Source organism: Bacillus sp. CGMCC 1.60114 (genome assembly GCF_042676365.1).
GTDB lineage: Bacteria > Bacillota > Bacilli > Bacillales > Bacillaceae_G > Bacillus_A > Bacillus_A rhizoplanae_A.
Genome location: NZ_JBHTHG010000112.1, coordinates 1 through 57671, shown reverse-complemented (window position 1 = coordinate 57671; position 57671 = coordinate 1). Strand labels below are relative to the sequence as shown.

The 57671-nt window shown below is 37.4% G+C and carries 47 protein-coding genes and 3 pseudogenes (1 of these 50 running past the window's edge); 38 read left to right on the top strand and 12 right to left on the bottom strand.

The window, feature by feature from the left end; genetic code table 11:
- From ACFQZ1_RS18100 to ACFQZ1_RS18045, 12 genes are all read left to right on the top strand, one after another.
- Nucleotides 1–503, top strand: partial view of an ATP-dependent helicase ComFA gene (locus ACFQZ1_RS18100; RefSeq protein WP_377883586.1) — the 3' portion only. It extends 844 nt beyond the left edge of the window; 503 of the gene's 1347 nt are visible here — the last part of the coding sequence; its start codon lies off the left edge, out of view; it ends in the stop codon at nt 501–503.
- Entirely contained in the window at nt 503–1210 is a 708-nt protein-coding gene (locus tag ACFQZ1_RS18095; protein WP_377883585.1) for a ComF family protein, read from the top strand. Before ACFQZ1_RS18100 ends, ACFQZ1_RS18095 begins: the two co-directional genes overlap by 1 nt.
- Before the next feature lie 432 nt (nt 1211–1642).
- Nucleotides 1643–3184 carry a lipase family alpha/beta hydrolase gene (locus ACFQZ1_RS18090; RefSeq protein WP_377883656.1) on the top strand — a complete coding sequence of 514 codons (1542 nt, stop codon included), beginning with the start codon at nt 1643–1645 and terminating at the stop codon, nt 3182–3184.
- 121 nt (nt 3185–3305) lie between these two features.
- Entirely contained in the window at nt 3306–3503 is a 198-nt protein-coding gene (cspD, locus tag ACFQZ1_RS18085) for a cold-shock protein CspD (protein ID WP_098308341.1), read from the top strand.
- 405 nt (nt 3504–3908) lie between these two features.
- The gene (hpf, locus tag ACFQZ1_RS18080; RefSeq protein WP_377883584.1) at nt 3909–4451 is read left to right on the top strand and encodes a ribosome hibernation-promoting factor, HPF/YfiA family; all 543 of its coding nucleotides are present in this window, start codon (nt 3909–3911) and stop codon (nt 4449–4451) included.
- 406 nt (nt 4452–4857) lie between these two features.
- A complete protein-coding gene (secA, locus tag ACFQZ1_RS18075) occupies nt 4858–7368 on the top strand; it encodes a preprotein translocase subunit SecA (protein WP_377883583.1) in 2511 nt (836 codons plus the stop codon).
- Nucleotides 7369–7822: 454 nt separating this feature from the next.
- A protein-coding gene (gene prfB / locus ACFQZ1_RS18070) for a peptide chain release factor 2 (protein WP_377883582.1) occupies nt 7823–8924 on the top strand; the annotation gives its coding sequence in 2 pieces (ribosomal slippage) (nt 7823–7894 and nt 7896–8924; 1101 coding nt in all).
- A gap of 424 nt (nt 8925–9348) precedes the next feature.
- Nucleotides 9349–9678: a cytochrome c551 gene (gene cccB / locus ACFQZ1_RS18065; protein ID WP_377883581.1), complete on the top strand. Its 330-nt coding sequence runs from the start codon at nt 9349–9351 to the stop codon at nt 9676–9678.
- Between the two features lie 603 nt (nt 9679–10281).
- Complete coding sequence (gene ftsE / locus ACFQZ1_RS18060) at nt 10282–10968, top strand: cell division ATP-binding protein FtsE (protein WP_377883580.1); 687 nt, start codon at nt 10282–10284, stop codon at nt 10966–10968.
- Nucleotides 10958–11851: a permease-like cell division protein FtsX gene (gene ftsX, locus ACFQZ1_RS18055; RefSeq protein WP_377883579.1), complete on the top strand. Its 894-nt coding sequence runs from the start codon at nt 10958–10960 to the stop codon at nt 11849–11851. Before ftsE ends, ftsX begins: the two co-directional genes overlap by 11 nt.
- 122 nt (nt 11852–11973) lie before the next feature.
- Nucleotides 11974–13407 (top strand): S41 family peptidase, encoded by a 1434-nt coding sequence (locus tag ACFQZ1_RS18050; RefSeq protein ID WP_377883578.1) that lies wholly within the window; start codon nt 11974–11976, stop codon nt 13405–13407.
- A gap of 263 nt (nt 13408–13670) precedes the next feature.
- Nucleotides 13671–14873: a PDZ domain-containing protein gene (locus ACFQZ1_RS18045; protein WP_377883577.1), complete on the top strand. Its 1203-nt coding sequence runs from the start codon at nt 13671–13673 to the stop codon at nt 14871–14873.
- Between the two features lie 588 nt (nt 14874–15461).
- Here the strand turns inward: ACFQZ1_RS18045 and ACFQZ1_RS18040 are convergent.
- Entirely contained in the window at nt 15462–15899 is a 438-nt protein-coding gene (locus tag ACFQZ1_RS18040) for a hypothetical protein (RefSeq protein WP_377883576.1), read from the bottom strand.
- A 123-nt stretch (nt 15900–16022) separates the two neighbouring features.
- Between ACFQZ1_RS18040 and ACFQZ1_RS18035 the strand changes: the two genes are divergently transcribed.
- A complete protein-coding gene (locus tag ACFQZ1_RS18035; RefSeq protein ID WP_377883575.1) occupies nt 16023–16757 on the top strand; it encodes a geobacillin-26 family protein in 735 nt (244 codons plus the stop codon).
- 468 nt (nt 16758–17225) lie between these two features.
- Here ACFQZ1_RS18035 and ACFQZ1_RS18030 read toward each other — a convergent pair whose 3' ends face one another.
- Nucleotides 17226–18074 (bottom strand): hypothetical protein, encoded by an 849-nt coding sequence (locus tag ACFQZ1_RS18030; RefSeq protein ID WP_377883574.1) that lies wholly within the window; start codon nt 18072–18074, stop codon nt 17226–17228.
- 202 nt (nt 18075–18276) lie between these two features.
- Between ACFQZ1_RS18030 and ACFQZ1_RS18025 the strand changes: the two genes are divergently transcribed.
- Both ACFQZ1_RS18025 and ACFQZ1_RS18020 read left to right on the top strand, forming a co-directional pair.
- On the top strand, nt 18277–19698 hold the full coding sequence (locus ACFQZ1_RS18025) for an N-acetylmuramoyl-L-alanine amidase family protein (protein ID WP_377883573.1): 1422 nt from the start codon (nt 18277–18279) through the stop codon (nt 19696–19698).
- A 223-nt stretch (nt 19699–19921) separates the two neighbouring features.
- On the top strand, nt 19922–20179 hold the full coding sequence (locus ACFQZ1_RS18020; protein WP_377883572.1) for a hypothetical protein: 258 nt from the start codon (nt 19922–19924) through the stop codon (nt 20177–20179).
- 190 nt (nt 20180–20369) lie between these two features.
- On the opposite strand, the gene ACFQZ1_RS18015 is transcribed toward ACFQZ1_RS18020, so the two are convergent.
- A complete protein-coding gene (locus ACFQZ1_RS18015; protein WP_377883571.1) occupies nt 20370–21263 on the bottom strand; it encodes a LysR family transcriptional regulator in 894 nt (297 codons plus the stop codon).
- Between the two features lie 122 nt (nt 21264–21385).
- Between ACFQZ1_RS18015 and ACFQZ1_RS18010 the strand changes: the two genes are divergently transcribed.
- The 3 genes from ACFQZ1_RS18010 (at nt 21386) to gndA (ending at nt 27222) form a co-directional block, all read left to right on the top strand.
- Nucleotides 21386–22132, top strand: a complete 747-nt coding sequence (locus ACFQZ1_RS18010) for an SDR family NAD(P)-dependent oxidoreductase (protein WP_377883570.1) — start codon at nt 21386–21388, stop codon at nt 22130–22132.
- Nucleotides 22133–22318: 186 nt separating this feature from the next.
- The gene (locus tag ACFQZ1_RS18005; RefSeq protein ID WP_377883569.1) at nt 22319–25498 is read left to right on the top strand and encodes a bifunctional cytochrome P450/NADPH--P450 reductase; all 3180 of its coding nucleotides are present in this window, start codon (nt 22319–22321) and stop codon (nt 25496–25498) included.
- Between the two features lie 314 nt (nt 25499–25812).
- Nucleotides 25813–27222, top strand: a complete 1410-nt coding sequence (gene gndA, locus ACFQZ1_RS18000; protein WP_377883568.1) for an NADP-dependent phosphogluconate dehydrogenase — start codon at nt 25813–25815, stop codon at nt 27220–27222.
- Nucleotides 27223–27412: 190 nt separating this feature from the next.
- Here the strand turns inward: gndA and ACFQZ1_RS17995 are convergent, their stop codons facing one another.
- On the bottom strand, nt 27413–28024 hold the full coding sequence (locus tag ACFQZ1_RS17995) for a cyclase family protein (protein ID WP_377883567.1): 612 nt from the start codon (nt 28022–28024) through the stop codon (nt 27413–27415).
- A gap of 16 nt (nt 28025–28040) precedes the next feature.
- Nucleotides 28041–29516 (bottom strand): glucose-6-phosphate dehydrogenase, encoded by a 1476-nt coding sequence (gene zwf / locus ACFQZ1_RS17990; RefSeq protein WP_377883655.1) that lies wholly within the window; start codon nt 29514–29516, stop codon nt 28041–28043.
- Nucleotides 29517–29913: 397 nt separating this feature from the next.
- Here zwf and ACFQZ1_RS17985 point away from each other — a divergent pair, with 397 nt between their 5' ends.
- Nucleotides 29914–30246, top strand: a complete 333-nt coding sequence (locus ACFQZ1_RS17985; RefSeq protein WP_377883654.1) for a DUF1904 family protein — start codon at nt 29914–29916, stop codon at nt 30244–30246.
- Nucleotides 30247–30609: 363 nt separating this feature from the next.
- Here the strand turns inward: ACFQZ1_RS17985 and abc-f are convergent, their stop codons facing one another.
- The 4 genes and pseudogenes from abc-f to ACFQZ1_RS17965 form a co-directional block, all read right to left on the bottom strand.
- Complete coding sequence (gene abc-f, locus ACFQZ1_RS17980) at nt 30610–32247, bottom strand: ribosomal protection-like ABC-F family protein (RefSeq protein WP_377883566.1); 1638 nt, start codon at nt 32245–32247, stop codon at nt 30610–30612.
- Between the two features lie 272 nt (nt 32248–32519).
- Nucleotides 32520–33065, bottom strand: coding sequence for a flavodoxin family protein (locus tag ACFQZ1_RS17975; RefSeq protein WP_377883565.1), 546 nt, complete (start codon nt 33063–33065; stop codon nt 32520–32522).
- 14 nt (nt 33066–33079) lie between these two features.
- Nucleotides 33080–33439: pseudogene (locus tag ACFQZ1_RS17970) on the bottom strand (MerR family transcriptional regulator); the annotation flags it as partial.
- Nucleotides 33440–33489: 50 nt separating this feature from the next.
- Nucleotides 33490–34383, bottom strand: a complete 894-nt coding sequence (locus tag ACFQZ1_RS17965) for a LysR family transcriptional regulator (protein WP_377883653.1) — start codon at nt 34381–34383, stop codon at nt 33490–33492.
- A gap of 342 nt (nt 34384–34725) precedes the next feature.
- Here ACFQZ1_RS17965 and ACFQZ1_RS17960 point away from each other — a divergent pair, with 342 nt between their 5' ends.
- The gene (locus tag ACFQZ1_RS17960; RefSeq protein ID WP_377883564.1) at nt 34726–35748 is read left to right on the top strand and encodes a YeiH family protein; all 1023 of its coding nucleotides are present in this window, start codon (nt 34726–34728) and stop codon (nt 35746–35748) included.
- 265 nt (nt 35749–36013) lie between these two features.
- Here the strand turns inward: ACFQZ1_RS17960 and ACFQZ1_RS17955 are convergent, their stop codons facing one another.
- Nucleotides 36014–36460 (bottom strand): MerR family transcriptional regulator, encoded by a 447-nt coding sequence (locus ACFQZ1_RS17955; protein WP_377883563.1) that lies wholly within the window; start codon nt 36458–36460, stop codon nt 36014–36016.
- A gap of 325 nt (nt 36461–36785) precedes the next feature.
- Between ACFQZ1_RS17955 and ACFQZ1_RS17950 the strand changes: the two genes are divergently transcribed.
- The 6 genes and pseudogenes from ACFQZ1_RS17950 to ACFQZ1_RS17925 all read left to right on the top strand — a co-directional run bounded on the left by ACFQZ1_RS17950 (nt 36786) and on the right by ACFQZ1_RS17925 (nt 41827).
- Nucleotides 36786–37988 (top strand): MFS transporter, encoded by a 1203-nt coding sequence (locus ACFQZ1_RS17950; RefSeq protein WP_377883562.1) that lies wholly within the window; start codon nt 36786–36788, stop codon nt 37986–37988.
- 417 nt (nt 37989–38405) lie between these two features.
- Nucleotides 38406–38603, top strand: coding sequence for a helix-turn-helix transcriptional regulator (locus tag ACFQZ1_RS17945; RefSeq protein WP_377883561.1), 198 nt, complete (start codon nt 38406–38408; stop codon nt 38601–38603).
- Between the two features lie 12 nt (nt 38604–38615).
- Entirely contained in the window at nt 38616–38840 is a 225-nt protein-coding gene (locus ACFQZ1_RS17940; protein ID WP_377883560.1) for a hypothetical protein, read from the top strand.
- A 228-nt stretch (nt 38841–39068) separates the two neighbouring features.
- Entirely contained in the window at nt 39069–40520 is a 1452-nt protein-coding gene (locus tag ACFQZ1_RS17935) for an RNA-guided endonuclease InsQ/TnpB family protein (RefSeq protein ID WP_377883559.1), read from the top strand.
- A gap of 61 nt (nt 40521–40581) precedes the next feature.
- A pseudogene (locus tag ACFQZ1_RS17930) lies at nt 40582–41232 on the top strand (MerR family transcriptional regulator); the annotation flags it as partial.
- Complete coding sequence (locus tag ACFQZ1_RS17925) at nt 41216–41827, top strand: hypothetical protein (protein WP_377883558.1); 612 nt, start codon at nt 41216–41218, stop codon at nt 41825–41827. The pseudogene ACFQZ1_RS17930 and the gene ACFQZ1_RS17925, both read left to right, overlap by 17 nt.
- 23 nt (nt 41828–41850) lie before the next feature.
- On the opposite strand, the gene ACFQZ1_RS17920 is transcribed toward ACFQZ1_RS17925, so the two are convergent.
- A complete protein-coding gene (locus ACFQZ1_RS17920) occupies nt 41851–42258 on the bottom strand; it encodes an exosporium protein D (protein ID WP_377883557.1) in 408 nt (135 codons plus the stop codon).
- Nucleotides 42259–42561: 303 nt separating this feature from the next.
- Nucleotides 42562–43971, bottom strand: coding sequence for a branched-chain amino acid transporter BcaP (gene bcaP, locus ACFQZ1_RS17915; RefSeq protein ID WP_377883556.1), 1410 nt, complete (start codon nt 43969–43971; stop codon nt 42562–42564).
- A gap of 250 nt (nt 43972–44221) precedes the next feature.
- On the opposite strand from bcaP, the gene ACFQZ1_RS17910 reads away from it, so the two are divergent.
- The 12 genes and pseudogenes from ACFQZ1_RS17910 to ACFQZ1_RS17855 form a co-directional block, all read left to right on the top strand.
- Entirely contained in the window at nt 44222–44686 is a 465-nt protein-coding gene (locus ACFQZ1_RS17910; protein WP_377883555.1) for a DUF4362 domain-containing protein, read from the top strand.
- 167 nt (nt 44687–44853) lie between these two features.
- Nucleotides 44854–46836, top strand: coding sequence for an excinuclease ABC subunit UvrB (uvrB, locus tag ACFQZ1_RS17905; RefSeq protein WP_377883554.1), 1983 nt, complete (start codon nt 44854–44856; stop codon nt 46834–46836).
- 5 nt (nt 46837–46841) lie between these two features.
- Nucleotides 46842–49712 carry an excinuclease ABC subunit UvrA gene (gene uvrA / locus ACFQZ1_RS17900; RefSeq protein ID WP_377883553.1) on the top strand — a complete coding sequence of 957 codons (2871 nt, stop codon included), beginning with the start codon at nt 46842–46844 and terminating at the stop codon, nt 49710–49712.
- Between the two features lie 77 nt (nt 49713–49789).
- Complete coding sequence (locus ACFQZ1_RS17895) at nt 49790–50101, top strand: hypothetical protein (protein ID WP_377883552.1); 312 nt, start codon at nt 49790–49792, stop codon at nt 50099–50101.
- 328 nt (nt 50102–50429) lie between these two features.
- The gene (locus tag ACFQZ1_RS17890; protein ID WP_336482312.1) at nt 50430–50804 is read left to right on the top strand and encodes a phage holin family protein; all 375 of its coding nucleotides are present in this window, start codon (nt 50430–50432) and stop codon (nt 50802–50804) included.
- Between the two features lie 170 nt (nt 50805–50974).
- Complete coding sequence (hprK, locus tag ACFQZ1_RS17885; RefSeq protein WP_377883551.1) at nt 50975–51904, top strand: HPr(Ser) kinase/phosphatase; 930 nt, start codon at nt 50975–50977, stop codon at nt 51902–51904.
- Between the two features lie 72 nt (nt 51905–51976).
- Nucleotides 51977–52789, top strand: coding sequence for a prolipoprotein diacylglyceryl transferase (gene lgt / locus ACFQZ1_RS17880; RefSeq protein WP_377883550.1), 813 nt, complete (start codon nt 51977–51979; stop codon nt 52787–52789).
- Nucleotides 52790–52899: 110 nt separating this feature from the next.
- Nucleotides 52900–53538 carry a pyrophosphatase PpaX gene (ppaX, locus tag ACFQZ1_RS17875; protein WP_377883549.1) on the top strand — a complete coding sequence of 213 codons (639 nt, stop codon included), beginning with the start codon at nt 52900–52902 and terminating at the stop codon, nt 53536–53538.
- A 68-nt stretch (nt 53539–53606) separates the two neighbouring features.
- Nucleotides 53607–54119, top strand: a complete 513-nt coding sequence (locus ACFQZ1_RS17870; protein ID WP_377883548.1) for an acyltransferase — start codon at nt 53607–53609, stop codon at nt 54117–54119.
- Between the two features lie 122 nt (nt 54120–54241).
- Nucleotides 54242–55753: a tetratricopeptide repeat protein gene (locus ACFQZ1_RS17865; RefSeq protein ID WP_377883547.1), complete on the top strand. Its 1512-nt coding sequence runs from the start codon at nt 54242–54244 to the stop codon at nt 55751–55753.
- A 165-nt stretch (nt 55754–55918) separates the two neighbouring features.
- The gene (trxB, locus tag ACFQZ1_RS17860) at nt 55919–56869 is read left to right on the top strand and encodes a thioredoxin-disulfide reductase (RefSeq protein ID WP_377883546.1); all 951 of its coding nucleotides are present in this window, start codon (nt 55919–55921) and stop codon (nt 56867–56869) included.
- 84 nt (nt 56870–56953) lie between these two features.
- Nucleotides 56954–57148, top strand: a pseudogene (locus ACFQZ1_RS17855) (DUF368 domain-containing protein); the annotation flags it as partial.
- Nucleotides 57149–57671: the final 523 nt, after the last annotated feature.

The following is a 57671-nucleotide window of genomic DNA, read 5'->3' as shown; positions in this document are numbered from 1 at the left end:
CTATTTTTCGCTGGTGCGGGAATTGGCGGAAATCCATCCAAAAGAAAACCTTACCTTCAATTATTCTACGATGGCTTCATGTATATCTTGAAAAGCAATATCCTATTTTTTTATTTGTTCCTCATGTTTGTTATGTAGAAGAAATTGTTTCTATTTTAAAACGTATTGATAATCGTATAGAAGGCGTGCATGCGGAAGACCTAAAGCGAAAAGAAAAGGTGGCTTCATTCCGAAAGGGAGAGATTCCGCTATTAGTGACGACGACAATTTTAGAAAGAGGCGTTACCGTTTCGAATTTACAGGTGGCGGTGTTAGGGGCAGAAGAGCATGTTTTTTCAGAGAGTGCACTCGTTCAAATTGCAGGAAGAGCGGGGCGTAGTAGTCATGCTCCTTATGGTGATGTAGTCTATTTTCATTATGGAAAGACAGAAGCAATGGTTGCAGCAAAAAAACAAATTCAATCAATGAACAAACGAGCGAAGCAAGAAGGGTTGGTAGATTAATGCGTTGCCTTCTTTGTGATGATGTTATCACTGTTTTGCCGAGCTGGTTTTCTTTTTTTGTTGAACAAGAAAAAAGGTACGTATGCACTTACTGTGAACAAAAATTTTCTTATATTATAGGAGACGTTTGTGCGGATTGCGGAAGATCTTTTCAGTATTTATCAAATGAATATAAACAAGATAAATATTGCAAGGATTGTTTACGCTGGAAGCAAGACCCGCATTTTCAGTATGTATATGTAAAAAATCGATCTGTCTATATATATAATGATTGGATGAAAGAAGTGCTGACGCGCTTTAAATTTCGCGGTGATGCAGCTCTTGTTCAAGTGTTTGCTTCTTCTTTTGCTAATGTTTTTCAGCAACATTTTTCGCATTGTAATTGTATTGTCCCGATTCCGCTTAGCTTGCAGCGAAAATATGAACGAGGATTTAATCAAGCGGAATTGTTAGCGAAATGCTTATCTATTCCAATTGTGAAAACATCACTTATGCGAAGCGATGCAGAAAAGCAGAGTAAGAAAACAAGAGCAGAGCGTTTGCAGCGCCCTTGCCCCTTTTATTTTGCAGAGGAAGAATCGTTTTACGGAAAGGATATTCTTTTAATTGATGATGTATACACAACTGGGATTACGGTGCGACAAGCTGCACAATGCTTCTATGAACAAGGAGCGCGGAATGTTTCATCATTGACGCTTTGCCGTTGAATTTTTGTTTGGTGTCCTCTTTGTTAATGTAGTTCAGTGTAAATACGTTTTCGAAGTGTTTCAGAGTTTTTGCGCAGTAAGAATTCACATCGATAGAAGCTTCATTTCATAGGTATTTTCTCAACGTGGAGTGTTAATTTTTTAGAAGGTTTTTAAGAAATTAAGAAAGAATAGGTTCATCACCATTAAGTGCAATGGAGGTAGAAAAATAAAAAGTAAATGAGTCAGAAAATTCAAATTAAAGTTAAGGAGACATTTTTTATTAGACGCTTATTATTCCAGCAACGATAAATTATCGGATGAATTAAAGAACAACGTATTTGCATGAAGATGGGAATTGCAAATTAAATAAGGGGGGCTGCTGTGTTGCATAAGTGCAAACGTTTTTTCGCAGTATTGACTATTTTTATTTTTGCTTTTTGTTCTTTTCATATTTCATCCATTTCCGCTAGTTCTACGCAAATGTCTGGTGGGATTTTTCCGCCGTCAGAATCGTTTACTCCTGGGAGTTGGTTTTTAGGGGCAACCCCTGAGAATGCTACGAATAAACCACCTATCGTTTTCGTTCAAGGTAAGAATGGAACTGCTAAGGACTGGTACGGTGAAACCGTTTATCACGGGATGAACGATATGTATAATTACGCTTACAATGCAGGGTATCAAACGGTTTTCATTCAGTTATATGATGCGGCTGGGAAGGGTTCGGCAAGTGAATGGGATAATGGTCGTTTGCTCGCTTCTATGCTAGAGAAAATTTATAATCATTTTGGTAAGAAGGTCAATATTGTCGCACACAGCAAAGGGGGACCTGATACGCAAACAGCGCTCATTCACTACGGTGCAAGTCGCTTTGTTGGAAACGTAGTGACGCTTGCTTCCCCTCATTATGGATCTAATTTGGCGGACTTAGCTTATAGCTGGTGGGCAGGTTGGCTTGCTTCCATGTTAGGGCAACGGGATGACGGTACGTATTCTTTGCAGACAGGGGAAATGGCGCAGTTTCGTAATATAACGGATAGTAATCCAAATGCTAAGTTGAACCATTATTATACGGTCGCTGGAACAAGTTGGGGACCTGCTTTCTCTGCACTGTCCATGGGCGGACTTTATCTCTCTTGGTATGGACCTAACGATGGGCTAGTCAATGAATGGAGCGCGAAGCTTCCTTATGGAACACATCTGTTCACGGATTCAAGCTTGGATCACGACAGCATTCGAACAGGATCAGCTGTATTTTCACGGATTGAGCCTTATTTGCGTAATACTTCTGCGGTTGCCTCTATTGCAAACGAAAGTATATTATTTGAAGAATCACAAAAAAATCCGGCTGTTAATGCTAATCAGACGGTGTTAGGAGGACCACTCACATCAAACAGTTGGGTGGAACAAACTTTTGCAGTGGATGCTGTAACAGATGGAAACATCTCTGTGTTGACTGCATCTCCAAACGTAAAGATACAGCTTATTGCTCCATCTGGTAAGGTGTACACGAATCAAAATAGCAAAGTAACGACGGGAGAAGAATATGCGTATTTTAGCGGAGCGACAATCCGAACATTCCAGATTGATCAAATGGAGGCAGGGGATTGGCATTTAAAAATGATGTCACACACAAAAAAAGATGAAAAAGATGCATATCTCATGCTAGCTAATTATAAAAAAGATGCACCTTTTACGTTAGAAATACCAGGTAAAGTCAAGCAAAACAAAGCAGAGTTTAAGTTGAAACAATCACCACACGGCTCCTTGCAGCAGGAGAATCTTTCTTTTGATGTACACATTGTAGATAAGGGTGGGAATTTAGTAGCGCATTCCGATAAGTTGCAAAAGATAGATACAGTCACATTTACCGGGAATTTGCCAGATGTCGCAAAATCCGGCGTGTATAATGTAACGATTGACATTAAAGGAAAGAATAAAGGGGGAAAAGCATATACGCGAACGATTGTGCGTTCTGTGTATATTGAGAAATAAGGTATGTCGAAAGGTATAATAAAAAGGCGACAAGTCTTCTTTGACTTTGTGCTTTGCCATTCGTTATATTCAAAGTAGGGGGTAGTACCCTTATTTTAAGATTGAAGGGAATGGAAAGAACATGCAAGGAAAAGTGAAATGGTTTAATGCGGAAAAAGGTTTTGGGTTTATTGAGCGCGATGGCGGTGACGATGTTTTTGTTCATTTTTCTGCCATCCAGCATGATGGATATAAAACGCTAGAAGAAGGACAAAAGGTTGAATTTGACATTGTAGAAGGTGCGCGTGGTCCGCAAGCAGCAAATGTTGTGAAGCTATAATTGAAGCATGATGCAGCTTCAAAGACCATCGTTTCACATAGAAGAGCCTCCGTTGCATAAGTAACGGAGGCTTTATCATAAAGGAAACCCCCATCAATTATTCTCCACCTATTTTCTTCGGATTCCTGACAATCTTGAGGTAGGAGTCTTAATGCCTGCGAATAACGGGATACACAAAGAGTTGTCAAAAAGTTGTAGTATTTTTGTAACTGATTCTTCACACTTATATATGATAAATACGATATAAATAGGATAAAATAATAATAGAAAAAGGAATTATACTTCTTTTTCTACAAAAATCGATAAAAAAATATCGATTTTGTCAAAAAATTTAAAAATGAAAGAAGGGTTTTTGATACCTTTGTCGAAAACCTATACATAGGCTTGAAAGGAGGAGTTCATCTTATGAAATTTAACATTCGCGGTGAAAATATTGAAGTAACTCCAGCATTAAAGGAATATGTAGAGAAAAAGCTAAGTAAATTAGAGCGCTATTTTGATACTTTTCCAGAAATTAAGGTAAACTTAAAAGTGTACTCTGACAAGCAAAGAGTGGAAGTAACAATTCCGTTTCCGGATTTATTACTTCGCGCTGAAGAAACAAATAACGATATGTATGCAGCTATTGATTTAGTCGTAGATAAACTCGAACGACAAATCCGTAAGCATAAAACAAAGGTAAATCGTAAGTTACGTGAAAAAGGCTCTACAAAAACAATGTTAATTATTCCAGATCAATCGCCTGCGCAAGAAGAGGTGCTTGAAGATGAATTAGAGCTTGTTCGTACAAAACGATTTGACTTAAAACCAATGGATGTAGAAGAAGCAATTTTACAAATGGATATGTTAGGTCATAACTTCTTCGTCTTTACAAATTCAGAAACAAATGAAACAAATGTTGTATATGGACGTAAGGATGGAAAATACGGTGTAATTGAAACTAAATAGTAATAATATAAAGGAAACGCAGCTGCAATAGCTGCGTTTTTTTCAGGTTGTTGGGAACATCTTAATAGCCATTTTTGATTCGTATATTGTAAACTTGCTAATAAGTTGATGCTATAAGAAAGACTTCTTGTTTTTATCCCGCTATTCGTAGACAGTAAGACCCCCGCCTCCGCTTTTCTACAGAAGATAGGTGGGAGGGTTTTCATGAGGACGCGTCTGGCCGATTGTTGTCATAGATATAAAACAAGTGTTACAATTGTCAGTAGGTTTACACTTTTTTAAGGAAAAGAATCCTATTTTTTAGTAAAGCAATGAGATTGAGTGTTATAGCGACCAATCAGTGAAAAGAGTAATAACGAATAACACTGATGGAAGTTTTATTTTAATAAAAGAGGAGCGTATTCCCATGATCGGTATTTTAAAAAAGGTGTTTGATGTAAATGAACGTCACGTAAAACGTATGCAAAAAACCGTGGATCAAATCGAAGCATTAGCACCTCAAATGTCACCACTGACAGATGAACAATTAAAAGGAAAAACAATAGAGTTTAAAGAACGATTAACAAAAGGTGAAACAGTAGACGATTTACTGCCAGAAGCTTTTGCAGTTGTACGTGAAGCGGCAACACGTGTACTTGGCATGCGTCCATATCCTGTTCAGTTAATGGGGGGTATTGCCCTGCATGAAGGGAATATCTCTGAGATGAAGACAGGGGAAGGTAAAACGTTAACTTCTACATTACCAGTATATTTAAATGCTCTTGCAGGAAAAGGTGTTCACGTTGTTACAGTGAATGAATACTTAGCGCAGCGTGACGCAAGTGAGATGGGGCAATTGCATGAGTTTCTTGGTTTAACAGTTGGTATCAATTTAAATCATATGTCACGAGAAGAGAAGCAAGCCGCGTATGCTGCTGATATTACGTACAGTACGAATAATGAACTTGGCTTCGACTATTTACGTGATAATATGGTGCTTTATAAAGAACAATGCGTACAGCGTCCACTTCACTTTGCTATTATCGATGAAGTAGACTCAATTTTAATTGATGAAGCACGTACGCCGCTTATTATTTCTGGACAAGCGCAAAAGTCTACGGAATTATATTTATTTGCGAATGCCTTTGTTCGTACATTAACGAATGAAAAAGAATATACATTCGATGTGAAAACGAAAAATGTTATGTTGACAGAAGAAGGAATCAACAAAGCAGAAAAATCATTCCACATTGAAAATTTATTTGATTTAAAACATGTAGCGCTTCTTCACCATATTAACCAAGCGTTACGTGCTCATGTTGTGATGCAGCGTGATACAGATTATGTTGTGCAAGAAGGCGAAATCGTAATTGTTGACCAATTTACAGGTCGTCTTATGAAAGGTCGCCGTTACAGTGAAGGATTGCACCAAGCAATTGAGGCAAAAGAGGGCGTAGAAATTCAAAATGAAAGTATGACGCTTGCGACAATTACATTCCAAAACTACTTCCGTATGTATGCGAAGCTTTCTGGGATGACAGGAACAGCGAAAACAGAAGAAGAGGAATTCCGTAACATCTATAATATGCAAGTTATCGTTATTCCAACGAATAAACCGATTGTTCGTGATGACCGTGCAGATTTAATTTTCAAAACGATGGAAGGGAAATTTAATGCGGTTGTAAATGATATTGTTGATCGTCATAAAAAAGGGCAACCAGTTCTTGTTGGTACAGTAGCAATTGAAACGTCCGAGTTAATTTCGAAGATGTTAACGAGAAAAGGTGTGCGCCATAATGTCTTAAATGCGAAAAACCATGCACGCGAAGCAGAAATTATCGCTGAAGCAGGTCATCCAGGTACGGTGACAATTGCAACGAACATGGCTGGACGTGGTACGGATATTAAACTTGCAGAAGGCGTACGTGAAAACGGTGGTTTATCTGTTATCGGTACAGAGCGTCATGAAAGCCGACGCATTGATAATCAGCTACGCGGTCGTTCAGGACGTCAAGGAGATCCTGGTGTGACGCAGTTCTACTTATCAATGGAAGATGAACTGATGCGCCGCTTCGGTTCTGATAATATGAAAGCGATGATGGATCGTCTCGGTATGGATGATTCTCAGCCAATCGAAAGTAAAATGGTATCTCGCGCTGTTGAATCTGCACAAAAACGAGTAGAAGGTAATAACTACGATGCTCGTAAGCAGCTTCTTCAATACGACGATGTACTTCGTCAGCAACGTGAAGTCATTTATAAGCAGCGTCAAGATGTAATGGAATCAGATAATCTGCGCGGCATTATTGAAGGAATGATGCATTCTACAGTAGAACGTGTTGTAGCTCTTCATACGCAAGAGGAATTAGAAGAAGAATGGAACATTGCTGGTCTTGTTGAATACTTAAATACAAGTCTTCTGCATGAAGGTGATGTGAAAGAAGAAGAATTACGTCGTCTAGCACCAGAAGAAATGATCGAAAGCATTTTTGCGAAAGTGAAAGAGCACTACGACGAGAAGGAAGCACAAATGCCGGAAGCACAAATACGTGAATTCGAAAAAGTAGTTGTATTCCGCGTTGTAGACTCGAAATGGATGGATCATATTGATGCGATGGATCACTTACGTGAAGGTATTCATTTACGTGCATATGGTCAAATCGATCCGCTTCGTGAATATCAAATGGAAGGCTTTGCGATGTTTGAAGCGATGATTGCTTCTATTGAAGAAGAGATTTCTCGTTATATTATGAAAGCAGAAATCGAACAAAACTTAGAACGTCAAGAAGTAGCACAAGGAGAAGCAATTCATCCAAAAGATGGAGATGAAGCTGCGAAAAAGAAACCAGTCGTAAAAGGCGAACAAACAGGCCGTAACGACTTATGCAAATGTGGCAGCGGGAAAAAATACAAAAACTGCTGTGGAATCGGGAAATAAAGAAAAGCGGAGCCGACTGTTTAGCCCTGTTGGCTAAGGTTCTTTCACACAGAAGGTGCTTTTTACCTTCTCGTGTGGAAGGTTCTTAGACATGAAGGGCTAGGAGGCAGAGCTAGACAAAAAAGAAAAGCGGAAGCAGCTCGATCAGAATGAGAGGGGGATGGAGCTTCTGACGTAGAGGTGTTTTTTACCTCGCAGGAAGAAGCGAAGCCACCGAACATTCTAGCTGCTGGAGCTGGACAAAAAAGAAAAGCGGAAGCGGCTTGTTTAGAATGTTTTACCCCATGGATGGAAAATTTTCATGATCATTCATATAATAACAAGAGATGAACTCTCTCTCGCAAAAGCAGAGAGAGTTTGCCTTGTTGTTCGTATAAAATGAAGTAGGGTCTTACTGCTTGTAGGCAGCGAGATAAATGAGAAAAGTAATAGTAATTGCATAGAGGTGACCAAAATGGAATTAGTAGAAATTAGACAAGAACTAGAAAAAATGGCTAAGAGATTAGCGGCTTTTAGGGGGTCTCTTTGACCTCGCTGGAAAAGAAAAGCGAATTGCAGAACTAGAAGAAATTATGATGGGTGCAGGCTTTTGGGATGATCAAAAAAGTGCACAAACAGTCATCAATGAAGCAAATGCTTTAAAAGATATGGTTGGTAAGTTTAATACGCTTAATGAAACGTTTGAAAATCTAGAAGTAACGCATGAACTTGTAAAAGAAGAGTACGATGAAGAATTGCATGCAGAGCTTGAAGAAGAAGTAAAAACTTTATCTGCAGATATGAATGAATACGAACTTCAACTATTACTAAGTGAAGAACATGATAAGAATAATGCTATTTTAGAGTTACATCCAGGCGCAGGTGGAACAGAATCACAAGATTGGGGTTCTATGTTGCTTCGTATGTATACGCGCTGGGCAGAAAAACGCGGCTTTAAAGTAGAAACATTAGACTATCTTCCTGGAGATGAAGCTGGGATTAAAAGTGTTACTTTATTAATTAAAGGGCATAATGCTTACGGTTATTTGAAAGCAGAAAAAGGCGTACATCGTCTTGTTCGTATTTCACCATTCGATTCATCTGGCCGTCGTCATACATCTTTCGTATCTTGTGAAGTTGTACCAGAGTTTAACGAGGATATTGAAATTGAAGTGCGTACAGAAGATTTAAAAATAGATACGTACCGTGCAAGTGGTGCAGGTGGACAGCATATTAATACGACTGACTCCGCTGTACGTATTACACATATCCCAACAAATGTCGTGGTAACATGTCAATCTGAGCGTTCACAAATTAAAAACCGTGAACATGCAATGAAAATGTTGAAAGCAAAACTGTACCAACAAAAATTAGAAGAACAACAAGCGGAGCTTGATGAAATTCGCGGTGAGCAAAAGGAAATCGGATGGGGAAGCCAAATTCGTTCATACGTATTCCATCCATACTCTCTTGTAAAAGACCATCGTACAAATACAGAAGTCGGGAATGTTCAAGCGGTTATGGACGGAGAGATTGACGCATTTATTGATGCATATTTACGTTCTCGTATTTCGTAAAGTGTAACTATAGATATAAAAAAACGCCAACAGGTCGTTGGCACATGCGTGAGGAAATGAGAAGTATACCTTCTGTCTAGAGGGAAAGAAAGAGGAGAGAAGTTGCAAGGCAGCTTCTCTTTTTGGTGGGTGTAGTTGTAGCATACAAGTTTGTATATTGTTTTGTAAAAAGTAGAAAATAACAAAATGTTAGAAGTAATTGATCAGAAGAATAGGATGATTTTTGTATTCTTAATGCAAGGAAAATTTGTTGTTTTGCATCATGTCATTTGTTCACGAAATTGAAACAATTACTGAAAAGCATTAAGCCTGTAAGCGTCTCCTTTTATTTAGGTTAATATTGGTTATGCAGGTAAGTTTTGAATTTGCAGGAAAATCATTATAATGCTATTGAGGGATTAATTAACAGTAGGGAGTGATATAGATGAAAAAGAAATTGTTGATGATTGTATTAGGTACATCATTAGCTCTTACAGTAGGAGCATGCGGGAAAAAGGAAGAAAGCAAACCTGCTAGTCCTAGTCAAGAAGCAAGTGCAGATAGCGCTGAAAAAATATTTCAAAAAAGCTGTGCAGGATGTCATGGTAATGACCTAAAAGGATTATCTGGACCATCTTTAGAAAAAGTGGGCGGAAAATATTCAGAAGGGGATATTGAAAACATTATCGCTAAAGGCCGCGGCATTATGCCAGCTGGTGTAATTCAAGGCGAAGACGCGAAAAAAGTGGCAGAATGGCTAGCTGAGAAGAAGTAAAAAGAAAAGCGGAGCCGACTGTTTAGGCCTGTTGGCTAAGGTTCTTTCACCTAGAAGGTGCTTTTTACCTTCTCGTGTGGAAGGTTCTTAGACATGAGGGCCTAGGAGGCAGAGCTGGACAGAAAGAAAAGCGGAAGCGGCTCATTCAGAATCGCAGGACGTTGGAGCCCCCGACAGAGAGGAGTTTTGTGCCTCGTCCGAGGGGGCGAAACGACCGGAGATTCTAGCCGCAGGAGCTGGACAAGAGAGAAAAGCGGAGCCGATTGTTTAAACAAGAATACCTTCAGTTATCGCTGTATGAAATTCAAACAAATAAGACCTGTTACTTGATGACGGAAGGTCTTATTTGTTTGTGTCATGTCATATGTTATGCGCTATGTAACACAACTGTAACAAACTTGTATCCGAATTGGAAACCGAATAATGGTACAATGTAGGGCGTAGTGTCTTTTGTTGAATTTTGAAGAAAAAGCTTTACATACATGAGAAGCTGAAATAGCGATTGTTTAAAGATGCAGTGAAAGATTGAATTTTTGATCGCTATAGCTAAACAACGAAGAGTATAGAGTGTCGAAAAAAATCATTAATATTGGGTGATAAATAATGATAACAATGACGAATGTTTATAAGGAGTATCCAAATGGCATGAAAGCCGTTAATGGACTCACAGTTAAAATTAAGCAAGGTGAATTTGTATATGTAGTAGGACCGAGTGGAGCCGGGAAATCTACATTTATTAAAATGATGTATCGTGAAGAGAAACCGACTACAGGCTCTATTAATGTAAATGGTTTAGTAATTGAATCTTTAGCAGAGCGTGATGTACCGTACTTCCGACGTCAGCTAGGCGTGATTTTCCAAGATTTCAAATTGCTTCCGAAGTTAACTGTATATGAAAATGTTGCGTTTGCTTTAGAAGTAATTGAAGAAGAACGAGACGTGATTCGTGAGCGTGTTATGGAAGTGTTAGGTCTTGTAGGTCTTGATGATCGTGCTGAGGCATTGCCAAGTGAGCTTTCTGGTGGTGAACAACAACGTGTTGCAATTGCAAGAGCGATCGTGAATCGTCCGAAAGTTGTAATTGCCGATGAACCAACAGGTAACCTTGATATGGATACAGCGATGGATATTATGAATATCTTCAAACGCATTAATGATCGTGGTACAACAATTATTATGGCAACGCATAATGCGGATATTGTAAATACAATTCGTCACCGTGTAATTGCGATAGAAGATGGAAAAATTGTTCGAGACGAGATTGAGGGAGGATATGGATATGAAGACTAAAACCCTTAGTCGACATTTACGAGAAGGTGTCAAAAATTTATCCCGTAATGGATGGATGACATTTGCTTCTGTAAGTGCAGTAACAGTTACATTACTGCTTGTAGGTGTCTTTTTAACAGCGATTATGAATATGAACCATTTTGCAACGAACGTAGAGCAAGATGTAGAGATTCGTGTACACATTGATCCAGCAGCTACGAAAGAAGATCAAAAGAAATTAAAAGAAGATATTTCAAAGATTTCAAAAGTCGATACTATTACATTTTCTTCTAAAGATGCAGAATTAAAAAGATTGATTAAAAGTTTAGGAGATAGCGGGAAATCATTTGAGCTATTTGAGCAAGATAATCCGTTAAAAGACGTATATGTTGTAAAGGCAAAAGAACCAACTGATACAGCAAGTATTGCAAAGAAAATTGGAAAAATGCAATTTGTAAATAAAGTACAATACGGACAAGGTGAAGTAGAAAAATTATTTGATACAGTAAAAGCTGGTCGTAATATTGGTATTATATTAATTGCTGGTCTTTTATTTACAGCAATGTTCTTAATCTCTAATACAATTAAAATTACAATTTATGCACGAAGCACAGAAATTGAAATTATGAAACTTGTTGGAGCGACAAACTGGTTTATTCGTTGGCCATTCTTACTAGAAGGGTTATTCTTAGGTGTACTAGGGTCGATTCTTCCAATTATTGTGATTTTAACTTCATATAATTCACTTCAAGTTATGTTTAATGAGAAATTTAGCGGAACAATTTTTGAATTGCTTTCATATAGCCCGTTCGTTTTCGAGCTATCTGGATTATTAATGCTAATCGGTGCATTAATCGGTATGTGGGGAAGCGTTATGTCAATCCGTCGTTTCTTAAAAATATAAGTATAAAAAGTTGCAAACATATTTCGTACAAGCTTATCATATAGTAGAAATAGATAAAGGCATCGCACAGTGTGTGATGCCTTTTCATACACCATTGTGTGTTCGGAAAGGGGAATTCCGCATTGAAACGTAGAGTTGCGATAATTGGTATGATTGTTACGTTTTTAATTGGCGCTGGCGGAATGTTTGCAGGTATGTATTGGCTTGGAAATGGCTCTTACACAGTGCAATCAATTGCAGGGAATAATGCCAATGTAAAACAAGCGAATCTGGATAAAATTCGCGAAGCGTATGCATTAATTGATTCACGTTATGTTGAGAATGTGAATGATGACAAGCTTGTTGAAGGGGCTATTCAAGGGATGCTTGCAACGCTGAAAGATCCATACTCCACATACATGGACAAGAAAACAGCAACGCAATTTGAACAATCGCTTGATCCAGAGTTAGAAGGAATTGGTGCTGAAGTAAATAAAACGGATGAGAAGTTAATGATTGTTTCACCGATTAAAGATTCTCCAGCAGAAAAGGCTGGTCTTAAACCGAACGATCAAATTTTATCAGTCGATGGAAACAGTGTGAAAGACTTATCCCGCGAAGAGGCAGTCATGAAAATTCGTGGAAAGAAAGGGACAACGGTTACGCTTGAGGTAAAACGTACCGGAGTTAGTGATCCATTAACATTTAAAATTAAGCGTGACAAAATTCCGATTTTCACTGTATTTAGCTCTGTGAAGAAAGAGAATGGGAAAGATATTGGATACATACAAATCACATCATTCTCTGAAAACACAGCAAAAGAGTTTAAAGATCAATTGAAAGATCTTGAAAAGAAAAATATACAAGGACTTGTTATTGATGTGCGTGGAAATCCAGGTGGTTATTTAACGAGTGTTGAAGATATTTTAAAAGTGCTGATGACAGATAAAAAGCCAATGCTTCAAGTGGAACAACGTAATGGTGAAAAACAGAAGTTCTACACATCACTAAAAGAAAAGAAACCATATCCGATTTCTGTATTAGTTGATAAAGGCAGCGCATCTGCTTCTGAAATTTTGGCAGGAGCTTTAAGTGAAGGAGAAGGTTATCCTCTTATTGGTGAGAAAACGTTTGGTAAAGGCACTGTTCAGCAAGCTGTACCGTTTACGGATGGCAGTAACATTAAGTTGACGATGTTTAAATGGTTAACACCGGACGGCAATTGGATTCATAAAAAAGGAATTGAACCGACTGTTGAAGTGAAGCAGCCTGATTACTACTATGCAACGCCAATTCAAATTGAAAAAACGTTGTCTTATAACGATAACGATGAGCAAGTGAAGCATGCACAAGAGATGTTAAAGAGTCTTGGATATGAGCCAGGGCGTGAAGATGGCTATTTTAGTAAAGAAACAGAAGCTGCTGTGAAAGCATTCCAAAATGCAAGCGATATAGATGCAACTGGTCAGCTTGATAAAAAAACAGCAGAAGCAATTCAAAACAAAATCGTTGAAAAAATTCGTTCTGGTGAAAACGATATGCAACTACAAACAGCTTTAAAATTAATGGCGAAATAAAGCTCAACTAACCATCAGTGGGGGATGAAAAAAACCGACTGATGGAAGTTTCACTTTATTTCACTCATGAAAGATAAAAAAATATACAGGCTTACGCAGCCTGTATATTTTTTTTATGCGTTAAACAAACGTTTGATTAATTGTGATAAGATAAAATAAAACTTCCATTATTGGGGGCATATCCTACATAATGGCAATTCATTTCTTGTAGGCAGGAAATCTTACTGCCCATTAATTGTGGGCAGTAATGAAACATATTATAGATGGTGGTGAATCATTTCGTGGAGGTTTGGTCGTTAGAAGTTGTGAAGGCAATTGTGCGTTTCTTTGCACATCCTGCTTTGTATATTTTCTTTATAAGTAGCTTTTTTGTTGGATATTTACGAGTACTACGAGAACGGAAAGATTTTTCTTTTAAAGTGTATGATATTTTGTATGAATTACGTACATCTGCATTTGCAGGAATTGGTTTTGGACTCATTCTATCATTGATTACAGTTGGAATGGGGATTGTTATCTCAGAAGCAAGTATATTTATGATAGCAATTTGGACGGTATTATTTGCTCTTATTGTTCAATATAGATACTTATCTCCTGCGTACACATTCGGAATTGCGATTGCAGCGACGTTATTATCTTCAAAGCTTCCAGTCTCCTTCTTACAGCTTCGTGAGGGAGAAGAGAGCAGTGTCGTGTCATTAGCAATTTTACTTGGACTTATGTTAGTTGTGGAAGGTTTGCTTATTTCCAAGAACGCAGCGAACTATTCGACGCCGAAATTAAGAAAAGGAAAACGTGGTTTAAATATTGGGCTGCATGAATCAAAAAGATTATGGCTAGTACCGGTATTTGTTCTTGTACCAGGAGACGCCTTAACTCACTTTGTATCTTGGTGGCCGGTCGTATCTGTCGGATCGCAAAAGTTTTCTTTATTCTTAATTCCATTTTTAATTGGATCTACGAGAACGATTAAAAGTTTTGAGCCAAAAGGAGCGTTGTTATTTACAGGTCGTCGTGTATTTGGACTAGCTGCAGTTGTTCTTCTATTAGGAATAGCAAGTTATTGGTGGCACACACTAGCAATTGTGGCCATGGGAGCGGCAATGCTTGGACGTTTGACGATTACTGTGCAAGAACGTTTACAGGATGAAAAGCGTCCTGCATATTTTGCCTCTCGTGATCAGGGCTTAGTCGTATTAGACACAATTCCAGGTACAGCTGGAGCAACGATGGACTTGAAACCTGGGGAAATGATTGTGAAAGTGAATGGAATCATTCCGACCAATGTGGACGAGTTTTACAATGCTCTGCAATCAAAAACAACAGGTGCTTTTTGTAAAATGGAAGTTGTTGATACGAATGGTGAACTTCGTCTTGTACAACATGCGATTTATGCAGGAGAGCATCACGAATTGGGTCTTATTTTTGTAGAACAAGAGCATCGGTGGGATACCGAAGTTGGATGATATTTTGAATTTTTATAAAAGATAAGAAGGTTTTTCATAATTGTTGAGAATGTAGATTCAACAAAATGGAACCGCAAAAGAGGCTGCATAAAGTTGTGATTATGCAGCTTCTATTATGTGCACCTAGACCTTTTGGTGATGAGTATCAAATGGCCATGTGCGTCGAAGGTGGAGTTGGAGTCGATCGTTATATACATTTCGAAGATAATAGGGGAGCGAGGGTAATAAGCTAGATAAAGTTCTAGATGGAGCAAAATTAAAAATTGTGGTGAAATAAACTTTAAATTCCAGCAGTGAGTGTTCTGTATTCCTTCTGTTTTTTATTAAGAGATTATTTAACGAATCTTATTTATTAAAAAAGAGGAAATAAAAACCATAAAAGTACATTAAAGCTTAATCCATATAAGTTCAGTTTATTACAAGTAGGTAATGAACGTAGTTTAATAAAATATTTTGAACCATTGTGTGATCTAAATTGAACATATAAAAGAGAGCGGTATTTTTCCACGCCTGATAGCTTGGAAAAATACCTCTCTCTTTAGTGTGAACATAATTTGGTGATATTTGTGTTTTGTTGGTCATGTATCTTTATTTTAATGCAATGATTAGATGAAATAGTAAGCCGATTAATATCACTGTAAACCATAATATTTTATAAAGTTTAAGTTCTTGCGAATTAAATTTTAATTTTGAAAACTTCGTAATAAGTAAACAAAGTAATCCGCATACCCACATAAATTGAGCACTCAGTACTTCTCCAATATATTTGGTTTTATCTTTAACAGAAAGCCAGTCATCGCCATATATAGTTTGTTTTTTGGTTGTACCAATCCAAGTATATTCTTTAATAACATATCCTAAATTATCATCTTTAAAATAATTTTTATAACCTAAAATAGGTATAGGATAATTCATTATAAACTGTATAAAAATTAGAATACTTAACATTACAATAGGTAATAACACAAAAATCAGTGTTCTATAACGATATGTATTATTGTTTTTATTAAGAACGTGTTTGGACATTATAAAATCCCTCCTTTAAAAATCTGAAAATAAATATAATTTAATGTATTGTATTATATTGTAATTGTATGGTAATTCTGTTATTTTTAGGTAGTAAAATAAAAATCATAAGGAGTTTGAAAAATGAATAAATTAATGAAAAAAGTAATTACTTCAGCTACTGCTCTAGGTATTTTGACAACAATGTCTCCAACATTATCTTTTGCTTCTACTGATAATAAAACAAGTAATGCTTCTAGCAAAGTTAATAGAAACACAGAGAAAAATAATGTTTCACTGAAAATAATAAAAGATGATAATCAAGAACGTGTAGTACAGTCTTCTGATTCGAATTTAATTAGTATTTCCACCTATAATAAAATAACAAAAACAGTTAGTATTTCTACTAGGAATTTAACCGATAATTTAGTTTCAAATCAAACAATTGATTTAAATACTGTACAACGAAATTTATCAAAAGATTTAGGGCCACAATATATGCAACAGTCACTACAACTTATTGATAAAGGTACAAGTCTAGATGAGAAATGGTATTATTATTATTATACTAACAATGTTTGGCTTATTAAAATTCCAGGACAAAGGGCTAAAAATCCTATAGAAAATAGTTCTAATAGTAAAGAGTTAAATGGATTTCGTAGTTCTGTACTTAGCAAGAAAGAACATGAGATAGCTTTTACAGCTAAAGTTTCTGGTGAAGCTGCTTTAGCTGCTATAGCTCTTTGTGAAACCCCTACTCCTTGGACAACAGTTGCTGGTGCAGCTGCTGCTATAGGTATCGCTGTTTGGGCTATACCAGATTTGTTTAAAGTTTATCAAGATGGTGAAAATTGTACATATTATTATCAAAGAATATAATATATTTTATTATACAAAACACCTCATAGAATAATATTGTTCTATGGGGTGTTTTATATTAGTAGATATTTTTATTTGCGTTCTATTCCTAATCTTCTTCAGGGTAATATCAATTTTTGTTATCTTAAGTCCATCCAGATTCCAATGGTTTTACAGTAACAAAGTTATTAATTATTAGAATTATAGGAATTTAGTATTTATAATAATAAGTTATTATTAATCTTTGATGTAGAACAATAAAATTTTGATGATTTATTATTTTGAGATAATTTTTTAATGGAATATACAATAATGTTGTGTTGTATTTTGTGTCCGAATGATTAAGTAACATGTATGCTTTCTTTTAGAAAAAAGAAACTGCCTTATCTGAATGTGAATTTCTAGCGTATTAGCATGATGGTGATGTGGCTTCTAAAGGTTATATATCATGATTTGAATTGTAAAAATTAAATTATTCAAGCTTTGTTATTAGGAACCTACAGTAATGCTATATTTTAAACTATATTGGTTTCCTTTTACATTATTAAAATCAACAGTTCCTGGACCAAATTTAAACGGAATATCTTGTTGTGTAGTCAACCATGGATGACTAAACGCAGAACCAACTTGAAATTTTTGACCAGTAAATTGAATTGGGATAGATACTTTTTGAGAAGTATAAGCACCGTTAAGTGTAGCACCAACTTTAAATGGAATTTTCCATTGTGTTCCGTATATACTTGAACGATCTCCTTTTAAATTCGCTTCCAATTCATCCTTTTGAGTAAACCAACTTTGTCGAGCAGAGTCTGAATTATTTACAGCAGTAATATTATCTCCCCAGAAAATACCGATTGTATCATTTGTTTTTAAATATGGGATATTAGTCCAAATGCCATTAGTGTAGATTTTATAAATATGATTTGATCCTTGAGTACCCTCATAAAGAGCAAATAAATTAAAGTTTAGGCCATTCTCTATTACTACTTCAGGTTCTGTATAAGCATATTGAACCGAAGGTTTATGAGATGTATTTTCATTTTTTAAAGGAGTTAATATAGCTTTTTTTCCTCCTTCTTTAACAATGTCTTTTTTTAGTGAATCTTGCATATTAGATATTTCTGTGATAGAAAATCCCATTTTCTCTAAGAGTCTATTTACCTGTTCGGGAGTTAAATTATCCGCAGCATTAATACCTTGAATTCTGCGATCTTGCATTTCTTTTACTTCTAAATTTGGATGTATACTATCTTGATTAACTTGAGCTAATGTAGGATTAGAAAATCCTAATCCTAATCCTAAACTTGTAGTTAGCGCTAAACCTAATATCTTTTTCATAAAAAATACCCCTCAATTCTATTATTTGGAATAAAACGAATATTTATCCATCAGTATTTTAACATATGACACATCGTAATTAAACAAATTATCCAATATTTTGTAAAATTTAAAAATATATCAAAAAATGTATTTTTTTTACTTCTGTGTTACACTGAAATCATCTTAATTATCAAATTATTATGTAAAAGGGAGATTGTTGATGAAAAAAATTTCATTTTTAGCTGTAAGTTGTGCACTTTCATGCGGAATAATTTTTAACTACACGGAAAATTCAAAAGCAGAAGAATTATCAAGAAAACACGCGATAACGAAAGAAGAGGCTAAGTATAAAGCGGAAGGTTATATCAAAGGGGTTAGTAAAAAATCATATCCAGATTGGAAAGAAGCTTATGTAGATGAAGGACAGACTCTCTATAATTTAGATGGTAATGTAATGGGGTATGCATTCCAAGTGAAAAAGGAAAATATGGATAAGGGGTATATCATTACAAGTAGTGAAAAACAGAATAATTCTATCATTGAATCTACAAGAGAGGGATCTAATCCATACAAAAACATTGAAGACGGAAAGGGTATCTATATGGGGCCTCTCCAACATTATAAAAAAGTAAATAACAATATCGAAAATATTCTTACTACAGAAACGGTAAACATACAAGATGCGAAATTAAAACAAGTAGAAGAAAAGGGGGGAAAACTATTCAAAGAAAATGCTTATTCTGCTATGAATGAAAATGATACATCAGACTTTAAAGAAAAGATTATTAAAAATGTTCCAGACAATACATGGTATATGGGATGTACACCCACTGCACTCTCAAATGTAGTAGGGTATTGGGATCGAAATAGTTATAATAACTTAATAACTGACAATGAAGCTACGAATCAAGTAATTGAAAATCTAGGGAAAGAAATGAAGACAATTCCTGGAATTATACATCCTGGAAATATATTAGAGGGTGGTACAACATACACTACAGATATGGTTCCAGGTTTAAAAAAATATTGGAATAACCGTGGATATTATCCAGAAATCAGTCTTGATGAAACTCCAACTTATGATGAATACGTAAAAGAAATAGATGCTGGAAGACCAATTACGGTTAATACCATAAACCATCCGTTTTATAAGAATCATACTGTAACCGGAGTAGGATATGAACAAATGTATATACCTGAAATTAATGAGAATTATGAAAATTTAATTCTTCATGATACATGGAAAGATAGTCCGGTTAATGCATATTTAAGTTATAATGATAGTAAAAAATACATAAGTAACTTTATTACGGTTAATCCATTTACAAAAGGATGGATTTTGGATGCTGATAATAAGTGGCGTTACCTTGACTCATCTGGTGTTATGAAAACAGGATGGATTCAAGATAATGGAAAATGGTATTATCTTGACTTATCTGGTGTTATGAAAACAGGGTGGATTCAAGATAATGGAAAATGGTATTACCTTGACTCATCCGGTGTTATGAAAACAGGATGGATTCAAAATAATGGAAAATGGTATTACCTTGACTCATCTGGTGTTATGAAAACAGGATGGATTCAAGATAATGGAAAATGGTATTATCTTAGGGATGATGGTTCTTGGGATGAAAGTAAATAAATATCATGAACATTGATAAATCATGTTTAGTGCAAAGATTGTGTGATAGAAGCATGAAATTTATAAAATACGTTTAATGGCAGAGTATGATGCAATTTAAAGAACTTTTGCATAAATTTAATTTTATTTTCAATAGAGAGTGTCTTTTTATCTTATTTTTTAGGATGTTTTAGAATCAATTTCACTTGTCTTATAAATGTCAACTTAAAGTAGGGGTTCGACCTTGGAAAAAAAGCTAGAGAAAATCATGTTTTTGCAGAGTCCAACCGACCTAAAAGGTCGGTTTTCTTTTAAATATAGAGAATATAGTCTAGCCAAACTTTTTGAGGATTACATTGTAAATTTTTGTGAGGATACTGTATTAGATGTAAAATTATTCTCTATGTTATATCTTGTATCTTTTCTTTATGAGATCTCGCCACATGCCCATCGAGCTAAGAAAAAATTAATACCCCATCGCCATCAAGTTAAAATCTCATAATACCCCCAGAACGAAAATTTCGTGTGTTTTTCTCGTTTTTATCCCGCATTAACGGGCAGTAGAACCCTCACCATAATATTGAGAGAGAAGGGAAGAAGATAGGTGGGGGTTTTTTCATCAGTGGGGGATGAAAAAACCCCCACTTTCGCTTTATGTATTCATTTCTTTATCCATCTTGTCTAATTCTACGTTAAAGTTCATGCTTTAATCTAGTAATGAAGTTCTTACAAATTTGAGAATAATGTTTTCCTTCTGAACGTACCCAGGCAAAATAGACATCCTGTTGCTTAGGAACTTCAAGTTCAATGATTGCAATGTCTGTTTTTAGTAAAGTAGATTCACTAGGAAAAGAATAATCAGGACCAACAGTGATAGCTAATCCGTCTTTAATAGTTTTTAGGATGGCATCTGTCTTGTTAGTAGTAAAAAGAATATCAACAGGGCCATATGTAGCTGTAAATTGGTTCATAAACCATTCGACGTAATCATCTTTGTATAAAACTAAAGAATGGGTTAACAGTTCTTCTGGAGTAATTGATTTGTTAAATGCTAAAGGTGAATTACGGTTGACCGCAATAACCATTTTTCCTTTTAATAATGGCTCAAACACTAATCCATTACTTTTATGAATAATGTCTTCAAATAGAATAATTAGACCCATGTCAATCTTATGTTGGCGAATGTCATCTAGTATTTCCTGTGAACCTTTTTCAAACATCTCTATTTTTACATTTGGATAATCCTTTTTAAAATTTGTTACTGTATGAACCAATAAAGACATAGGACCAGGAATTGCTGCAATTCTTAATTCGCCACGTACGGTATTTGTGAATCCGTGAGCCTCATCTTTTAACTCCTGAAGTTTCTCTAGTGTTTCAGCGGCCTTTTTAATAATAATTTTTCCTTCAGCAGTAGGGATTGTACCTAAACGAGAACGTGTAAACAATGATATCCCTAGTTCTGCTTCTAAAGCCGAGATAGATTGACTGATAGCAGATAACGTGACATGCATATTTTGCGCTGCAATGGTTAAAGAACCTGTATTTGTGACCTCAACAATATACTCTAATTGCTCAATATTCATATAAACATAACCTCTTTTATTAAGTCTTACTTAAGTAATGGTAAGTATGTTTTAATAATATTTAATGTATAGAAGTGTTACAATTATTGCAACAAATCTTATCTCGGATAGGGGGAATAGTTATGATGACAAGAAGAGTTGCTGTAATTACAGGTGGAGGAAGTGGAATTGGTCGACAAACATGTATCAAGTTTGCAAGAAAAGGAGATCAAGTGGTAGTCGCTGATGTGAATGAAGCAGGTGGAAAAGAAACTGTAGAAATCATTACAGCTGAGGGTGGAACAGCTATTTTTGTTAAGACAGATGTTTCACGGTACGAAGAGGTAGAAAATCTAGTTAATATCGCAGTAGAAACGTATGGCCGAATTGATATTATGTTTAACAATGCTGGAATTGGCGGTGCAGGTCCAGTGCTTGATCAAAATATGGATCGCTATGAAAAAGTAATAGGGGTTAATCAACATGGTGTTGCCTATGGGATCATGGCGGCAGGTAAGAAGATGAAAGAGTTAAATATAAAAGGTGTAATTATAAATACGGCTTCTGTTTATGGCTTTTTAGCTTCTCCAGGTACATTTGCATATCACGCAACAAAAGGTGCTGTTATTATGATGACAAAATCTGCAGCCCTTGAATTAGCTGAATATGGAATTCGTGTAGTAGCAGTAGCACCAGGCGTTGTCGATACACCTATTCTTCATGGATATAAAGATAGTATGATTGAATCTATGAAAACGAAAGTTATGGGTAATGAGTTAACGAATCCAGAGGCACTTGCTGATGTCGTTTATCTTCTTTCATTAGAAGAAGCAGATGCTATTAATGGGAGTGTCGTAATGGCTGACCAGGGATATGCTTCATTTAAATAAATATAAATGTGATTTTTCTAGTTTTTAAATATAAATATACGTAGTATTTTTTGAATCTTCCGTTAATTTTTTGTTTAGAATTGAAACGTCCACGATAGAACGTATAAATTTTTCGGGCTTTCATCAATGGAGATAAAAAATTTCCATTGATGAAAGGTTCACTTTATTAAGGAAAGGATTTTTTACATGAAAGGAACTAGCAATATTCCGCAGCCTAAAACTTTCGGGCCACTTGGCAATTTACCACTGCTAAAGGGAGAGGAACCTATACAATCAATTTTAAAGCTTTCGTATGAGCATGGACCAATTTTTCGACTTGAGTTGCCAGGAAGGACGCGCACCATTGTTTCTAATCATGAATTAGCGGCAGAGGTATGTGATGAGTCTCGTTTTGAAAAGAGCGTTGGAACCGCTTTACAAAATGTTCGTGCATTTACTGGAGACGGGTTATTTACGAGTTGGACAAACGAATCAAACTGGCATAAGGCACATAACATTCTTCTTCCTAGTTTTAGTCAACAAGCTATGAAGGGATATCATTCTATGATGGTTGATCTTGGTATGCAATTGGTTCAAAAGTGGGAGCGTCTCAACCCAAATGAAAGTATTGATGTACCAGAAGACATGACACGCCTTACGCTAGATACTATCGGGTTATGTGGATTTAATTACCGTTTTAATAGCTTTTATCGTGATACTTCGCATCCTTTTATTACTAGCATGGTTCGTTCGCTTGAAGAGGCAATGAATCAATCTCAACGCTTAGGTATACAAGATAAATTAATGGTTATGAAGAAACGTCAGTTTAAGCAAGATATTCAATCTATGTTTGATTTGGTAGATAATATTATTGCAGAGCGTAAAGAAAGTGATAATCGAAATGGGGATGACTTGCTAGCTCATATGCTGAATGGGAAAGATTCGCAAACAGGTGAAATGTTGGACGATGAAAATATTCGTTTTCAAATTATTACTTTTTTAATAGCCGGACATGAGACGACTAGTGGTCTATTGTCATTTGCATTGTATTTCCTTTTGAAAAACCCTGATAAGCTTAAGAAGGCATATGAAGAAGTAGATCGAGTTTTAACAGATCCGATTCCTACATATGGGCAGGTTCAAAAACTGAAATACATTCGTATGATTCTCAATGAGACGTTACGTTTATGGCCAACAGCGCCAGCCATTTCACTTTGTGCAAAGGAAGATACACTTCTTGGTGGAAAGTACCATATAGAAAAGGGAAGAGAGGTTACAGTTCTCATACCAAAGCTTCATCGTGATACGAGTGTATGGGGAGATGATGTTGAAGATTTCCGACCTGAGAGATTTGAGAATATTGAACAAATCGCTCCGCATGCATATAAGCCATTTGGGAATGGGCAAAGAGCTTGTATTGGACAACAATTTGCACTTCAGGAAGCTACTTTAGTATTAGGTATGATTCTTCAGCATTTTGAAATTATTAACCATACAGACTATCAATTAAAAGTTAAGGAAACATTAACTTTGAAACCAGATGGATTTACTATGTGCGTCAAACCGCGAAATAAAAAAGTTACCTTCGCTGTTTCTGATTCAAACGTTACAGTGCCAACAGAACAGGAAATAAAACATAACTTTAAAACTGTTGTCGATTCGCATGATACACCGTTACTCGTACTTTACGGATCTAACCTTGGAACAGCGGAAGGGCTCGCACGAAAACTTGCTGACACTGCTCGCTTTCAAGGATTTGAGAGTGAAGTGGCACCGCTTGATGAGTATACGGAAAAGCTTCCTAGAGATGGAGTCGTGTGTATTATTACTGCTTCATACAATGGTAATCCACCTGATAACGCAAAGGAATTTGTCCATTGGATAAGCGAGTTAGAAGACGAAACCCTTGAAGGAGTAAATTATGCTGTTTTTGGATGCGGCGACCGTAATTGGGCTAGCACATATCAACGTATTCCAAGATTGATTGACGAACAATTGGTCTTAAAGGGTGCGACTCGTCTAACTATACGTGGCGAGGGTGACGTGAGTGAAGACTTTGAGTTCCAATTTGATGAATGGCAAAACCAGCTATGGGAAGATGTAGCAAAAGCTTTGAATTTAGAAGTTAATAAAAGTGAAAAACGTTCGGAAAATAAACTTCAATTACAATTTGTTAGCGAATTGACAAGTACTCCTCTGGCAAAAACGTATCATGCACTTTCGGCGTATGTTATAGAAAATCGTGAGCTTCAAACAGAGGAGAGCGCACACAGTACGCGCCATATTGAAATTACTTTACCTGAAGGTATTCAATACCAAGAGGGTGATCATCTAGGAGTCTTACCACAGAATAGAAAAGATCTTGTAGAACGTGTTTTACAACGATATGGATTAAATGGGAAAGATGTTCTTCTTCTGAGCGGAAATGATTACAGCATTGCACATCTTCCTTTAGAGCAGAGTGTATGTGTGTATGAACTGCTTGCAAATTATGTTGAATTACAAGAGCCAGTGACACGGACGCAACTTCGTGAATTAGCGGCATATACCGTTTGTCCACCTCATAAACAAGAGTTAGAAGCTCTTTTAGAGGAAGAGGCATACAAAACAACTATTCTGCAAAAACGTACGACAATGCTTGATTTACTTGAGAAATATCCTGCTTGTGAATTGCCATTTGAAAGGTTTTTAGAACTTCTTCCACCGCTAAAAGTCCGATACTATTCAATTTCTAGTTCACCGCAAATTGTTTCGAATCGTGCGAGTATCACAGTCGGTGTCGTAAGAGGAGCATCATGGAGCGGGCGTGGTGAATACTTGGGAGTTGCTTCAAACTATTTGGCCGAGCGACAAGTAGGGGATACTATCGCATGTTTTATCCGTAATCCACAATCAGGGTTTCACTTGCCGGAAAATACTGAGAAGCCAATTATTATGGTTGGACCTGGAACAGGAGTTGCCCCATTCTTAGGATTTTTGCAAGCACGTCGTGTTCAAAAGCAAAAGGGGCATAAATTGGGAGAAGCACATTTGTATTTTGGCTGTCGTCATCCTGAACAGGATTATCTGTACCGTGAAGAGTTAGAACGTGCTGGGGAGGATGGATTAGTCATGCTTCACACAGCATTCTCTCGTTTAGAGGGGCAACCTAAAACATACGTACAACATCTTATGAAGCAGGATGCAGACAAATTAATTCGTTTGCTTGATGAGGGTGGTCAACTCTATGTATGTGGAGATGGAAGTCGAATGGCTCCAGATGTAGAGAGAACTTTATGTGAAAGCTATCAAACTTATCATGGTGTTGATGAGCAGAAAGCAAAGGACTGGCTGGATCATTTGCAACATGAAGGAAGATATGCAAAGGATGTTTGGGCAGGGATATAGTTTTTAATTTTTAATTTGATGGTGATGTGGCGGTATCTCATTAATTGAAGTAAGGTAAATATCATAAAAAACCTGGTTATTCATTGAGGTATTCCTAACATTGGATAGCTAGGTTTTTTATTTATTTCTTTAGCTTGGTAGTGATACTCCAAAAAGAAAAAATCGGTGCCATGCCCCTGTGATTTGGTTTTGCACACATCTCTGCTGAACTCCATGTTAAAATTAACAAGATGGATTACTTGATTATAGTTTTACTTTAGGTTTATATACTATAGTATAGACAAAGTAACATACCTAGAAAGGAACGATGAAATATGCCAAAGCAACAAATTGGAGTTGTTGGTGTGGGTGTTATGGGAAAAAGCCTTGCACTGAACTTTGAGAGTAAAGGGTATTCTGTTGCCCTATATGATATTTCAAAGGAAAAAGTAAATGAAATCATTGAGGAAAACAGTGGTAAAAACTTAGTTGGTACTCATATGGTTGAAGAGTTTGTTAACTCACTTGAATCACCTAGAAAGATTTTATTAATGGTTAATGCAGGGGAAATTACAGATAAGGCGATTGATTCTCTGCTTCCTCACCTTGATAAAGGCGATATTTTAATTGACGGCGGTAATACATACTTTGTCGATACAATTCGCCGAAATAAACGTCTTGCTGAAAAAGGAATCAATTTCATTGGTGCAGGTGTGTCAGGTGGAGAAGAGGGTGCATTGAAGGGGCCTTCTATTATGCCAGGCGGACAGAAGGATGCATATGAAAAAGTGAAAGATATGCTTGAAAATATTTCTGCGAAAGTGAATGGCGAATCTTGCTGTTCTTATATCGGACCAGATGGAGCAGGTCACTATGTAAAAATGGTTCACAATGGTATTGAGTATGGAGATATGCAATTAATTTGTGAAGCATATTTCTTCTTGAAACAAACACTTGATTTGACTGCAGAAGAGTTTCATGAAATCTTTGCTGAATGGAATAAGGGCGAGCTGAATAGCTACCTAATCGAGATTACAGCAGACATCTTCACGAAGAAAGATGAAGAAACAGGAAAGCCATTAGTGGATGTTATTCTTGATACTGCGGGACAAAAGGGTACAGGCAAATGGACAAGCCAAAGTGCGCTTGATTTAGGTATCTCTCTTCCTATTATCACGGAATCTGTATTTGCGCGTTGTATTTCTGCTTTAAAAGAAGAGCGTGTGAACGCAAGCAAAGTTTTATCTGGACCTAAAGACAAACCAGCACTTGGAATTGAAAAAGCAGAATTAATTGAAGCAGTGCGCCAAGCTTTATATATGAGTAAAATTTGTTCTTATGCACAAGGATTCACGCAATTGAAGGCAGCTTCTGAGGAATATGATTGGAACCTTGATTTTGGCAGCATTTCTATGCTTTGGAGAGGCGGATGTATTATTCGTGCAGCCTTTTTACAAAACATTAAAGAGGCTTATGAGAAGAACACTGACTTACCAAACCTTTTACTTGATCCATACTTTAAAGAAATTGTGGAGTCATACCAAGGCGGATTACGTCAAATTATCTCATTAGCTGTACAACAAGGTATTCCGGTACCTGCATTTTCAGCGGCGATTTCTTATTATGATAGCTATCGTACTGCAACATTGCCTGCAAACTTATTACAAGCGCAGCGCGATTATTTTGGAGCACATACGTACAAACGAGTGGATAAAGAAGGTACATTCCATACAAAATGGATATAAAGTGAAACTTTAATCAGTGGGGGGGCTGTTCCCCCACTGATTATTAGTTGAACCAATCGGGCTTTTACGGGCAGTTTATCTCCCGCCTAACTTCTTTGCTTTCACCGAATTTTGAGGTGGGAGTATTACTGCCCGTTAATGCGGGATAAGATAAAAAAATGGACCAAGATTGATATCTTGGTCCGTTTTTTTATTGAAATAATAAAACACGCGCTGGTGCTGCATCTGTACCCATTAATTTTAATGGAGCTGCGACCATAAAGTATGTTCCCGCTTCTACTTCTTTAAATGTTAATCCTTCGATTACAATAATATCGTGTGCAAATAGTGTTTTATGAGTTGGGTGACCTTCTTGTGCACGTTCAACACCTAATGCATCAATGCCCACACCGCGAATACCTTTTTCAGAAAGCAGTTTCGCACCGCTTTCAGCTAAATAAATAAAGTCAAAGTTAAATCCTTCATCGAAGGAGTTCTTTGTTTTAAATAAGACAAAGTCTCCTTTTTGAATATCGAAATCCTTTAGGTCTTCAGCAGTAATGCCGCCTTCAACATGCGTCAGGTCAAAAACCTTTGCTTCGCCTACTAATTTCTCAATATCAAGTGTTTCAAACGTGTCTCCGTCATTTATCATGTGCAAAGGCGCATCGATATGGGTTCCTGTATGAGCATCCATTTTTAATGTGGATTCTGTTACATGACCGTTTGTAACTTTGGAAAGTTGAGGCTGTTTTTCCGGTTTATTTTTATATACCGGCATTCCTTCGTAAATAGGTACTGTAATGTCATATACTTTTTTCATAAGAATTCCCCTTTGATTAGATTGAGTAGTCACCATCATCTGAAATAGGCCACCATTGGAAGCTGTTTTCCGCAAGTAAATCATCAGAAGCTTGCGGTCCCATTGATCCTGATTCGTAAGTAAGTAAATCTGTTGATACATCCTGTTGCCATGCTTTAGAAATAACATCAACAAATTTCCATGATAATGCTACTTCATCCCAGTGAGTGAAGTTTGTTGCATCGCCTTGAATTGCATCGTATAGGAGCTTCTCGTAAGCCTCTGGTGTATTTACTCCGTCCACGCAGTCATTGCAGTAATCAAGTTTAAATGGTGTCGTCTTGTCAGAAGTACCGATTTTCTTACCGTTTAAAACAAGAGAAATTCCCTCATCCGGCTGAATATGAATAATAAGCAGGTTCGGATGAACGCTGTTTTCTGATTTAGAATATAAATTCATTGGCAATTCTTTAAACTGAATAACGATTTTTGTTGATTTTTCTTGCATGCGTTTACCTGTACGAATGTAGATCGGCACACCAGCCCAGCGGAAATTGTCTATTAATAATTTACCCGCCACAAATGTTTCCGTTCTTGAGTTTGGATCCACTTTATTTTCGCTTCTGTACCCAGGAACTTCTTTTCCGTTGATTGTTCCTGGACCATACTGGCTTCGCACAAAATATTCATCCACTTCTTCTACTGTCATTGGTCGAAGTGCACGTAATGCTTTAATTTTTTCGCTTCGGATTTCTTCTGTTGTTAAACGAATTGGCGGTTCCATTGCCAGTAAAGCAACCATTTGTAACATATGGTTTTGTACCATGTCCCTTAAGGCACCGGAATGGTCATAGTAACCTCCGCGATCCTCTACACCTAAAGATTCACTGGATGTAATTTGAATATTAGAGATGTATCTATTATTCCACAATGATTCAAATATTGCATTGGCAAAACGAATGACACCAATGTTTTGAACCATTTCTTTTCCTAGATAATGGTCAATACGATAAATTTCATCTTCCACAAATGCGTGACGAAGTTCCTCATTTAATTTTTGTGCGGATGGGAAGTCATGTCCAAAAGGCTTTTCAATAATCAATCGATTCCAGCCATTTGAGTTTGTCACACCTTCGGATTTCAAGTAAGAAGCGATTGTTCCGAAAAATTCAGGAGCCATCGCCATATAAAACATTCTGTTTCCTGGAATATTGAATTGTTCTTCTAGGTTAGTAAGTAATGCATTTAAATCTTGGTACGAAGCAGTATTCGTAACATCAAACGCTAAGTATCGGAAATGAGTTAAAAATTCATCTAAATCATTTCCTGGTTCAATTTTTGAATCTTGAATAGAGGCAAGTACATTTTTACGAAATACATCATCGCTCCATTCGCGTCTTGCCACACCAACAACAGCAAAATTTTTAGAGAGCTGTCCTTTTTTATATAGGCTATATATAGAAGGGAATAATTTTCTCTTTGCTAAATCGCCTGTTGCTCCAAATATAACCATTGTGCAATATGTATTGTCATTCTTGTTCACTGGGTACCCTCACCTTTATTAGTGTATACTGATTAGTATCTCACAAAATTTTAACATAATTTAAAAGAAGTCTCCTACTTTTAAGTATGTGTAAGAAAGTAATAAATCTTTAAATTATTTTAAGGCGAAGATTGTAGAAAATCAAAAGAAAAGCACGAAATCATCATTTCAATGTAATTTAATTTTTTTGAAGTTAGAAGAGGAGAGTAAATCCGGCGCAATCAGGAACAAATGGAACCCTGCGATTGTAAGAGTTAAGACGGAAAATGGGGTCAATTGGGAGTGCCGATAGATTCTGGTGCAGCGAAATAAAATGTGCTATGATGTGGAGAAATATAGAATAAAGCCATCTAACGGAGGGATTCACTTGCCGCATATTGTATTTCGTGGAATTACTACTGAACAATTAAAGGGTATAAGTAAACCATTAGTAGAAGAGCTCGCAGAGATTTGCGAGTGTGGTACGGATAATTTTACATTAGAATTACCAAATTCTACATTTGTATATAATGGAGAAGAAACAGAGGCTTTTCCTCTTATTGAGGTGAAATGGTTCGAACGTGGACAAGAAGTTCGAGATCGATTTGCCAAGGCACTTACTACATATATAATGGGCTTTGAGCTTTCTGAAGTAGAGGTTGTTTTTACGGTTTTCACAGAATCAGCGTATTATATTAACGGAAAGCACTGTGCAAATTAAAGTGAATTAGATTTTGGTGTAAATCTTTAAAATATAAATATAAATAGGTAAGCACTCTGTATTTGAGCGTAAAGTTAATTCATTTCATGTCTAGCATGTATGGTTAACGAAAATACAAGAGTGTTTTAAATCATTCGAAAGAAGCATAGTTAAGAATGAAAAAAGTTGTCGCTGTCTGAGAGGGCAGCTTTTTTCGTTTTGAGCTATTTTTATCCCGCTATTCGTGAGCAGTAAGACTCCCACCTCAAGATGCAAAGAAAAGCGAAGAGGTTAGGTGGGAGGATAACTGCTGGCATGTGCCCGATTTAACGGGCTTTCCATCAGTGGAAGATGAAAAAACGCTCCACTGATGGAAGTGTCACTTTATAGTAAGCGCATCTTACATTCCTGAATTTGACGCAGCAATTGCTCGTATTCATTTTCCAAAAGAGTCACATCATCATGACGTCCCGGCATCGAAATTCGTCCAATCACCTCTGTTAATTTTGTTTGCAAGCGCAGCAGTTCCTGCTCTGTTGGATTGATAGAGGCTTGTTCTGTCCGTTTCATATACTGTTCATAATTCCCTGGAAAGAGTCGTGGTGATTCTTCATCTAGGTGTAAAATGTGATCAGCGATTTTATGAACAAAGGTACGATCGTGACTAATGAATAAAACAGTACCCGGATAATCTTGCAGCATTTGCTCTAGTTCTTCTTGAGTGGCGAGGTCCAGATAGTTTGTCGGTTCGTCAAGAAGGAGCATATTGTAGTCTCCTAAGAAAACCTTAGCCAGCGCGACCTTCACGCGTTCGCCGCCACTTAACACATTCACTTGTTTATGAACATCTTCTCTTCGAAATAGCAGGCGGGCAAGAATCGTTCGTACAAATGATTCTTCATAACGTGTTTCTTCCATAACATTTTGTAAAATGGTTTTGTCATTTTGTAGAATTGCTAACGTTTGTTCAAAGTAACCAATTTTGCAGCTTTTCGAAAGCTGAATTCCTCGTTCATTTGCTTGAATCATATAAAATAGTGTTGTTTTTCCGCTCCCATTTTTTCCGAGAATAGCAAGCTTTGCCCCCGGAACCATACTTCCATTTATATTGTGAAAGAGGCTGCGGCTTCCGATCTTTTTCGTAACCTTATTAAACTGCACAACCGTTTTACTATGAATCGGTGCGTGGTATTGTGCATCAAACCTTGCATGCACAATTTCCGTTGGTTTTTCTTTCTTTTCTAATTGCTCTAATCTCGTTTCTAATTCTTTAGCGGCTTTTTGGACATTTCCTTGGCTGTAAGCTGCTCCTGATTTGTACAGTTTAGATTCAGAAGAACTATAGCGAGTTGGGATTTTTGTCATACCGGAAGCCCGTTGTTGTCTACTGGCGATTGCATTTTCTAATCGCTGTTTTTCTTTCGTGTACTGCTCATATTCTGATTGCTGGTGCTGTCTTTGTTGTTCTTTTTGCTCGCGATAGCTTGTGTAATTCCCTTTATATTCACGGACAGAACCATCTTCAATTTCGATGATCTTTGTACAAATGGCGTCTAACAAGGCGCGGTCATGAGAAATTAAAAGGATTGCCCCTTGATAAGACAGTAGTGCTTTTTCCAGTTGTTCTGTGCCATACATATCGAGATGACTTGTTGGTTCATCGGCAAATAAAATAGATGCTTCTTTTTCAAGGGCGTGAGCAATTTTTAAACGTCCGCGTTCACCACCGCTCATATTCGTTGTGACGTGAGAGATTCCCCACTGTCCTTTAGAAAGAGAAGAAGCGGTTTCTAAGAATTCTTCATGGAACTGCGGAATGATAGCGATAGAACCGTAGTGGTTGACTGTTCCGTAATCAGGTTCTACTTCTTTACTTAATATTTGTAATAGCGTTGATTTTCCCGCACCGTTTACACCAACGATTCCAATACGGTCATGCGCATGAATATCAAGTGCTTGTAACGCAAATAAAGTACGGTCACCAAAGCTTTTTTCAATGTTTCGTGCTGTTAAAATAGTCATAAAAAAACCTCCCTAGTTTCACTAGAGAGGATATACGTCACCCATAGTATGTAAAAAGGTGTGCACAAAGAAACTGTACACGTATTTTTTACATGTTCATGTCAAAAGAAAGTTATCGACAAAAGGGCATACTAATCCTCTTCTAGTTTTCATCATTTCGTTTCACTATTTGTGATGGATGAATAAAAAAGAGAATTAGAACTTCATTGGCCGATGTACCTTCCTTTCATAATTTACATTTATTGTATGCTTACGGAGTTGTATTTGTCAAATCATTCTGTTAATTTTTGCTTAAAATTATAATTATATACTTTTATTTTTTCCATTGTTTCTTTATCATTTACGATTTCGCCTGGTGCGTTGGCAGCCCCAATCATATAACCTTCAAAAGAAGCTCCTACAAAGTCAAAAATATATTGAAACTGTGCAATAAGCGGGAGCGCCTTTAATTTTGGATTGTCGCCGCCGACAATGACAACATACACTTTCTTACCTTGCATACGTTCTTTAAAATGCAGAGATGCATCCCGCAAGCTTTGCGACCAGCGATCCACAAAATTTTTCATATGCCCGCTCATACCGTACCAGTAAAGTGGTGTTGCAAATACAATTGTATCATGCTCAAGCATACGATGAATGATACCCTCGTAATCATCATCGATAGGTTGAAAGCCTTCTGTATCATGACGCTGATCTGTAATTGGTTGGATTGTATGATTGCGTAAATATACTTCTTCAGCATGTACGCCTTCTAGCATCATATGCGTTAATTGTTCTGTATTCCCATTTGAACGTGAACTTCCGTGTAAAACGAACATATTGTATCAATTCCTTTCTTTCCTTGTTTTAATAGTGTAACGTGTTTTTGTAAGTTCGTTTGAATATGAGAAAGTAATGAAATTTGCTTTGTTACTTCATCAAGCCTTTCTTCGTAAAGCTTGATGATACTGCTGCACGGATTATCATATAAGTGTGGTTCTATTTCTAAACAGCGTAGCATTCTGGAAGTTTCCTCTAAGTTTAAACCGAGTTGTAAATACATTTGAATGAGCTCTACTTTTTCAATCGTCGTTTCTTCAAAATCACGATAACCATTTGTGAGCCGTTTTGAAATAAGCAAGCCTTTTTCCTCATAATGCCGTAGTGAACGTTCACTTACGCCTGTATGTTTAGATAATTCTCCGATGCGCAAAACCATCACTCCTTCTATCCTTATTCTAAACCTTCACATTAGTGTAAAGGTCAACTATGTTTATTCGCAAAGTTTTGCACATGATCTAAAAATACTTGAATCGCTTTGGAAGGAATAAAATATTTTCCGCGTACGATCGAGAAAGGGCGCATTAGTTTTTCATTTTGGACAGGTATATGACATACTTCACCTGCTTGTAGTTCTTTACGCACTGTCCAGTCTGATAAAATGGCAATTCCGAGCCCGGCAGCAACGGCCTCTTTCACACTTTGAATGCTGCTAAATGTGAAGTAACGCTTCATTTTTAAATGATGGTCGTGAATAAAGCGGTCGCTGTAAGCCCTGGTTCCTGAACCGGTTTCACGAAGCACCCATATTTGATCTTGCAGCATGTTCGTCTGAAGCGGACTTGCCATTGTAAGAGGGTGATTTGGCGGAACAATAAGCTTCATTTCATCCTCCATAAATGATTCTGCGTCTACATCTGTGTATATGACTTGCCCTTCTACTAAGCCAATATCAAGTTGATTTGAACGAACCCTTTGTAACACTTCTTCTGTGTTTGAAATAAATGTATGAACTTCAACGTGTGGATGTTCCTTTGCGTAGTTTGCTAATATTTTAGGAAGAAGATATTCTCCGATTGTAAAACTAGCGCCAATGCGCAGTGTCCCCGTAACGATATTATGCAGTTCATTAATTTCTTGTTTTGCGTCTTCATATAGCGTAAGCATTTGTTTTGCATGTATGTATAAAATGTTCCCAGCTTCTGTGACTTGCACATGTTTTGGTGAGCGTTGAATGAGCGTTGTACCAAATTCATTTTCTAAATTGCGAATGTGCATGCTTACCCCAGGCTGTGAAAGATTCAACATTTCGGCAGCTCTGGAAAAATGCTTTTGCTCTACGACTGTTACAAAAATTTTTAAAATGTCGGTGTTTATTATAATCATTCCTTTCGGTGACTAAAGGAGTGGGCTCCGTTTTTCGTTGTCTAGCTTCGTCTCCCATTCTGATTGAGCCGCTTCTGCTTTTCTTTGTCTAGCTCCGCCTCCTAGGCCTTCGCGTCTAAGAACCTTCCACACGAGAAGGTAAAAAGCACCTTCTGTGCGAAAGAACCTTAGCCACCAGGCCTAAACAGTCGGCTCCGCTTTTCTTTTCATTTTATCATAAGTTTTCTTGATGATTGAGATAGTATATTGGTATTAAACTTATGATTAAAATTCTCTTATAATGAAAGTAGAACGAACATGCATGTTCCAATATGATTATTGGAGTGGTACGAAATGGAACAAATGATAGCGTTACAAAAGGAGAAGCGTTTTGGATTTGCGCAAGGTGTTGGGATTACGTTACTGATTGCTATTGTTGCGAAATATTTGGCGCAGCTTCCATTTTTAAGTATTATGGGCCAATTAGTAATTGCTATTCTAATTGGAATGGTATGGAGAGCGACAGTTGGTGTACCAGCTCAAACGATTGCAGGAACGAATTTTGCGAGTAAAAAACTACTGCGTCTAGGAATTATATTACTTGGTATGCGATTAAATTTAGTTGATATTGTGAAGGCGGGCCCGAAGGTATTGGTCATGGCGGCAATCGTCATTACATTTACACTTATTGTTGTATATGCATTAACACGTGTTTGTAAAGTGGAAAAGAAGCTTGGCATGTTAACAGCATGCGGAACAGCGATTTGCGGAGCGGCAGCAGTTATTGCGATTGGACCGCAAGTAAAAGCGAAGGACGAAGAAGTAGCAGTTAGTGCAGCGATCGTTGCGATTTTAGGAACTATTTTCACATTAGCATACACGCTGTTGTATCCTGTGCTTCAATTGTCCCCGTATGAATATGGTGTTTTTTCTGGTGCAACATTGCATGAAATTGCTCATGTAATTGCAGCTGCAGCACCTGGTGGAAGCGAGTCGGTTGATATTGCGGTAATTATGAAGTTAACGCGCGTTGCCTTTCTTGTACCTGTAGCGATATTAATTGGCATATGGTTTCAACGAGGAGAAGGAGCGGGGGAAAAGAAATCTTGGCGTGATGTTCCGATTCCATGGTTTATTTTTGGCTTCTTAGCAGTTAGTGCGTTTCATTCATTAGGAATTGTACCTGAAACAATCGCAAGCGATATTGTGGTTGTTGCCTACATGCTCATGGCAATGGCAATGGCTGGTCTTGGATTAAATGTAGAATTTAAGACATTTCGTAAACTAGGAACAAAAGCATTTGTTGCAGGATTGATTGGGTCGGTATTGCTTTCTGTTCTTGGGTATACGCTTGTATATGTATTGCATTTTGTATAGAAGACCGGTGATTATGACATGATCAAATGGAATTTGGAATAGATGATAAAAACTGCTGAACGTTATGGTTCAGCAGTTTTTTTATAAATCCGTATTCTTAGAATATGTATCTAGCAATCGTTATGCTAATGATAAAGAAAAGTAATGAAATAAATAGGCTTGATAGGGCTTTTTTACATCGCCATCAAGTTAAGAAATAAAATGCAATAACGAATAGAAGCTCTGTAATTTTCAAGATGAAACTATCCAAATAAGTCCGTTTTTCTCACTCGTTTTGCCCAGATTCTTCTTCTTCAAATCGAACCAGCGCTGCTTTCGCACGGTCCCTGAGTGAGACTAAATCTTCTTCGACCTTTAAGATGTTTTTCTTTTTTTGTTCGATGAAGTTCAGCTGCTCTTCGATAGTATGTACTACTTTTCTTAACTTTTCTGTTTGTTCACTTGTGCCTTTTACTTGCCTGTAATCCGCTTTGTGAAGCTCTAACGTGTCGCTGAGCGCGATGAATTGCTGAAGCTCCTGAAGGGAAAAACCCATTACTTCTTTGGCATTTGTGATTTTTTTCAGGAAGTCAATATGTTCCTGGGAATATAATCTTATGCCCCCTTCACTTCGCGGGGGAGCAGGCAACAATCCGATTTGTTCATAATATCTGATGGTTCGTTTCGTTAAACCGCTTTGCTTCGCTACGTCATCTATTTTTATTCCGTCCATCATTTCGCTCCTATATTTCTTTATTTTTACTATTACACTAGCGGGATGGAGCTTTTTAGCTCAAGACTATTATACTACAACCAAAGCTTTTCAGAGAAAACAAGCGGTTTACGCTAACGATGAAGAGGGAGTTATTAATGAAATCATTTTTTGGTTCACTTTAATTAACGTTGACGTTAAGGTTAAAAAGTTTTATACTAATATTTGTAACGAAATTGCAATCATAGCTTTTTTCAATGTAAAGGGGATAGATAAGGGATATCAATCAGGGAACTGTAATAGGTTGAACTCGCCCCAAAACCATATATAAAGGAGTTTGAGATGGATGAATTCAAATCAAACATATTCACTTAGTGCCCAAAACCAATCGGCCAAACAGCCGCTTGTCGTTTGGGTTATCTTTTTTGCCGCAATCATTTCTTTCATGGGCTTAGGACTTGTCGATCCTATTTTACCTGCGATTGCAGAAAAACTTCATGCAACCCCAAGCCAGGTTTCCTTACTATTTTCAAGTTATAACTTGATCACTGGGATTGCGATGCTGATCACCGGCGTTGTCTCCAGTAGAATTGGCATTAAATGGACTTTATTGACCGGCGTTCTATTCATCATCGTCTTTTCGGCACTGGCGGGTTCTTCAAACGGAATATGGCAAATTGTCGCTTTCCGCGGTGGATGGGGACTTGGCAACTCATTATTTATTGCCACAGCGTTGTCTGCGATAGTAGGTTTATCTGTAGGCGGAACCACTAAAGCAATCATTTTGTATGAAGCAGCCATCGGGCTTGGTATTTCCGTAGGCCCGCTGCTTGGCGGAGAACTAGGCTCTATCTCTTGGCGCGGCCCGTTCTACGGGGTAAGCGTGTTAATGATCATCGCTTTTTTGGCTCTTTTATTAAAAATGCCTCAGGTTGCAAAGCCGAAAGTGAAAAGCTCTATCCTTGATCCAATCAAAGCATTGAAATTCCCTGGATTATTAAGACTTGGGGTTACAGCATTCCTTTATAACATCGGATTTTTCACGTTAATGGCATACGCTCCATTCGTTATGGGATTGGATGAGCATGGATTGGGATATGTGTTCCTTGGATGGGGAATTTGTCTCGCTATCACATCCGTCTTTGTTGCTCCGAAGCTTCAAGCCAGATTTGGAACGATTAAATCAATGTGCGCGATGTTAACCTTGTTTGCATTAACTCTTTTGGCAATGGGAATTTGGACAGAATCAAGAACAGTTATTATTGTTTCCGTTATCATCGCAGGCCTATTCTTGGGAACGAATAATACTTTGATTACTACAGCGGTTATGCAGGTTGCGCCAGTAGAGCGCGCTACGGCCTCCGCAGCATACAGCTTCGTCCGTTTCATTGGCGGAGCGATCGGACCTTGGCTGGCAAATAAGCTTGCTGAAACGTATACTCCACATGTTCCTTTCGTAATTGGCGCTGTATTTGTATTCTTGGCCATGCTGGTCGTTGCTTTTGGACGGAAACACATTGCACATGTAGATCAAGTTAGCGGTCACTAAAAAAGCACGTGCTCCTAAGCCGTGCAGCCGCGGATCAGTGTACATAGGCAACTGTAAAATAAGCATAAAAACCTTTTGGTAAATAACTAATAGTTTACCAAAAGGTTTTTTTATTTTTCTTCTAAAAAACCCCATCCGTCGCAGACAATATGGGATTGTACAACAGCAAAGCTGTAACCAAGTTCAAGATAAATGGATTATATTTGTCCTCCTTTGAAAAAGGATTTGTTGCAGGGGCAATTGGATCGGTATTACTTTCTGTTCTTGGGTATACGCTTGTATATGTATTGCATTTTGTGTAGAAGACTTGCTGAGTAGGTCTTTTTTTATTGGTAATTTTGTAAAGATATCTTTACTTATTTTTGGTAATATTTATAATGAAAGTAAAGATATCTTTACTTTTTAAAGGTGGATTCTATGGGTGTACAAAACAGAATTAAAGAATTAAGAAAACAAAATCATATTACGCAAGTTGAGATGGCGAAAGCAATGCAAGTGACGCGTCAGACAATTGTTGCGATTGAAAACCATCATTATAATCCGAGTTTGGAGTTGTCGTTGAAGATTGCAAAGTATTTTAGGATGAGTGTGGAGGAGATTTTTACGTTGGAATAGGTGGGGATGGTAATGAAAAGACGGGTTGATGAATATGACTGGTATGTAACTGGAAAAGCCTCTAGATATACCTTTATGTTTTATAGTACATGCCTTTTAATTTGGACATTCTACGACATGATAACAAAAGGGAAAACAGGATGGGAGTTTCCAATTATGGCGACTGGCAGTGCGATTTTTTTCTGGATTTGTGCACTGGAGAAACGAAAGCTTAAAAATCTTGAAGATGATGAATAAGAATTATTTCTATAAGAGCTGTTTACATGAACTTAGATGTAAACAGCTCTTTATTTTTATCGGAAAATTGGCAAGAAAACTCCATCTTCAAAACGTGCAGGGCATAGCCCAGTTTAAGTTGGAGATGAATTGCCATCGTATTTGTAAAAATATTTTCGCAGAACAGCGAATGTATGTTCTTTTTTGGCTGTTTTGTAGTATCATAAAGGAAAGAAGGAGGTGAAAATGATGACAAAAGAAAAAGAATATGCAACCTATCAAATTTGGATTAAGAAAGGCCATAAGTTATACTCTTACTTCCTAGAAATGTGTCAAAACGCAAAAAATCTCTACAATACAACAAACTTCTATATTCGCCAAGTGTATACGGCCTTACGTACGGATCAACCATTACAGCCACTTCAACAAGAAGTTCTCCATACATTACAAGCATATATTGAAATCATGAATGAAAATCAACTTCGTGCATATCAAAAACGTGTGCAAAAGCAGAAAGAAAAGCCTGTAGAAAAGCGAAAAGAAATCAAATGTAATCTGTTTGCATTTCCGACAAAAGAGAAATCATTCCTATCATATAACTTTTTAGATTGTTTGTTTAAAACAATGAAGCAACAAGATTATATGAGTTTGCCAGCACAAACGAATCAAGCGGTTATGAAGAAGCTATATCAAAACTGGAAATCATTCTTTGCTTCCATCAAAGCATACGAAAAACATCCTTCCACTTTTACGGGTAGACCTCGCATTCCAAAATACATTAAATCATCTATGAGAGAAGTTGTATTCACGAATCAAGTATGTAAACTCCAAGAGAAGTATATTTGTTTTCCAAAAACAGGTATAAAATTAAATATCGGTAAATTGTTCGGACAGATTGAAAATCTAAAAGAGGTACGTGTTTCTCCTGTTTACGGGAAGTTTAAAGTGGAAATTGTAACAGAACAATCCGATTCAGTACTTAAGTATGTAGACAATAATCGCTATATGAGTATTGATTTAGGAATCAATAACATTGCAACTATCACAACGAATACAGGAACCATACCTGTGTTAGTAAAGGGCAATGTCATTAAAAGTATCAATCAATACTACAACAAACAAAAGGCACATTTACTGGGTATTCTTCGTCATGGAAAGGAACCCAAAGAAGGACCACATACATCCAAGCGTTTAGAGAGACTTCATGAGAAACGGTTTCTCAAGATAAAGGATTTCTTTCACAAAATCAGTTACCACATTGTTCATTTCGCAGTTCAACATGAGATTTCTATGATTGCGATTGGGAAAAATACATCATGGAAACAAAACAGTGATATGGGGACGCGACAAAATCAATCCTTTTGCCATATCCCACATAATCTATTCATTGAAATGATCACATATAAGGCACATCGACAGGGTGTTACTGTACAAGTCGTGGAAGAATCGTATACAAGCAAGGCATCCTTTCTAGACAATGATGATATCCCCACTTACGGTGAGGAAGACATCCCTATATTCAGTGGAAAACGTATCAAACGTGGCTTGTATCGTACGAAAGAGAACAAACTGCTGAACGCAGATGTGAATGGTTCCTATAATATCTTAAAAAAAGTAGTTCCAAAGGCATTTGCCGATGGAATAGAGGGGTTGTGCCATCAGGCAGCCGTGTCAACTCCACTCGTGTTAAGCATCCCTTGAAGGTAATACACGAGAAACCCCCACTTCAAGATCCGAAGGGGATAAGTGGCGGGAGTTTTCATATAGCGAATGTGATGTTATAAAGTTACAGCAAATTTTGTTTTTAAAAGAAATGGGATTCCCGTTAAAAGAAATTACGAATATGTTAGAAACAGAGCGTGTAAATTTCAAAGATGTTTTGCAAAATCAGTTATTGTTTGTTCGAGAAGAACAGGAGAAGTTTTCTCGTATGGAGAAAATATTGCAAGCTGTTTTATATTCCACTGAGCTAGAAGGGGCGCTCAATTGGGATATTATGTTTGAACTTATTCAGCTTTCGCAGCAGTCCCCTCGTATGCGGCAGCTATTTCAGCAACAAATATTTTCTCGTGAAGAAGAGAAGTTTCTCAAAAATTTACCAAACATGAGCGAGCAAGATGAGGAAGTACAAGAGTGGATTATTTTATTAAAGAGAATGCGTCAGTTCATGCAAAAAAGGAAAATGCCAAGTGATGCAGAGGTACAAGGTATCACAGGCATTCTTCTGGAGAAATGCAGGGAAATGGCGAACGGTGATGAAGCGTTTTTAGATAAATTGTGGGAAGTGCGCAAGTCAACAGAGCAGTCAAAAATGATGAATATGTATCCGATTGAAGAGGAGCTTCTACAATATATGGATGTGGCTTTTGAGGTGTATATGAAAGAGGAGGGGGACAATGAATATACTAGCTGAGTATCGCTGGGTACTTTTAGTTGGCGCGGAGGTTGTTTTTTGGTGTGCAGCAATTAGTTTTTTTCTGTTAAGGTATGCTTTTAAGTTACGTAAAGCAAGTTTTATTGCCGGGATTGTGTTATTGCTGAATGAATTGTTTATTTTAACGTTAGGTGTCGTTGATTATTATGAAACCGGGAAGTTTTCTCAGTTTCAAATTATTATCGTGATCATATTGTTGTATGCTGTTTTTTACGGAAAAAAAGATTTAAGAAAGCTGGATTTACGTATACAGAGGATCATTGCAAAGTGGCGGGGAGAAGCGTTGCCGATGATAGAAGAACCAGTCGAATTAACAGGCTGGGCACATACGAAGCAAGAGCTATTTCATTGGGGGATTCACTTTGTTTTATTTGCTGGTACGCACATTGTATTTTACTTTTTGTATGGATTGGCGCCGCTTGAAAATATAACTAGCTTGGATGATAGTGTATTTTTAAATGAAGCCGCAAATCGTGTGAGTAAAGTGTGGAGAATTGTTTTTGCTGTAGATACGTTTATTACTCTTTCGTATGTTATTTTCCCGAAAAAGAAAAAAGAGATGTTGTCGCGCTAAGATAACATCTCTTTTTATTTTCTTCATTCCTCACGGTAGATACAGAATGTTTTTTGGATAAATACATTCAATCCGCCTTGAGCAGAAGAAACATTTGAGACACTTAGGCTTTCAAAATTTTCTACCTGAAATATTCTTGTACTTTCTGTAATTATAGCAGTAATAGGGTTACGGGGGCTTTTGGATATAATGGTTATCGCCAAAGGGACAGGATTTTTACCTTTTAATGAAGCAGAAGTTAACTGAAGTAATGTTTTATTGGGAGTGCCAGTGAAGTCTTGGAACACGGATTGGTGACTGGAGCCTCCTGGTACGAGAACTAATACTGGTGAATTTGTTGATCCAATTGTATGGTTTTCAACAAAACAGTTAGGAGTATTTGATTTATCTTTAAGAGATTCTTCATCAGATTTGTCATGATGATCAAACATATTCGTGTTAAACCTCTTTCTTTGTTTTTGATACATTGTATTCCATAAGTAGAAAACATGTGTGGACAATGCGTGACGAGCTAGTTGTTCGTTCAAGTTGAAAAATTCTTATTCGAGCTATGTGAAGTTGAAGTATGTCAATATAAAAAAGCTGCTGCCCTGAATGGACAACAGCTTTTTTATTACCCCGCTTTTACAAGCAGTAAGCAAAGACGGGAGTGCAAGAAAAGGAACTGCTTGTAAAAGCCCGATTGGTTCAACTAACCATTCGGAGGAAAAGCATCTCCGAACGGAAGTTTCACTTTATGCGACGTCTTCTTTTTGTTCGTTTTTCAAAGTACTATTTTTATACCCGTAGCTGAAATATACAATTAAACCGATAACTAACCAAACGCCAAAGCCAATCCATGTCGTTACTGGAAGCTGTAATGTTAGGTATCCGCAGAATAGAACTGCTAATGCTGGAATCCATGGTACGAATGGTACTTTAAAGGCACGCGGTAAGTCTGGCTGTTTTTTGCGTAAGATGATAACACCAATTGATACAACGATGAATGCGAATAATGTACCGATGTTTGTTAATTCTGCTAGCTTGCTTAATGGAACGAAGCCAGCAAAGAAAGCAACCATAGCTGCTGTAATCCAGCTATTCATAACAGGTGTTTGCGTTTTTGGGCTTACACGAGAAAGTGCTTTTGGCAGTAAGCCATCACGGCTCATTGCGTAGAATAAACGTGTTTGTCCGTATAACATAACGAGTAATACTGTTGTAATCCCAGCGATTGCTCCTAAAGAGATAAGGCCGGCAACCCAGTCTTGATGGATATATTGCAGTGCAAATGCTACAGGGTTCTTTACATCTAACTGACTGTAGGGAACGATTCCTGTTAATATCAATGAAACAATGATATATAAAATTGTACAGATTGCTAAGGAAGCGATAATACCAATTGGCATGTTACGCTGTGGATTTTTTACTTCTTCAGCAGCTGTTGATACAGCATCAAATCCAATATAAGCAAAGAATACAGTTGCTGCTCCAGTTGCTACACCAGAGAAGCCGAATGGCATAAACGGTGTCCAGTTTGCAGGTTTTACATAGAAAGCGCCAACACCGATGAAGAGAAGAACAACAAACAGCTTGATAGCTACCATAATAGCGTTAAAACGAGCTGATTTTTTTGCACCTCTCGTTAATAAAAATGTCATGATGAAAATAATACAAATTGCTGGTACGTCTACATATGTTCCAGCCGCAGGGTTGTAAGCGCTAGTTAAAGCATGCGGCAGCTTAATGCCAAAGCCAGCTAATAATCCTTGGAAATATCCTGACCAACCAGATGCAACGGCTGAAGATGCCAATCCATATTCTAGAATTAAATCCCAGCCTAAAATCCAAGCGATTATTTCTCCAAATGCTGCGTAGCTGTAAGTGTACGCACTACCTGATACTGGTACAGTTGAAGCGAATTCGGAATAACATAGTGCTGCGAATACGCAGGCTAAACCGGATAAAATAAACGATAAGATAAGTGCTGGTCCTGCATGTTCGGCTGCGGCAACACCAGTAAGAACGAAAATACCTGTTCCAATAATGGCGCCGACTCCTAACATTGTTAAATCAAATGCTCCTAAATCCTTTTTTAAAGAAGCTCCCTTCTGCTGCGATTGTGCTAACAGCGCGGAAATCGATTTTTTTCGAAATAGATCCATATAGATCCCTCACCCTCGTAGTTATAATAATATTCTGAACATTAAGATCGAGTTGTCGTATAATGTCGAATCTTTAAACGTATTGTAATATGAAAAATGGGCATTGTAAATATAAAATTTTTAGAAAATTCTACCTATACACAAAATGGTGTGTTTCTTGTCGATATTTGTATAGGTGTTTTTGTTGCTGCGCCAAGTTATTTCATTTTGAATGATAGTATAAGGTTAAAGCGGGATGGAGAGGATCAAGTTGAGAAAAGGAATTATCTTGTTGTGTTTTCTATTCTACGTAGGCGTTTTGGCAGGTTGTTTGTCTTCTGTAAAAACAGTAGAAGGCAATCAGAAACATGGTGAAGCGAAAGTTGATGAAAAGAATGATATCGTTGTAAAAATAGGTAGAGAATCTAATTTGAATAAGTTTCAGCAGTTTCTGACCCATGTGAAAAGCAGTAAAGCAGATAAAGTGCGTATTGTAAATTATACAGATGAAGGAGATCCGATTTTTCAAACATTAGATTATGATGGAATCAATATAAATTATCTTTTTGATGATTCTAACGACAAATTTGGAGGAAGTCATAAAGGGAAAAAAAGTGATGTGTGTAAAGGGATTATGAAAGAAAAAAGCGGTGAAGCTGTAAGCTATACATTAAGTGAATGTAAAGAAAATCACGAGTATATCAGTTATTTTTTGCTGAAGGTATCTCATGAATAATTATAGGAAGATGCTTAGTAAATAAGCCTCTTTTTTTGTTGTTATATATTCGATTAGTAGAAACGCTGTCGAATTGTTTATCGAATGCTTGTTCGTTTTTTTGGTTTTTTTATGAGTATTCGTGGTAAAATGAGAATACAGATTTTTTACGAGGAGGTCGGATTTATTTGGAACATCAATTTGAAATTGTCTCAGAATATTCACCTCAAGGTGATCAGCCAAGAGCGATAGAGCAGCTGGTAGCAGGCATTAAAAATGGTAAGAAACATCAAGTGTTGCTTGGAGCGACAGGAACGGGGAAGACATTTACGATTTCAAATGTCATTAAAGAAGTCAAGAAGCCAACACTTGTAATGGCTCATAATAAAACGTTAGCAGGACAGCTATACAGTGAGCTGAAAGATTTCTTTCCGAATAATGCGGTTGAATATTTTGTTAGTTACTACGACTACTATCAACCGGAAGCGTATGTACCACAAACCGATACATTTATTGAAAAAGACGCACAAATTAATGACGAGATTGATAAATTGCGTCACTCAGCGACATCGTCTTTATTTGAACGAGATGATGTCATTATTGTAGCGAGCGTATCTTGTATTTACGGTTTAGGTTCTCCAGAAGAATATAGTGAGCTTGTTGTCTCTTTACGCGTTGGTATGGAGAAGGATCGTAATCAATTGCTTCGTGAACTTGTTGATGTGCAGTACGGCCGTAATGATATTGACTTCCAGCGCGGAACGTTTCGCGTGCGCGGGGATGTAGTTGAGATTTTTCCAGCATCCCTTGATGAACATTGTATTCGGATTGAGTTTTTTGGCGATGAGATTGATCGCATTCGAGAAGTGAATGCATTAACAGGTGAAGTATTAGCAGAACGTGAGCATGTGGCAATCTTCCCAGCATCTCACTTCGTTACACGCGAAGAAAAAATGAAAGTTGCCATTGAAAATATTGAAAAAGAATTAGAAGAACGTTTAAAAGAATTAAATGATAACGGTAAATTGTTAGAAGCGCAGCGGATAGAGCAGCGGACACGTTACGATTTAGAAATGATGCGTGAGATGGGCTTTTGTTCAGGGATTGAGAACTACTCCCGTCATTTGACGCTCCGTCCAGCTGGTTCAACACCATATACATTATTAGATTATTTTCCTAAAGATTTTCTTATCGTGATGGATGAGTCGCATGTATCAGTGCCGCAAGTAAGAGCGATGTATAACGGAGATAAAGCGCGGAAACAAGTGCTCGTCGATCATGGATTCCGTCTGCCATCAGCACTAGATAACAGACCGCTTATGTTTGAAGAGTTTGAAGAGAAAACGAATCAAGTTGTATACGTATCAGCAACGCCGGGACCGTATGAACTAGAACATGCACCGGAAGTTGTGGAGCAAATTATTCGTCCAACCGGGCTTTTAGATCCGCAAATTGATATAAGACCAATTGAAGGGCAAATTGATGATTTACTAGGAGAGATACAAGACCGTATCGCGAAAAATGAGCGTGTATTAATTACGACATTAACGAAGAAAATGTCAGAGGATTTAACGGATTATTTAAAAGATGTTGGGATTAAAGTAAACTATCTTCATTCTGAAATTAAAACGTTAGAGCGAATTGAAATTATTCGTGATCTTCGCCTTGGCAAGTTCGATGTGCTTGTCGGTATTAACTTGTTGCGAGAAGGGCTTGATATTCCAGAAGTATCACTCGTAGCTATTTTAGATGCAGATAAAGAAGGATTCCTTCGTTCAGAGCGCTCGCTTATTCAAACGATTGGCCGGGCAGCGCGTAATGCAAATGGCCATGTTGTGATGTATGCAGACCGAATTACAAAATCGATGGAAATCGCAATCAATGAAACGAAGCGTCGTCGTCAAATTCAAGAAGCATACAATGAAAAACATGGGATTACACCAAAAACAATTCAAAAAGGGGTGCGCGATGTCATTCGTGCAACGATGGCTGCGGAAGATACTGAAACGTATGAAACAGCACCATTAACTTCTAAGAAAATGACGAAAAAAGAACGAGAAAATGTTATTGCAAAAATGGAAGCGGAAATGAAAGAAGCTGCAAAAGCGCTTGATTTTGAACGGGCAGCTGAGCTTCGTGATTTATTACTAGAACTAAAAGCAGAAGGGTGAAGGCGATGAGTAAAGATTTTATCGTTGTAAAAGGTGCGAGAGCCCACAACTTAAAAAATATTGATGTCACCATTCCGAGAAATCAACTTGTTGTTGTAACAGGGTTATCTGGTTCAGGGAAATCGTCGTTAGCATTTGATACGATTTATGCGGAAGGACAGCGCCGTTATGTAGAATCACTATCGGCGTATGCACGTCAATTTTTAGGGCAAATGGATAAACCAGATGTAGATGCAATTGAAGGATTGTCTCCGGCTATTTCAATTGATCAAAAAACGACGAGTCGCAATCCGCGTTCAACGGTTGGAACAGTGACAGAGATTTACGACTATTTACGTTTATTATTTGCGCGTATCGGAACACCGATTTGTCCAAATCACGGCATTGAAATTACATCGCAAACAGTTGAGCAAATGGTAGATCGTATTTTAGAATATCCAGAGCGTACGAAGCTGCAAGTGCTCGCACCAATTGTATCAGGCCGTAAAGGTGCACATGTAAAGGTGTTAGAAGACATTAAAAAGCAGGGGTACGTCCGCGTTCGCGTTGATGGAGAAATGCTTGATGTATCGGAAGAAATTACGTTAGATAAAAATAAAAAGCATTCGATTGAAGTTGTAATTGACCGTATTGTTGTGAAAGAAGGAATTGCAAGCCGTCTTGCTGATTCATTAGAAACGGCTTTGAAGCTTGGTGAAGGTCGCGTTTTAATTGACGTAATCGGAGAAGAAGAGTTGCTGTTTAGCGAGCATCATGCTTGTCCGCATTGCGGATTTTCTATTGGTGAACTTGAGCCGCGCATGTTTTCTTTTAACAGTCCGTTCGGTGCTTGTCCGTCTTGTGACGGTCTTGGTGCGAAGCTAGAGGTAGACCTTGATTTAGTGATTCCCAACTGGGATTTATCATTAAACGATCATGCGATTGCACCTTGGGAACCGACAAGTTCACAATATTACCCGCAATTGTTGCAGTCTGTTTGTAACCATTACGGCATTGAAATGGATGTACCGATAAAAGATATTCCGAAACACTTATTTGAGAAGGTGTTATACGGAAGCGGAGATGAAAAAGTGTATTTCCGTTATGTGAATGACTTTGGTCAAGTGAAGGAAAGCGAGATTATTTTTGAAGGTGTGATTCCAAACATTGAGCGCCGTTACCGAGAAACGAGCTCCGATTATATTCGTGAGCAAATGGAAAAATACATGGCAGAGCAAGCTTGTCCTAAATGTAAAGGCGGTCGTTTAAAACCGGAAAGTTTAGCTGTTTTTGTAGGCGGAAAAACGATTGCGGAAGTAACGCAGTTTTCTGTTCAAGAAGCATATGATTTCTTTACAGATATTGAATTAACGGAAAAGCAACAAAGTATTGCCAATCTTATTTTGCGTGAAATTAAAGAGCGTCTTAGCTTCTTAGTTAACGTAGGACTCGATTATTTAACGCTTAGCCGTGCAGCTGGAACATTATCAGGCGGAGAAGCACAGCGTATTCGCTTGGCAACGCAAATTGGGTCGCGGTTAACAGGTGTATTATATATTCTTGATGAACCGTCTATCGGTCTGCATCAGCGTGATAACGATCGCTTAATTCAAACACTGCAAAATATGCGTGATTTAGGAAATACGCTTATTGTTGTCGAACATGATGAAGATACGATGATGGCCGCAGACTACTTATTAGATATTGGTCCTGGTGCAGGTATTCACGGCGGGCAAGTCGTTTCAGCAGGTACGCCGCAAGAAGTGATGCATGATGACAATTCCTTAACAGGACAATATTTATCAGGCAAAAAGTTCATTCCAGTTCCGCTAGAGCGCCGCAAAGGTGATGGCCGTAAAATTGAGATCATTGGAGCGAAGGAAAATAACTTAAAAAATGCGAAGATGTCATTCCCGCTTGGCACATTTGTTGCTGTAACGGGTGTATCAGGTTCAGGGAAAAGTACATTAATTAATGAAGTGTTATATAAAGCGGTTGCTCAAAAATTGTATAAAACGAAAAGTAAGCCTGGTGCACATAAAGAAATTAAGGGTCTTGATCATTTAGATAAGGTAATTGATATCGATCAATCCCCAATTGGACGTACACCTCGTTCAAACCCAGCGACATATACAGGGGTATTTGATGATATTCGTGATGTGTTTGCACAAACGAATGAAGCGAAGGTGCGCGGTTATCAAAAAGGTCGTTTTAGTTTTAATGTGAAAGGTGGCCGCTGCGAAGCGTGCCGCGGTGATGGGATTATTAAAATCGAAATGCATTTCTTGCCAGATGTATACGTTCCGTGTGAAGTTTGTCATGGAAAACGTTATAATCGTGAAACATTGGAAGTAAAATATAAAGATAAAAATATTTCTGAAGTATTAGAGATGACAATTGAGGATGGAGTAGAGTTCTTTGCGAATATCCCGAAAATTAAACGTAAGCTCCAAACACTTGTGGATGTAGGGCTCGATTATATGAAACTTGGTCAACCTGCAACGACGTTATCTGGCGGAGAAGCGCAGCGCGTGAAGTTAGCATCTGAACTGCATCGCCGTTCAACAGGGCGAACGTTATACATTTTAGATGAACCGACAACAGGTCTTCACGCACATGACATTGCTCGTCTATTAAAGGTGCTTCAACGTCTTGTTGATAATGGTGAAACAGTGCTTGTTATTGAACATAATTTAGATGTTATTAAAACGGCAGACTACATTATTGATCTTGGGCCTGAAGGCGGAGATAAAGGCGGACAAATCGTCGCAACAGGTACGCCTGAGCAGGTCGTGAAAGAAGAGCGTTCTTACACAGGCAAATATTTAAAAGATATTTTAGAACGTGATAAAGCACGTATGAAAGAAAAAGTGGAAGAAGTAGAATTAACGCAGTAAAACAAACATCTAATAAAGAAGTGTTGCTTCTTTATTAGGTGTTTTCTTCTATATCCATGAAAAAGGGAGTGGATTTTGTGGATTCTACGCAAAAAATTTTAGCTTCATGCTGTTATTTCAGTATTTTTGTGGCCCCTTTTTTATTCCCTATTATTGTGTATTTTGTTGTTCCTTATAATGATGTGAAATCTCATGCAAAGAGAGCTTTCATTTCACATTTATTACCGTTCTTTTGTTTATTTATTGTTTTTCTACTTGTATTTGTCATGAATACACCGGAGCAAATGGGTATGATTGTCCTCATTGCTATGTTGTTATTTGGTCTTGTGAATCTTTTAATTTTTATATGGAATATTGTGAAAGGTGTACAGGTGCTTGTAAATGAGTAAATGATTTCGCTGCTTTTGAGTGCTTCAAGATCCGGAGAACTGCTTGCATGTGCTCGAATGGTTCAACTAACCATTCGGAAGAAAAGCACCCCCGAATGGAAGTTTCACTGTACCCCGCTCTAACAAGCAGTAAGCAAAGATGGGAATGCGAGAAGAGGGACTGCTTGTAAGAGCCCGATTGGTTCAACTAACTATTCGGAAGAAAAGCACCTCCGAATGGAAGTTTCACTGTATCTCTACTTGGAATTTTTTTCTGTTTTGAAGTATTATTGTTGATATATGTAGTTTGGGCCGTAATTGTCCCTAATGAAAAGGAAGTGTAAGGAATATGAGATGGATTCTATCACTTATTGTGAATAGTATTGTCTTAATTGCTGTATCAGGTCTTCTTAAAATATTTGCACCGGGTGCGTTTGAAATAGCAAATATACAAACAGCAATTATTGCAAGCGTCATTTTAGCAGTTTTAAATGTAATTGTGAAACCGTTCTTAATTTTAATTACGCTGCCAATTACGATATTAACATTTGGTTTCTTCTTAATTGTCATTAATGCGATTACGTTAGAAATTACAGATTGGGTACTTGGCGATGCGTTTAATTTATCGGGGTTTGGGGCAGCGATTATCGCAGCAATTTTTATTTCGATTTTAAACATGTTAATTGATAAAGTGATTGTGGAACCGTTGTCTGAAAAAAAATAAGTGGAAAGTATAAGTATCCGACAAAACGTAAAACATTTTGCGCAAAGCGTGGAATGTTTTTTTCTTTTTCAAAAGAAACCGTATTTCTTGTTTTCAGAAAAAAATGGTACAATAGCGGATAGAGTGGTAGTACGCTGCCTAGATACATTCCGCAACGTGGAGGTTTACATATGCCAAAAGTTCGAACGAAAGATTTAATTGAACATTTTCATTTAGAACTAGTAAGCGGTGAAGAAGGAATTCATCGTCCGATTGATACAAGTGATTTATCACGTCCTGGAATTGAAATGGCGGGATTTTTCACATATTATCCAGCGGATCGTGTTCAGCTTCTTGGGAAAACAGAGCTTACTTTTTTTGATACGTTAACAGAAGAACAAAAACAAGTGCGTATGCAAGCGCTTTGTACAGAAGAAACACCGTGTATTATCGTAACGCGCGGTCAAGATGTACCTGAAGAATTAATGCGAGCATCTCGCCAGACTGGTGTACCATTATTGCGTTCACCGTTAAAAACAACACGCTTATCAAGCCGCTTGACGAATTACTTAGAAAGTAAATTAGCACCAACAACAGCAATTCATGGTGTATTAGTTGATATTTACGGTGTTGGTGTAATGATTACAGGACAAAGTGGTGTCGGGAAAAGTGAAACAGCGCTTGAGCTTGTGAAACGCGGACATCGACTTGTAGCTGATGATAGTGTAGAAATTCGTCAAGAAGATGATGATACACTAGTCGGAAGTTCACCGGAACTAATTGAACATTTACTTGAAATTCGCGGGCTTGGTATCATTAATGTTATGACGCTATTTGGCGCAGGTGCAGTACGTAATCATAAACGTATTTCAATGGTAATTAATCTTGAGATTTGGGATCAAAAGAAAAACTACGATCGCCTTGGTTTAGATGAAGAGAAAATGAAAATCATTGATACGGATATTACAAAGATTACACTTCCAGTACGACCTGGTCGAAACTTAGCTGTTATTATTGAGGTGGCGGCGATGAATTTCCGTTTAAAACGAATGGGTGTCAATGCAGCGCAGCAATTTTCAGAGCGTCTTATGAGTGCAATTGAATTAGGAGATCAAAATTAATACAAGTGAAACTTCCATCAGTATAGGGGACTTTCTCCTTTGCTGATCGAAAGAGAAAGGGAGTGAAGAAACATGCTGTTAGGGTCTGTACCACAGCTTAGCCGTGTGGCAATTCAGCTCGGGCCGTTTCCAATTTATTGGTACGGTGTGATTATCGGCTCTGGTGTCTTACTTGGATTATGGCTCGCAACTCGGGAAAGTGATCGACTTGGTATTCCAAAAGACACATTTATTGATTTAGTATTGATTGCGGTGCCGATTGCAATTCTTTGTGCACGTGCATACTATGTTATTTTCGAATGGGGTTATTATTCACAAAATCCAATCGAAATTATTAGGATTCGTCAAGGCGGCTTAGCCATTCATGGCGGATTAATCGGAGCGGTTCTTACAGGAATTGTATTTGCGAAAAAACGCGGTCTTTCTTTTTGGAAGCTAGCGGATATTGCTGCGCCAAGTATTTTACTTGGACAAGCAATTGGACGCTGGGGAAACTTTATGAACCAAGAAGCACATGGCGGTGAAGTGACGCGTCAGTTTCTCGAAAATTTACATTTGCCACAGTTTATTATAAATCAAATGTATATTGATGGTGTATATTATCAGCCAACATTCTTATATGAATCATTATGGAATTTTGCTGGGGTTATTTTACTTTTATTCCTTCGTAAAGTAAATTTACGCCGCGGTGAACTATTCTTTACATATTTAATTTGGTATTCTATCGGGCGCTTCTTTATAGAAGGATTGCGTACGGACAGTTTAATGCTCGGCCCGCTTCGCATTGCACAAGTTATATCAATTGTCATAATTATCGTCTCTATTATTTTCATTGTTGTGAGACGAAAAATGGGGTATGCGGATAAACGATATTTAGAACAATAAGGATATAGCTTTGTGATTCAGTGAATGAGTCGGAGGGAATTAAAAAGTAGCGTCACATATGCGGCGCTGCTTCTTTTCTTATTCATATAACAACTAAGGGTGGCGAAAAGATGAAAATTAATACAGTGTTATTTGATTTGGATGGGACGTTGATTAATACAAACGAACTTATTATCTCTTCATTTTTACATACATTAGACAAATACTATCCAGATCAATACAAGCGTGAAGATGTACTTCCATTTATTGGGCCGTCATTACACGATACATTTAGTAAAATCGACGAGAATCGAGTGGAAGAACTTATTCAATGTTATCGTGACTTCAACCATGAGCATCATGATGAATTAGTAGAAGAGTATGAAACAGTGTATGAAACTGTACAGGAACTTCGTGAAAAAGGTTATAAAGTCGGGATTGTAACAACAAAGGTGCGCAAAACTGTTGAAATGGGATTAGAGCTATCAAAATTAAAACAATTTTTTGATGTTGTGGTCACAATTGATGATGTAGAGCATGTGAAGCCACATCCAGAGCCAATTCAAAGAGCACTTCAGTTATTAGAGGCAAAGCCGGAAGAAGCTTTGATGGTAGGTGATAACCATCACGATATTGTTGGTGGACAAAATGCGGGTGTGAAGACAGCTGCTGTTGCATGGACAATTAAAGGACGCGAATATTTAGAGTCTTACAAACCTGATTATGTGTTAGAAAAAATGAGTGACTTATTAACAATTTTACCTCACTAATCGTTTTCTTACCTAAACATTAGGGGAGCTCAGCAATTAAGCGGGAGTACAAAAAGGGAGAGAGAGAAGTGCGACGGACAACGCGCTATCCAGTATCAGGAGCAAATTCATTATGGAATGTATATAAAACCGTTTCGTTTTGGAAAGTGATGAAAAACTTTATTGTGATTCAAATTGCGCGATATACCCCTTTTTTACGTATGAAAAATTGGTTATATCGCACATTTTTGCGAATGCAAATTGGAGAGAAAACTTCTTTTGCACTTATGGTCATGCCAGATATTATGTTTCCAGAGAAAATTACAGTTGGGCGTAATTCGGTTATTGGTTATAATACAACGTTATTAGCTCATGAATATTTAATTACAGAATATCGCCTTGGTGAAATTGTTATTGGAGACGAAGTAATGATTGGTGCAAATTCGACTATTTTACCTGGCGTTGTCATTGGAGACGGGGCAATTGTTTCAGCTGGGACACTTGTTCATCGTGATGTACCGAACGGTGCTTTTGTCGGTGGGAATCCGATGCGAATTATTTATACGAAAGAGGAAATGGCAGCGAGAGAAGGGAAATGTTAAGAATGTAACATTTTCCTTTTCTTTTAGGGAATGAAAAGGAAATATTTGCGTATAATATACTGTTTTGTTTTTGGCGGAATCGTTTATACTTATAGATAGAAGAATGAAATGATGGAGGATTTATGGGGAAAAATCAAGAAATTCGTAAAGATAACGGACAAGTTATTTCTTTTAATCAATTAGCTGACTTCTTTTATAATAAAGGTATGAAGGCTTATCGCAATCATCATTTAGAAGATGCAATTAAATATTTTAAGAGAGCGGCACAAAGTCAGAAAGAGCCGTTTATTTTATGTCAATTAGCAACGGCATTATCGGAATCGGGAGAGTATCACGAATCAAATCAAATCTTATTACAAATTGTTCGTACGGGTGAACAAATAGAAGAATGCTATTATTTTATGGCAAATAATTATGCGTATCTTGGATTATTTCAACAAGCTAAAAAATATGCAGAGCGGTATTTAGAAATTGCAACGGATCAAGAATTTATTGCTGAAACAATGGAGCTCCTAGAGATTATTGAAGAAGAAGAAATAGATGCGCCGGAATTCGAAGATGAAGATGGATTAATTGTGATGCAAGAACAAGCAAATCATTATATTCGTAACGGTCAATTAGAAGAGGCGATTGCGACGCTTGAAGGTGTCATAACGGAATATCCTGAATTTTGGTCAGCGCATAATAACTTAGCAATCGCACATTTTCAGCTTGGGAATGTTGATCAAGCATTGAAAATGACAGAGCTGATTTTAGAGAAAAATCCAGGGAATATTCATGCGTTATGTAATACGCTTATTTTTCTATATTCCATTGGGGAATATAAGCAAGTAGAAAAGTTAGCAGAGCAATTGGAAGCAGTGTATCCGATGTCGTTTGAGCATCGTGTGAAACTAGGGACAACATTTGCGACAATTGGTCGTTTTGAAAGTGCATATAAATGGTTAAAAGTGTTAAAACGTCAAGGTTACGAAGGTGATGTTAGCTTTTATTATTGGTTTGCATATTCTGCCTATATGGTAAAGGATGAGCAAACAGCCGAGAAAATGTGGGCGCATGTAGTGGAATTACATCCTGATAAAAAGGGAAAAGAACCTTGGAATGCTATTAATTTAGTAGATGAAGGTCAAAATATTTTATTCCGAGAGCTTCAGCAATCGTTTCAAAAAAGTGAAACATTGGAAGAGCAAATGCTCGCTTTATATTTAATGAATGAACTGACAACACCAGAGAAGCTTGGCTTTTTCTTTGATATTATGCAATCTCCTAATCGCGTTCCGATTGTATCGCAACTAGCGAACTATTTCTTTTTAATTAACAGTCATAAAAGTATTCCAGGAGAACTGCAGCAGTTTGAACAATGTATTCGCATTGCAGATGCTTTATACAATTATACGAAAAAAGATGATGAGCTTATTGAAGAATGTTTACATCTTTGGTTTTGTACATTTATACGTTTATACACGAGCGGAACGTCCTTTACAAATGTATATGGCTGGTCAGCAGCAGTTGAATATATTGTAAGAGGCGAGTGCCAAGATAAGCTGACGCAGGCAGAGCTTGGGAATATATATAATGTATCGGTAGCAACTGTACGAAAATATGTGCAAGCGGTAAGACGTTTGCATGCATAAAGTGTAACTAACCATTCGAGCGCATGCTCTCACCAATCTTCCTAGCTTCGGGGGTTTTACTGCCCGCGAATAGCGGGATAAATGCAAGCAAATCATTGGGAAAAATCGATTGCGAACAGTATAATGAGGGTATCAAAAGAGCGATAAGAACAGGAGATGAACAATATGGCAGAAGAAAAAATTTATGATGTAATTATTATCGGAGCTGGTCCAGCAGGGATGACAGCGGCTGTGTATACATCTCGTGCGAACTTAAGCACGTTGATGCTTGAACGCGGTATCCCGGGCGGACAAATGGCAAATACAGAAGAAGTAGAAAACTATCCAGGATATGACCATATTTTAGGGCCAGACTTATCAAACAAGATGTTTGAACATGCGAAGAAATTTGGTGCAGAATACGCATATGGTGATGTGAAACAAGTTATTGATGGGAAAGAATTTAAAACAGTTGTAGCTGGAAAGAAAGAATATAAAGCACGTGCAATTATTGTAGCGAGCGGTGCGGAATATAAGAAAATTGGCGTGCCGGGAGAGAAAGAACTTGGCGGCCGCGGCGTATCATACTGTGCGGTATGTGACGGTGCATTCTTTAAAGGTAAAGAGCTTGTTGTTATTGGCGGCGGCGACTCAGCTGTCGAAGAAGGTGTGTATTTAACACGCTTTGCAACGAAGGTAACAATTGTTCACCGTCGTGATCAATTACGTGCACAAAAGATTTTACAGGACCGTGCTTTCCAAAATGAAAAAATTGATTTCATTTGGAATCATACTGTAAAAGAAATTAACGAAGCAAACGGAAAAGTAGGCAGCGTAACACTTGTGGATGTAAACAGTGGTGAAGAGCAAGAGTTTAAAACAGATGGCGCATTTATCTATATCGGTATGCTGCCACTTTCTAAACCATTTGCAGAGCTAGGTATTACAAATGAAAATGGTTATATTGAAACAAATGAACGTATGGAAACAAAAGTTCCTGGTATTTTTGCAGCTGGTGATATTCGCGAAAAGATGCTTCGTCAAATTGTAACAGCAACTGGTGATGGAAGTATTGCAGCACAAAGTGCACAGCATTATGTAGAAGAATTGTTAGAAGAATTAAAAGTAGGAAAATAATGAACAAGGAAGAGAAGCTATCTTTATTGAGATGGCTTCTTTTTTTGTGATATAGGATTTCGGCACTTTAATTGTTATCGAGATGTCATAAGTAGTAAAGGAATTAGTTATTTATTGCAGCATTATGCGAGTGTAACGTATGCAGCTATTATCGGGCTCGTTATTGGGTCAATTGCAGTGGTGTTTCCTAGTATTCCAACAGGCGGTATGCCGATTGTAAGTTCTATTATTACGTTTATTTTAGGGTTTGCGATTGTATCATATTTTAGTAAGAAATAAGTGATTGAGGGACAGCCCTCAATCACTTATTTTTTTGTTTATCTCGCTCTAACAAGCAGTAAACGAAGGTGAAACTTCCATTCGAAGGAAAAGCACCTTCGAATAGAAGTTTCACTTTATTGCAATTACTTACCATTTTTATTCATATTTTTTACTTTTTTTACTAAAAATACAAAAAGGTAGATTGGTTGACAAGGTTACTTGAACATACAGTGATTATCTTTGCTTTTCTACTTTATCCCGCTCTAACAAGCAGTAAGCGAAGCTGGAAATTCGAGGAAGAGAACTGCTTGTAAGAACCCGATTGGTTCAACTAACCTTCGAAGGAAAGGCACCTTCGAATGGAAGTTTCACTGTATCCCGCTCTAACAAGCAGTAAGCGAAGCTGGAAATTCGAGGAAGAGAACTGCTTGTAAGAACCCGATTGGTTCAACTAACCATTCGAAGGAAAGGCACCTTCGAATGGAAGTTTCACTGTATCCCGCTCTAACAAGCAGTAAGCGAAGCTGGAAATTCGAGGAAG

Excerpts from the sequence above, each read along its gene's own strand:
- gndA (WP_377883568.1), top strand. The coding sequence starts at position 25,813 with ATGCCAAAGCAACAAATTGGAGTTGTTGGTGTGGGTGTTATGGGAAAA.
- hprK (WP_377883551.1), top strand. The coding sequence starts at position 50,975 with ATGCCAAAAGTTCGAACGAAAGATTTAATTGAACATTTTCATTTAGAA.
- ACFQZ1_RS18095 (WP_377883585.1), top strand. The coding sequence starts at position 503 with ATGCGTTGCCTTCTTTGTGATGATGTTATCACTGTTTTGCCGAGCTGG.
- ACFQZ1_RS18045 (WP_377883577.1), top strand. The coding sequence starts at position 13,671 with ATGGTGGTGAATCATTTCGTGGAGGTTTGGTCGTTAGAAGTTGTGAAG.
- bcaP (WP_377883556.1), bottom strand. The coding sequence starts at position 43,971 with ATGGATCTATTTCGAAAAAAATCGATTTCCGCGCTGTTAGCACAATCG.
- uvrA (WP_377883553.1), top strand. The coding sequence starts at position 46,842 with ATGAGTAAAGATTTTATCGTTGTAAAAGGTGCGAGAGCCCACAACTTA.
- ppaX (WP_377883549.1), top strand. The coding sequence starts at position 52,900 with ATGAAAATTAATACAGTGTTATTTGATTTGGATGGGACGTTGATTAAT.
- secA (WP_377883583.1), top strand. The coding sequence starts at position 4,858 with ATGATCGGTATTTTAAAAAAGGTGTTTGATGTAAATGAACGTCACGTA.
- ACFQZ1_RS17995 (WP_377883567.1), bottom strand. The coding sequence starts at position 28,024 with ATGAAAAAAGTATATGACATTACAGTACCTATTTACGAAGGAATGCCG.
- ACFQZ1_RS18030 (WP_377883574.1), bottom strand. The coding sequence starts at position 18,074 with ATGAAAAAGATATTAGGTTTAGCGCTAACTACAAGTTTAGGATTAGGA.
- trxB (WP_377883546.1), top strand. The coding sequence starts at position 55,919 with ATGGCAGAAGAAAAAATTTATGATGTAATTATTATCGGAGCTGGTCCA.
- ACFQZ1_RS17940 (WP_377883560.1), top strand. The coding sequence starts at position 38,616 with ATGAAAAGACGGGTTGATGAATATGACTGGTATGTAACTGGAAAAGCC.
- ACFQZ1_RS18035 (WP_377883575.1), top strand. The coding sequence starts at position 16,023 with ATGAATAAATTAATGAAAAAAGTAATTACTTCAGCTACTGCTCTAGGT.
- ACFQZ1_RS18015 (WP_377883571.1), bottom strand. The coding sequence starts at position 21,263 with ATGAATATTGAGCAATTAGAGTATATTGTTGAGGTCACAAATACAGGT.
- ACFQZ1_RS17935 (WP_377883559.1), top strand. The coding sequence starts at position 39,069 with ATGACAAAAGAAAAAGAATATGCAACCTATCAAATTTGGATTAAGAAA.
- ACFQZ1_RS17920 (WP_377883557.1), bottom strand. The coding sequence starts at position 42,258 with ATGTTTGATCATCATGACAAATCTGATGAAGAATCTCTTAAAGATAAA.
- ACFQZ1_RS18005 (WP_377883569.1), top strand. The coding sequence starts at position 22,319 with ATGAAAGGAACTAGCAATATTCCGCAGCCTAAAACTTTCGGGCCACTT.
- ACFQZ1_RS18040 (WP_377883576.1), bottom strand. The coding sequence starts at position 15,899 with ATGTCCAAACACGTTCTTAATAAAAACAATAATACATATCGTTATAGA.
- zwf (WP_377883655.1), bottom strand. The coding sequence starts at position 29,516 with ATGGTTATATTTGGAGCAACAGGCGATTTAGCAAAGAGAAAATTATTC.
- ACFQZ1_RS17945 (WP_377883561.1), top strand. The coding sequence starts at position 38,406 with ATGGGTGTACAAAACAGAATTAAAGAATTAAGAAAACAAAATCATATT.
- ACFQZ1_RS17890 (WP_336482312.1), top strand. The coding sequence starts at position 50,430 with ATGAGATGGATTCTATCACTTATTGTGAATAGTATTGTCTTAATTGCT.
- ACFQZ1_RS17955 (WP_377883563.1), bottom strand. The coding sequence starts at position 36,460 with ATGGACGGAATAAAAATAGATGACGTAGCGAAGCAAAGCGGTTTAACG.
- ACFQZ1_RS18010 (WP_377883570.1), top strand. The coding sequence starts at position 21,386 with ATGATGACAAGAAGAGTTGCTGTAATTACAGGTGGAGGAAGTGGAATT.
- ACFQZ1_RS17950 (WP_377883562.1), top strand. The coding sequence starts at position 36,786 with ATGAATTCAAATCAAACATATTCACTTAGTGCCCAAAACCAATCGGCC.
- lgt (WP_377883550.1), top strand. The coding sequence starts at position 51,977 with ATGCTGTTAGGGTCTGTACCACAGCTTAGCCGTGTGGCAATTCAGCTC.
- ACFQZ1_RS17975 (WP_377883565.1), bottom strand. The coding sequence starts at position 33,065 with ATGTTCGTTTTACACGGAAGTTCACGTTCAAATGGGAATACAGAACAA.
- ACFQZ1_RS17960 (WP_377883564.1), top strand. The coding sequence starts at position 34,726 with ATGGAACAAATGATAGCGTTACAAAAGGAGAAGCGTTTTGGATTTGCG.
- cccB (WP_377883581.1), top strand. The coding sequence starts at position 9,349 with ATGAAAAAGAAATTGTTGATGATTGTATTAGGTACATCATTAGCTCTT.
- ftsE (WP_377883580.1), top strand. The coding sequence starts at position 10,282 with ATGATAACAATGACGAATGTTTATAAGGAGTATCCAAATGGCATGAAA.
- ftsX (WP_377883579.1), top strand. The coding sequence starts at position 10,958 with ATGAAGACTAAAACCCTTAGTCGACATTTACGAGAAGGTGTCAAAAAT.
- hpf (WP_377883584.1), top strand. The coding sequence starts at position 3,909 with ATGAAATTTAACATTCGCGGTGAAAATATTGAAGTAACTCCAGCATTA.
- cspD (WP_098308341.1), top strand. The coding sequence starts at position 3,306 with ATGCAAGGAAAAGTGAAATGGTTTAATGCGGAAAAAGGTTTTGGGTTT.
- ACFQZ1_RS17925 (WP_377883558.1), top strand. The coding sequence starts at position 41,216 with ATGAATATACTAGCTGAGTATCGCTGGGTACTTTTAGTTGGCGCGGAG.
- ACFQZ1_RS17865 (WP_377883547.1), top strand. The coding sequence starts at position 54,242 with ATGGGGAAAAATCAAGAAATTCGTAAAGATAACGGACAAGTTATTTCT.
- abc-f (WP_377883566.1), bottom strand. The coding sequence starts at position 32,247 with ATGACTATTTTAACAGCACGAAACATTGAAAAAAGCTTTGGTGACCGT.
- ACFQZ1_RS18025 (WP_377883573.1), top strand. The coding sequence starts at position 18,277 with ATGAAAAAAATTTCATTTTTAGCTGTAAGTTGTGCACTTTCATGCGGA.